This is a genomic window from Delftia sp. Cs1-4 (genome assembly GCF_000214395.1).
Lineage (GTDB): Bacteria > Pseudomonadota > Gammaproteobacteria > Burkholderiales > Burkholderiaceae_C > Comamonas > Comamonas acidovorans.
In genome coordinates, this window is record NC_015563.1 from 1,913,435 (window position 1) to 1,967,797 (window position 54,363).

A 54,363-nucleotide genomic window follows, 5' to 3' on the forward strand; every position below is an offset into this window, starting at 1 on the left:
ACGCGGTTGGGCAGCATGGCCGAGCGCAGCGTGGCGGCCATCGAGTCGCGCAGCGTCAGCAGAGCCTCGCGCCGGTTCAGATCCGCGGCGTCGCCCGCGAAGGACACGCTCAGCATGAGCCGGAAATCCCGCAGCGTGTAGTGGAAGCCCGAGGTGAGCGACGTCTGCGTGCCGCGCAGCAGGTGCTGCACGCGCTGGCGCGCGAGCTTGCGGAACAGGTTCTCGTTGGGCACCGGCCGGCCGAAGGGACGGGCCTTCTCGGCCTGGTCCTCGTCCTCGACCCGCAGGTTGGTGTACTGGCGCAGCTGCTGGCGGATGTGCGGCGAAGCGAACAGATGGAACTGCAGGCCGGTGTCCGGCGGGCAGTTGGCATACAGCGAGACCAGCACCTCGGACATGCGTTCGTCGGCGCCCGATTGCGGCATCACCTCCAGCAGGAAGCCCATGCCGTCGCGGTTCACGAAGACCTTCTCGTCGGCCAGGTAGGCGGAGTAGGGCAGCCAGCCCGCGAACTGTTCGGCGGGCGTGTCCGGCGGCGGGCCGAAGGGAAACAGCGGTGCGGCGCGGAAATCGCCGGGGCGTGATTCGGTGGGAGGCAGGCGCATGGGGGGACCCTCGGTGCGGCTTCATGGCGCCCTGTTGCCCAGTCCCGCCGACGGCGGCCTGAGCAAAGGGAAGGAAGGCAGGGGCGCGGCCCGCTGCATCGCGCCCTCGGAGGCGGCCGTGCCATCGGCCTGCACCGGCGCGGAACCGGAAGACGGTGCGGCGTCGCCCGCGGGGGCTGCGGGAGGCGGGCGCAGCGGCGCGTACTGGTCGCGGATGCGCTGGCGGATATGGTCGATCTGCCAGCGTCCCGCATCGACCTGCACATAGACGAGGCCCTGGTCCCAGAGGTCGCCGTCGGCGTCCTCCCAGGGCTTGGTCCACAGCCGCAGCACCCGCGCTTGGGAGCGCAGCGCCAGTCCGGGCGTGTCGCCGGAGCCGGCGATCGCGGCCTGCGGGGCCGCAGGCGGCTGGCGGGAGGGAGCGGATGCGGCGGGTAGCGCGGCTTTCGAGGGACGCGCCGCCGGCTCGCCCGGCGCCGCGCCGGGCGCCCGCTGGCTCGGCAGGTTCTCGTGTAGCGCGTTGGCGTAGGTGCCCGACACCGAATCGCATGCCACCCCTTCGGGCGCCGCGCAGGCGTACTTCGACTCGCCGCTGAGCCCGGACATGTTGACGCAGCCGGCCAGGGGAAGCAGCAACGCGGTGGCCGCCGCGCGCAGCGTTCCTGCGCTCATGGCTTCTTCCCCGCGGAGGATGGCTTCGCGGTCGCGACCTTGGCGGCCTCGTTGAGCCTGGCCTCCAGAACGGAGCGCCCGACGTAGCCGTCCGTGCGCGTGCCATCGGCCCAGATCAGCGTGGGTGTGCCCTGCACGCCGAGGCGGCGCGCCAGGTCCAGGTTGCGCGCGATCGGGTGCTCGCAGCCCGCGTTGGGCTGGAGCAGGCTCGCGTCCGCCTGCAGCATCCACTGGCGCCAGGCGCGCTCGCGGTCGGCGGCGCACCAGATCGCGATGGGACGGGCCTCGCCCTGGAACGGCACGAGGAAGGTGTAGACGGTGACGTCGCCGATGCCGGCGAGCTCGGGTTCAAGCTGCTTGCAGTAGATGCAGTTGGGGTCGCTGAAGACCGCGACGACGCGCTTGCCACTGCCGCGCACCGTCTTGATCGCGTCGGCCAGCGGCAGCTGGTCGATCGGCACGGGGGCCGCGGGCACGGACTCGGACTGGAGCTGCCCGCCGGTGTCGGCATGGCGCTGCGCGATCCTGGGCCCCGTGACGTCGCGCATGCTCTGCGTGTCGAAGAGGCGGCCGAAGACGAAGAATCGCGGGTTGGCCGCCGAGACGTAGGCGACATTGCCGCTCATCCAGACTTCGTAGAGGCCCTCCACGTCGGTGCGCGCGACCTCGGTGAACTGCGTGCCGGGATGGGCCTTGCGCAGGGCGGCCAGCAAACGGGCTTCGTCGGCCGTCGCAGCATGCCCCGCGGACACACCGGCCAGCAGTGCCGTGCAGAGCGCCGCGCCAAGGAGCGCTGCGGCGGACCGGGGGCGGCGCGAGCGCAGGTGTTCAGTAGTTGCCGTCATCGGTGGCCTCCAGGTAGCGGGTTTCAGGGGAAGGGGCTGGGCGGGCGCGGTGCTCGGCCACGGCCGTCATCGGCACGTCGATGCGCACGCCCCGCGTGATCACGACGTCGATCTGGCGGCCGGCGTCCACCTCGATCACGGGGAAGGTGTTCTCGGCCAACTTGATGTAGTACTGGGCGAGTCGGTCCAGCGCCTTGCCCACGCCTTGCCCGAGGCCCGCCCGGTAGGCGTCGGCGTTGTTGTCGGCGCTGGCGATGGTCCCGAGGGCCGAGGTGCTGTAGGTCGTGTTGGCCGTGGACAGGCCCTGGCCGATGCCGCTGACCACGCCGGCCAGCAGGGCGTTCGCGAGCATCTGCCCCTGCTTGGTCACCAGGCGCCCGCGCATGCCGACCTTGCCGTCCTCGCCGTAGACGCTGCCCTGGATGCGCACCTCGAGCGTCGCGCCATCGGCGCGCACGCACGTCAAATTTTCTGTGCGCAGGTAGGCGCGCTCCGAGCTGATGTCGCCATAGCCGGCCGCGATGACGAAGCACTCCCGGTACTCGCCGCGGAACTGGTTGGGCAGCACGGAGTTGTCGGACAGGCGGATCAGCACCGGGTGCGGGTTGGATTGCGATTGCCCGCCGGTCGGCGCGTCCAGGCCGCCGAGCAGGATCCCGCGCGTGAAGCTCACGGGCAGGAAGGTCGAGACCGTCTTGGGCATGCTGGCCGACGAGGCGGGGCCGCCTTCACGCGCAGGGGCGGCATCCCCGCCGGCGGCCACCGGGCGGGATCGGTCCGCCAGCGTCACCCGCGAAATCACCGGAGCGGGCGGTGAAGGCGGCTGCAGGATGGGCGGGCCGGCCGGCATCCCGCCCGCGCCTGCAGCAGCGGGCGGTGGCGGCGGAGGCAGGCTGGCCGCCGGCGGCATTGCCGAGGGGGCCGCCGGGGCGGGCGCCGGCGGCGGCGGCGCGGCAGGTGCCGGGGCCGCGGCCTGCTGGCTCGCGGTCAGGCGCTGCTCGAGCTCCGCGAAGCGCTGCATCGTCCTCCCTTCGAAGGCCTGCCGCTCCTTGTTGACGCGGCTCTGTTCCTCGCGCTCGGTCTCGTACTGCGCGAGCTTGCGGCCCGCCGTGCCGACCCACTGGTCCACCGGATTGACCTGGCCCCCGGGGGGCAGCACGCCGATGTTGGTGACGTCGCCCGGTTGGGTCTGCGTGGCGCGACCGCCGTGAGGCAGGGGGCTGGTGGCGGAGAAGCTGAAGATCAGCCACAGCAGGCCGATCCCGCCAGCCAGGATGCCGGCCAGCAGGGCGTACTGGCGCTGGCGCGGCGACAGGCGTTCCAGCAGGCCGCGCACGGCATGGCCGGGCGGGCGCGTGCGCCCGGGCGGCGTGGACGGCGTGCTCATCGCGTGCCTCCCCGCCGGATCACGTAGACGCTGGTGGTCTCCCCGGGCCGCAGGGTGTGGTGCTCGATCGCGACGCCGGCGATCTCCCCGCCCGCGCGGCTGTCGGGCCGGTCAAACTCCTGCTCGGCCAGCACCATCGGTGCCGTGCTGATGTTCTGCAGCGCGTACTTCTCGCCGGTGAGGCCGCGCCCCTCGTACAGGCGCAGCAGCGTGAAGCGCGCCTCGGCCCAGAGCTGGACAGGGCGCGAGGTCTCTTCGACCCGGACGTCCGGCGGCACGCGGTCCGAGGCCATGGCCACGAGCAATGCCTTCATCGCGCGCACGTGGCTGGGTGCCGGACCGGAGGGCGCTGCCTCGGGCGTGGCCGGGCGCAGCGCGCGGGGCGTCTTGTCGCGGATGACGATGGTGTCGGCGGGCGTGTCCGAGCGGCGCAGCAGCAACGTGTACGTGGCGGTGGCCGAGGACACGAAGAGGTTGATCGGCCGCGTCGCGTCGCCCACCGGCCGGATGTAGACCTCGCCTTTGTCGCGGTCGCACTCGACGATGACGTCGCCGGCCGGGTTGACGGCGGAAGACGACAGCGCGGCCGGCGCGGCCAGGCCGGGCGTGGCGGACGGGAGCCCCGGGGTCGCCGGGGAGGCCGATGGGGACAGCGCCGAGGCGCCGCAGTGGCTCGAGTGGATGTTGCCGAACACGTCGGTGATCGGCATGCCCTCGATGCGGATGCGCGTGGGCTCCTTCAGCGAGACGATGGCCTCCACGGCCACCCCGTCGCTGGCCTCCACGAGCTGCAGCGCGTGCGCCTGCAGGCCGAAGGACAGGGCCGTGACCACCAGGATCCGCCGTGCCGCCGGCGGCAGCCGATGCCAGCGCGTGTGCGAGGGCGTCGCGCGTGGCGGCGACGAGGCCGCGGCGGGCAGCCCGGCCGCAACCGGCCGCAGGATGGCTCGCGCCGGGCGGGCCGGACCTGGCGGCGTACGCGGGGTGTCACTTGACCGCATAGGGCACCTCCTTGAAAGCGGTGACGTGCATGCGAGCGCCGGCGTGGCCGAACTCGATGCGGTAGGCCTTGAGGTCGTTGGCCGTCTCGTAGCCATTGACGAGGGTGCGCAGGCGCCCGCGCACGACCAGCGACTGCGTGTCCTCGTTCGCCACCAGCTGCTGCGGCGCGAAGGCCGTGGCGGCGTTGATGCGTTTGAGGCGCTCGGCTTCGACCTCCTGGCGGGTCTTGAGCTCGGCGTACTGGGCCGGGTCGACGTAGCCGAGCAGGATGTCCTTCTTCCAGTCGATCGTCGAAGGCGTCACGTCCAGGATCAGCCAGGCCACGAAGCTGCCCATCTGTTCGAGGTACTCGCTCGACGCCCTGTCTCCGGTGACCCAGAAGGTCTTGCTGAGCGAGGGCGGCACGACGACGGTGCGCACCGTGCCCAGGAGATTGAGGATGATGACGAGCGCGAGCACCACGCCCGTGGCCAGCGCCCCGACGGCAAGGCCCAGGCCCCGGTTGCGCCGGCGCAGGTCCTTGAGATCGCCGCTGAGTCGGTCGAAGTCCATCGCGTGCTCCGGTTCAGCCGACCATCCGGCGGATGTGGGATGGCGGCGTCGCGCGCATCGAGGTCGCCGGGTTCACCGGCAGGTGCCAGTACAGCCAATGCAGCGCGAACGCGGGGTGCTTGTCCGCCTTCAGGCGCGACACCCAGCGCGAGACGGCGATGCCGGCGGCCATGCAGACCGCGAACGCCGCCTTGCTCGAGGACAGGTAGCCGATGAAGAACGCCAGGACGATGGGCGCGGCGACGTCGACATCCCAGAAGCCGATCTTCCATTGATCGTCCAGGCGCCGCGGGATGTAGGTGTCCGCTTGCATGTGGGCCTCCGGGGTGTCGATGCGACGGGGCTCAGACGACCGCGCCCATGATCGCCCCGGCAATCACCAGGCCGACCGCGGCAAAGATGGCCAAGCCCACATAGAACAGCACGGGTCCGAAGTTGCGCAGCGCCGAGAGGGAGATCAGGGCCACGACAAAGCCCACGAACCCCACCAGCGCCTTGATCCCAGGGCCGAGCTCCGCGATCTGCGTCAGCGCGCTGGTGAGCGGTCCCGTGATGCCGGTGAAGGCCACGAGGTCGAGCGCGTGGCTCGGGAAGGCGAGCGCCAGGCCCGCGAGCGCGACGGCCAGCAGGCAGAAGAAGGCGATCAGCTTGCGCGCCGGCGAGCGCCGGGCGGCTGGAGACGGGGCGGAAAGAACGGCGATGCTCATGGCGAACTCCTTTGAAGATGAAGAAAGGGCAGCGGGAAGGCGGGCCGAGGGGCCCGTGGACTGCGGGTGGATGTCTCGGGTGGTGCCGGCGCGAAGCGGCGCGGTGGAGCCGGTGGGCCCGGCGGGTGGGCCAGGGCGGTTCCGGCCATGGGCCGGCTCCGCCTGGCGGGGTGCGGCGCGGCCGCCGGCGTTCATGGCGCGGCCTCCGGATCGGATGCGGACAGACCGACCTCCACGCGCCGGTTCGCGAGACGGCCGTCGGCGGTGTCGTTGCGCGCGGCGTAGCAGCACGCGCCCGCGGCCTCGACGTCCACGGCCGCGGGCCAGCGCGCGAGCCGGGTGCGCAAGTGGTCGCGCACCGCGCGGGCACGCGCGATCGCGAGCGCGTCGTTGAAGGCCTGGGGCCCGAGGCTGTCGGTTCTGCCGACGATGCGCAGCCTGTGGAACGGCCCGGCGTCCGAGGCCTGCCTGGCGGCTTCGTCCAGGAGCGTCCTCGCCGCGGGCGTCAGCCGCGACTCGCCGAAGCGAAAGTGCACCGTCACCGCGATGTCGCCGGCCTGCAGCGGGTGGGCTGCGAGGGGCGGTGCATCTGCGGCGCTGAAGACGGCAGGGGCGGCCGCCGCCGGCAGCGTCGCGGAGGCTGCCTCGTCGCCAGCCGGCCTGGCGGCGTGGTCCCCGGCAGGTTCGGCCTGCGTCCGCGCAGCGGGCATGGCGATGGCTTGGCCGATCGCCACGTTCCGAAGTTCTTCTGCGGTGGGCGGGGGCGCGGCCCGCGCTAGGGTCTTGGGCGTGGCCCGGGGACAGGCTTCGCTGGCGCACAGGACGAAGGGCGCGTCCCGGCCTAGGCGCGTCCCGGCGTCGCCGGCGACCTGCGCGATCCGCAGCGGGCCAGGGCGCGAGGGCGCGGCGGCTCCGGGCGCGGGCGATGGCGCCTGCGGCCGCAGCGCGGCGCAGGCACAGAGCACGGCCGCACTCACGCAGGCCGCGATGCAGAGGTGGCGTCTCACGGCGTCACCTCCGCGAGCGCGCGCGCGCGGGACCGCAGGGCTGCAGGCGCCGCAGGCGCCGCTGCCGTCACGCGCGGCGCCGCCGCGGCAGGCGCTTGCGGCAGCCGGCGGTAGACCTTCCACGCATAGTCCGACCGCGCGCGGGTGCACGCGTCGCCCTTGAGCTGGGAGCAGGCGGCGTTGTAGGCCCCCACTGCGTTCCAGGTGATGCCGTGCCGCGCGAACGACTCCGCGAGCAGCCAGGCGCCGACCTGCATGTTGGTGCATGGGTCGTAGAGGTCCGCCTCGCTGATGCCGTAGCGCGCCAGCTTCGGCAGGTGCGAGCTGTTGATCTGCATCAGCCCGATGTCCCGCGTGCCCGTGCGCGCCCGATGCGAGTCGTTGACCGCCCGGGGGTTGAGCCCGGACTCGACGCGCGCCACGGCATAGAGCAGTTGCGCGGAGACGCCGTAGCGTTGTGCGGCGGCATCCCAGCACGCGCACGCCGCGACAGGCATGGCGATCAGCAAGAGCGCGGCAGTGAACGGAAGTGGTCGCATGACTTGTCCCATGGAGGCCGGCCCGCGCCCGGAATGGGCGCGGTGCGAGGACCGGCAGGGCCGGACAAGGTCAGGTGCGGGTGGCCAGGGTGCGGCGGGCGCAGGCTGGAGAGGTGGTGGGACCGGCTGCCCGTGCAGCGCCGGCCGGGGTGGTGGCTAAGGCGCTCAGCCGTCGGCGTGCGCGCCGGGGAGCAGTCCATGGCCGGCACGTTCGGCCATGTTCTGCCGGGCCTGGAGCAGCAGCTGGGCGCCGCTCTCATCGATGCGGCGCGCGTGCGCGACACATGCCGTGGTGAGCTGATCGAGCTGGAAATTGGGGTTCGGATGCCGGTTCGCGGGCGAGCGCTGCAGTTCGCGCAATTGCTCGTACTGCGGGCGCCACATCGATTCGCGGCGGCGGGCCGTGGCCGGGGGGCGCAGCACCAGCTGCGTGCCCAGGAAGCGGAAGATGTCCTCCCGTCCCGCCGGGCGCGCCAGGCTGAGCGACACGGCCGCGCTGATCAGATCCGGGAAGCGGAAGGTCGGGCACACGTTCGCCGCGCTCTTGAGGATGCCGTACAGCCATGCGTACTCCTCGATCCACAGCCTGGCCTCGACGATGACGTCGGCGTGCGCCGATGGTGCCGCTTGGCGCAGCGGGGCCGCTTCGCATTCCGACGGCAGGGCATGGTCCATCTCGATCTCCTTGGCATGGCGGGCGGTCTTCGCGGCGGCCACGTTGAACACATCTCGGTGCTGCTAGCGTAGGGGCGGCGCGCGTCGGCGTCGCCCCGGAATGCATGGGAATTGGGGGGGATTTCGGGGACAGCCCGCCAGATGCGCCGCCGCGTGGCGCTGGCCAGGCGCGGGGACGCGGCGGCCTGTGCGTGGGCGCCGTTAGCATTGGGCACCGCAACCCGAGAAGGAACGCTTTTCATGACCAGGAACGCCGCGCGCACCTACGCCGACATCACCAAGGAAATCGAGTCGCTTCAGAAGGAGGCGCAGGAGGTGCGCAAGAAGGAGGTGGCGGAGGTCATCGGGCGCATCAACGAGGCCATCGCGTTCTATGGCCTTCGTCCCGCCGATCTGCGCTTCACGGGCAAGCGCGCCGGCGCGAAGCCCAACGCCGGCGACGCCACGAAGAAGGCGCCGGCCCAGCGCAAGACGCTGCAGGCCAAGTACCGCGATGACAAGGGCAACGCGTGGTCGGGCCGGGGGCCGCGTCCGCGCTGGCTGCGCGAGGCGCTGGAGCAGGGCCGGACGCTCGAGGAATTCGCGGGCTGAGCGCCGCGGGCCCGCGCGGCAGCGGCAGCGCCGCCGGGACATGGCGCCGCATCGTGCCGGGCCGCGGCGGCACGGGGCCCGTGCTTCACGGCCGGCGGTGGAAGTGGGAAATCGCGCGGCTGGCGAGCACGCACACCAGGATGGGCGCGGCGGCCCAGGCGGCAGGATGCAGCGCCCAGGGCCAGACCATCGCCAGCACGCTCGCGCACAGCGTGAAGATCGCGGCGCTCACGTAGAGGGCGAACATCTCCGGGTCGTGCTGCCGGAACACCTTCGACTTGGTGGCGCGCTCCAGGAAGGCGTCCGTGACCAGGGCCAGCGCGAGCATCCAGCAGCGGGGCAGCCATTCCAGCAACATCGACAGCCGGTACGAGGCCAGGATGAGGAGGGCGTCGATCGACCTGAAATAGGCGTTGTCGAAAAGCCGCCGGTTCACCTGCGCCATCTCCTGTCCCACGGCGCGGTCGAGTCCCCCGACAGGGGCGGCGCTCGACGCCCGGGGGACCGGGGACATCGCAGCCGCGTCGGCCTGCAGGGCCATCATCCGGTCGAGCATCCGTTCGGCCGGGCCTGTCCCCCAGAAGTCGGCCGCGCGAAGATGCTCCGCGCGCAGCTGCTGCATGAACCGCTCGGGGGGCTGCGCCGAGGGCAGGTACAGGACCAGCAGCAACAGCGCGGTCAGCGACGCGACGGAGACGATGCGGATCATGATGGCCGCGCGGCGCCGCGGCCGCGGTCGGGGTCGATGATCTGGAAGCGCCCCTTGATGCGCCGCCCGCCCGACACGGACGCGAAGTAGTGCAGGTTGGGCAGCTTGCCGAGGATGTCCGCCGGCACGGCTTCCTCCTGGCTCTCGGTGATCTGCGTCGAATAGGACGAGGAGAAGTCTCCCAGGTGCGCATCGGCGCCATGGTTCAGCCCGACGCGCAGGGTATGGATCGACGTGCTGCCGAAGGTCTCGACGACGAACTCCTGGGTCGGGCCGTCCTTGGTGCGCAGCGCAATGAGATTGTTGAGGTTGCCGAGCACCATCCGCGCCGCGTCCTCGCTGCCCAGGCGCCGCGCGAGGTCGGCCAGCGTCTGCATCGCGCAGGTCGTGTAAATGCCGCCCTCGGCGCCCTTGTTCAGGATCTCGATCAAAGGGATGTTGATCACGTTCGACACTTCGTCCACGAACAGCGCGATGCGTCGGTACGCGCCCAGGTTGTAGCGCATGCCCGCGCGTGCCGCCAGGTCCGCGAGCGCGAGTGCGCCCATCGCGGACGCGACCGACGGGTCGGGCAGCGAGTCCACGCACATGTACAGGACGTGCCCCGCCTGCTCGATCTTCTCGAGGTTCATGATGGGGCGCTTGTCGTCGGCATCGAAGGGGTCGGGTGACAGGGTGCGGCCGAGGTCGCCCGAGGTGAGCATCGACAGTACGGGCAGCAGGTTGGCCGTGATCTTCTGGTAGTGCTCCCGGTCGTGGCGGAAGGTGCGCACCTGGGCATCGAGCGTCTTCGTGCGCTGCGCTTCGGGAACGTGGTGCTCGTAGTAGGAGACAAGCCCGAGCAGTTCGTTGCTCGACGCCTCGGAGGGCCGTCGCATGTTCCCGCGGTGCGCGTCGTGCAGCAGCTTCTTCATCTCGGGAACCTCGCGCCAGCCCGGCCCTAGCGTCGCGGCATAGTGGCGCCGCAGCGTCGCCTCCAGGATCGGCTCGATGCCGCCCTCGATGTAGCGCGTGAGCTTGAGCAGGTTGGGACGTTCCTCCAGCTCGACCAGGCCCTGGACGACGACGTTCACCGCGTCCCACCCGAAGGCGCTGAAGGCGCCCGCCGTGTCCGGCGGCATGATGGACTGGATCCGCGAGGAGACCTCGGTCGGCTTCTGCCAATTGAACGTGAAGTCGATGCGGATGCCGGTCTCCGGAAAGGCGGGATGGAACTCCAGGAAGGTGTCGGCCTCCCGGTAGCGCTCGCAGGCCCACTTGACGACGCGCTTGAGGCGGTGGCTGTTCTTCGGGTCGATGACGATCACGACATCGCCGCGCCGCACGGCCTGGGTGATGAGGTTGGCCAGCGCGACGCCCTTGCCTGCCTGGGTCGTGCCGATAAGCAGGGTGCCGCCTTCGAAGTTCTGCAGCGGCCGGTACAGCGGGCCTTCCATCGGTTCCACGCCGTGGATGTAGGGCAGCCCGATCTCGGCGTCCGGCTGGGGATCGGCCCGGTAGCCCAGGACGTTCAGCAGGACGGGCGAGACCAGGAAGTCCCGGTAGTCGATCTTGGCGAGCTCGTACAGGCGCTGCGAATGCACGGGCTGCCACTCGAAGCCCTGTCCGAGGTAGACGCTGTCAGCGCTGGCTGTCAGCTTCTCCAGGCGGACCGGGCCGATCACTTCCATCGCGCGGCCCGACAGCGAGGCGCGGACCACGAGGATGCGCAGGGCCTGCGCCGTCCGCACCACGCCGGCCAGCAGGCAGGCCAGCGCCATGGGCACCGACAGGGACCATGGCAGCGCCTGCGCTGCTGCCTCGTAGAGGATCAGGGCGAAAGCGAGGTACCACGCCAGGCCCGCGTAGCCCTCGTACGCGCGCCGCCATGGCATCTCGTACGGGCGCACGAGCATCTCAGGCCTCCCGGGCGGGCGCGTCCGCCTCGGGCCGCAGCCCGGCGACGAAGGCCGCCGCGATGACCAGTCCCAGGCATTCCTGGCCGCCGACCGCGCGGGTCGACGTGGGCGTCGCGACCCCCGCGCCGCGCGCCAGCATCCGCGCTTCGGAGAGGGCGCGCAGGGCCAGCGACGGCTCGACATGGCGGTGCTCGAATTCCCCCAGGGCAACGAACACGCCGTCCTCCACGACGCAGGCCAGGGGTCCGGGGCTCCCGGCGTTCAGGGCATCGACGATCTCGGCCAGGGCGTCGCGCACGCGCGGCGCCAGCCGCATGGGCGCGCGCAATGCCAGCGACGGCACCGGCGGCGGCGCCGCATCCGTGGCCGAGGGGCCAGGCGCCGGGCCGGACAGGGCACCCGCGGAGGCGGGACTGACCGGCAGCTCCATCTGGTGCGGCTCGCTCGGCGCGGCGGGGTCCGGCGCCGGCTCGGGCTCGGGCGTGGGCGTTGGCGTGGGCGTGGGCGTGGGCGACGGGGCGCGGCGCGGTCCCGGCGCGGCGACCGCGGGCTGGACGGCGTCCGGCTTGCCCGGCCCCGGGCTGGCCGCGAGCGCGTCGGCCAAGGCCTCGGGCCTGGGCTCGACGCCAGCCAGCACCACGGCCGCGGCGGCGAGCCGCACGGCTTCAAGCGGCGCCTTGGCGCCGGGCGGGGTGATCGTCCACAGCGGCCTGCCGTCCGCCTGCGCCTCGAAAACGCCGGCGCCGAGCAGGATCTCCAGCATCGTTTCGGGGGACTTGGGAATGCCGGGCAGCTGGTCGGCCTCGAGCAGCTTGCGCATGTCGGCGGCCCCGTTGGGCCATACGATGAACAGGCCGTCGCGCCCGTACCAGACGCGCGAGCGCTCCGCGTTCGGCTGCCAGGACGCATGGGTCGCGACCAGGCGGCGCAGCGCGTCGACCAGGTAGCGTTCCAGGTGCGAGCCGAGTTGGGGCTGGCCATAGCGATCGGCACTGGCCTTGAGGAAGCGGTCGATGACGAGCGCGGCGGAGCGGCGGACCAGTTCGTCGAGGATGTTGTGCTCGCGGTACAGCGGCATCGCCGAGAGGCTCGCCATCATGTGCGGGACCACCACCGAGTTGCCTTGCGCGAGGTGCTGCAGCATCGCCGCCGGCACGACGTGGGGCAGGACGAACAGGGAGATGCCGGGGCTCTCCGCGGCATTCGGCATCCACTTGAGGTAGTAGCGCGCCACGCCCTGCTGCGACAGCCAGGGCTGCAGCCCCAGCAGGTAGGGCTGCCACTCGTTGCCCTCGTGGTCGGTCACGATCACCCGGCCCAGCGTGCGGTGCATCTCGGCGCACAGGCCCGCGATGAACGTGGCCAGGCGCCAGCGCGGCTCCAGGTGTCGGCGCGTGGTGATCGTCGCCCTGCCGGAAAAGATGTGCGCATCCGTGCCCTGGAGCGCGAAGAACGCCGTCTCGAGGCCCAGGCGCAGCAGGCCGCCCGGGACGTTGAAGTAGTTGGCCGGCGTGGCGGGCAGCAGGTGCACGAACGCCGCGTAGCGGCGCACCAGCGCCAGCACGTCACGTTCGAAGGTGTCCCGATCGGTGCCGTAGCAGATCTTGATGCGCGCCAGCAGGTCCGCGTGCGCGCCGAGGAGGTGGTCGAGGCCGAGCGCGGGAAAGCCCGGATCCACGGACGGATAGGCGAAGGCCGCGGCGGCGCCGGCCGCGCCGGGACGCCAGGCCGGAGAAGCGGCGTCTGCGGACGCGGAGGGTGCATGGCGGTCTTGCATGGCTGCGGCTTCCGTTGCGGGTCGTCCCTGGATGGTCGGCGGCGGTTGGCCTTGCGCGCCCGCGTTGCTCGTCGTCGCGCGACGCCGTCAGCCGGCGGAGCCGTGCCGGCGCGCCCGCAGCGCCAGGCTCCACTGCAGGCAGGCCGGATCAGGCAGCGGCGGCGTCGGGAAACTCATCTGGACGCGCGGATCGCGTGGATAGCGCTCCATCAGCTTGCAGAACGGGCAGTCCGGGCGCGAGCGCTCCGCGGCGCCCGGCTCGACGAGGTACTGGCTGCCGCAGGCCGCGCAGGTGCTCAGCGAAAGAAGAACCTCGCGCGCATTCCAGATGCCGTCGAGGTGCCGCGCGAGGTCAAACGCGCGGTCGAAGCTCAGGCGCGGCGCGTGACGGCAAACGCTGCAGTAGTGGCGGTAGGCGGCCAGCAGGGACCGGATGGGGTCCACGTCGAGGTTGCGCAGGCGGCGGTACACGCTGGCGAGGACGGACGCTTCCGTGCGCTCGAGCAGCGTCGCCCCGTAGTACCACTCCGGCGTGTGCGGCGGCCGCCCGCGCGGAGGGACACAACGGTCGGCGTGCAGCAGCCGCAGGATCTGCCGCTGGCCCAGACCGGTCAGGATCTCGATGGTGCGCATGCGCGCGCCCAGTTCGGCGCACTCCCGCACCAGCGCGAGCCTGTCGAGCTGCCGCTCCGAGTGGCGTGTCAGCGTCGCGGGCGAAGCGGGCGGGGAAGCCATGCCGTGGTCACATGGCGTGTCCGCGTGGCGCTGCAGTGGCCGCCGGTCTGACGGGAAACGGGGGGTGGACCGCGCAGAGCGCGCCGGCAAGGGGCAGGGGCGACTGCAGCAGCGCGAACAGGTCGTTGCGCGGAGCGAACAGCGTCTCGTTGCCGACATTGGCGACGATGGCGAGAATCTGGGTGGGCGACAGCGATGAGAGGTACTGGGCGTCCGGCTCGCGCAGGCCGAACAGGCCGCAGGCCATGACCCGGTCGCGGCTGATGCTGTCGCGCATCGTCAGCAGCAGCGTGAGATTGGAGAGCTGCACCTCCGAAAGATGGGTGTCGACCATGGTGGAAACCTCCTTCCTCGGTATGTCTTGCGGGTAAAGTGACGCGCCAGGCAAGACATCGATCGGATGGATGTGACGATCACGTCGGCCCGTTTTTACGCATGCCGGTAGACACGCGCTGCTGAGAGCATATGCTCTGGCGTGAAATAATTCCGGTAGAAATTGCTCCAAAATGTTTCCGGGCGCGCCGAAACGGAGGAAATCGGCGTTGTTTCGGAGTGGCACTCGCGCCGGACGTAGCAGGGGTGAATGCCATGGATGCATGGCACGGCTGAATGGCATGGCAAAGAGCGAAATGAACCAAACATCGAAGACAGGCGCGTCGGGCCGGCAGGTGCAGGCAAAACGCCAACCGGAGGACGCGTCCCCGGCCGGCGCGGACCCCGCGCTGTCCACCGGCCTGCGCGAGCGGCTGATCGAGCGCATGCGTGATGCACGCATTCCGGAGGGCCACCCGCAAGCCCTTCACCTGGCGGCGATCACGGGCCGGACGTACCAGACCACCCGCCGCTGGATCGATCCGGCGACGCCCGGCCTGCCGGACCTCGCCTCGTTCCGGCTGCTGTGCACCGGCATGGATGGCGACCCCTCCTGGCTGCTGGGGCTGGTGGATGAGAAGCGATCGCTGCGCGAGTCCGTGGCGGGCGCCGCCCCCGCGGGCCGCGAGAGCCGCGAGCCGGGAGACTGGGTGCAGGGCGTGACCCGTGATGTGCAGCACCAGATGTTCGGCTGCCACGCCAGGCTCATGCGCGGCGACGAGATGGAGCCCGACATCGCCGATGGCGACACGATCTTCGTCGATTTCGGCGTGGGCGAGTTCTGCGGCAACGGTACCTACCTGATCGCGTGCGATGGCCTGGAACTCGTGCGCATGCTCGAGTACCGGGTGGACATCGGCCTGGTGCTGCGCTGCGCGAACAGCAACTACGCCGAAACGGTCATCCGCGACGCCGCCGACAGCGTGCGACGCAAGCTCAAGGTGCTGGGACGGATCGAGGGTGTCGTCCAGGTCCGCAAGTTCTGGAAGACCTCGCGCGCAGGCGCGGCGGGGTAAGCGGCTCCGCCGGCGGGGCGCATTGCGCGCGCGGCGGGCCAACATGCGGGGCAAAAGCTGGGTCGCCCGCCCCCGCGACGGGGACGGGCGAGGCTCGACGGTCTCTGGAACCGGGGCGAAGCCGTCCGGCCGCGGTGGCGAGGCCTTCCCACTTCCGGGCAGCCAGCGCGATGAGCTTGCCGCCGAGTCCCGTAAATGCGGTGGCGCGGTCGTGGTCCCTGCTCCTGGCTGCGTCGCGGCCCCCGCCGGGGGATTGCGCTGCGCGGCAGGCCGATGCGGCTGATCGCGCCCGAAGGCGCGCTGCCGCAGGGGGCCGAACGCGCCGACAAGATCAATACGGAGTTCCAGGTCCGGGTTCCTTCTCGGGCAGGCGCCAACACGCATCTGGACGCGCGCCTGGCCAAGGCGGGGTTCCACCACGACATGGACACACTGCTGCGTCCCGGCCTGCCGGCCTTCGATGTGGACCTGGCAGGCGAGATCGTGCGCGCGGCCTATTTCCGGCATCTGCCATGGTGCTGGGCGGTTAGGGCACCCCGCCACCCGGATGAACGGATGGCGGGGTGGTGCTTCAGGCCGGGGGGCCGCGGTGGCTCAAGCCGCCGTGACCAGGCCTTCCCATTCCTTGGGGCTTTGCTCGATCATCTTGCCGCCGATCTCCTCGAACTCGGTGGCCCGGTCGTAGTTGGGGATCTCCTGGCTGAAATGCGTGACCGCGTTGACCAGCCCATAGGCGGACAGCTGTCCGCCGTTGATCAAGTGGCGCAGCACGCCGGAGCGCTCGCCCTCATTGAGGTCGTACCGGTTGGCAAGCACCTCCACGCTCTTGACCGGGTCGCCCGTGAGCTTGATACCCATGGTCCTTTGCATCTTGCGCGCCGCTTCCTTGAAGGTGTGCTCCGTGACCGTGGACTGCACCACGTCGCGCACTTTGAGAAAGAAGGCGCGGTCGTCCGCCTGCAAGGTCTCCTCCTGATAGACCTGGACATTGTTGTCCTCCGTTCCGAGCGCGCGGCCGATGTGCGTCTTGCGCAGCGCATGGTCGGGAACGATCAGCCCGTTGCTGCACACGACGCGGTACAGCAGGGGCTGGACCGACAGCGTGCCATGCCCGACCTCCGAGTTGGTGATCACCACGCCCGCCTGGACGATGTCGCCGGGCTCCATGGTGTACGCCATGGGCGGCACCACCACCTTCAGGTACATGCGCGTGTCGGTTAGCTCGACCGACTCGAAGCGCATGTCCGGCAGCGTCTGCAGGATCGGGATGACGGCGTTCGCGAGGTCGTAGTTGTCCAGCCGGCGGTAGCGGTCCGACAGCACGGCGCGGGCCTGGCCATCGAGGGTGCGCACCATCGCATGTCCCTCGCCGCACTGCAGCCACGTGTTGACGTTGTTGTCCAGGAGCTTGGGCTGCTCCTTGCGCATGCGGTCGTAGTACGGGTACGGGATGTTGAGCTTGGCGGCCAGCTGGCGCCGCGCGAGTTCTGTGACGGTGAAGGTTCCGCCATTGGGGTGGTCAATGACCAGGCTGCCCTTGCCTTGGTCGCCGGTTTCGTGCCGCATCATCGAGGGATGCAGCACGAGGTCCTTCTTGGTCGAGAGCTGGCGTTCCAGCTCCTGAGCGAGTTGCACGAGGGTTCGTCCGTTGCGCATTTGAATCTCCAGTCGGAAGTGAAATGCGGGGACACACGCCCCCCTCGGGGAACAGGTCCCCGCGGGATGGTCAAGGAAGTGGCGATCGCCACTTCACGATGCGCGCGACAGGGTGTCGCGCGGGTACTCCAAGGCTGCCTTCGCCGCGCGCGACGCGCGCGGCCTGGTCTGGCAGCGACCAGGGGAGCGAAGCTCCGGGTATTCCTTCGCCTTGTCGCTGACGGCACTCGCTGTGCCGGTCACCGAGAAGACGGGTCCGGCCGATTGGCCGGACCCGTACCCATCGCCTGGTCCGTGGCTCGCAGTGGCTGGCGCGGCTTCAGGCCGCGCGCTTCATCTTGCTGACCACGGCCCACCAGACGTCGGCCCAGTCGGCGCCTGGCTTGCGCGGGATATGCACTTCCACCTCGCGCTCGATGCCGTGCCGCGCCTCCTTGCGGATGCGGCGGGCCAGCAGGTAGGCGCTGGCCTCTCCATCGAAGTCGGCGTTCGCGTCGTTGTCGCCGAAGATCAGCACCCGGCGCACCGTATCGGGCAGCCAGATCCGCTCCAGGTTGCCCGCGCTCAGGCCCGGCCACACGGGGATGTCCTTCATCAGGTGCACTGCGAACGCGTTCTCGATGCCCTCGGTCAGCCCGAGCGCGTCCGTGGGTTCGAACAGGCGGATGGCCGCGCCGTTGATGCCCGAGGTCAGGACCTTCTTCGCGTCGGGCAAGGCGGCCTTGCGCCCTCCGCTCAGGTAGGTCCGGTGCAGCGACACCAACTGGCCGTCCGGGCCGTCGATGCGCGCGAGCATGGCTGCGTACTCGGCGACCTTGCGTGACTTGCCGCTGCCATCGCGCTCGTAGTAGCCCAGCCGGGGATGGAAGCGCAGCGATCCGGGATAGACGTCCAGGCCCAGGCCGCGGCCGCAGAGATAGCGATCGACCTCGTCCCCGCGTTGCACGGGCCTGCCTTCGCTCCATATCCTGCGTGCCAGCTGCAGCATGCGCTCGCCGGACGCTGTCTCCGCGCGGGCGGGTGCGGCGGCCGGCAGGCCACCCACGGTCTGGGCGACCATCTCCAGCGTATGCGCGAAGTCCCAGCCCGTGATGGCCTGAAGCAGCTTGAAGCCGCCGCCGGCGCCGCAGTTGCGGCAGACATAGTTGCCCTCGCCGTAGCGGTCGGTGTACTGGAAGCGGTCGGTGCCGCCGCACAGCGGGCAGGGCATGTTCTTGCGCCGCAGAAGCCGCTCGTCCACGCCCAGGCTGCGCAGGATCTCGTCCCAGCGGCCATGCGCGCGGGCCTGCACGTCCTCCACGCGCAATGCGTATTTCTGCTCCGTCATGCCGGCCTCCGCGAGGTGGGCAGGACCGTTTGCTCTATGGGATTCATGGGTCTCTCCGGGTGGGTGATCCGCGCGGCCCGAACCCTCCTGGGATCGCGGCCCTTGCGGGTAAATGAAGGTCGCGACGGGGCGTCACCGCCCAGCCTCGACCGTGAAGACGAGGCCTGCGCGCAGGGCGCGCGCCACGGCGTGCAGCGGCCAGTCGGCGGCAGTCACGAGCTGCGCGCCGGTGCCGGCGCCACCGTCGTCCAGCGGATCGAGCAGGTAGCCGCAAGGCACCAGCTCGATGCGGTAGGCACAGTTTCGAGCGCCCAGGACGACGAAGGTGCGGCCGGCGACGCCGGTGACGATCTCGCTTTCCTTGACGAGGAAGTCGATGTCCGTCGCATCGCGCACCGGCACCATGGGCCGGGCGCAGGCGCAGTGCGATGGCCGGTTCATGGCGCCACCTCCGTGGTTGCCGGCTCCGCGTCCATGGGGGCGGTCGGCGGGTTCGGGCGCGGGGAGGCGTCGCCGCGGCGCAGCGTGGCCTTCGCCGGGTCCTGGGGCGCAGCGGAAACCTCGCGGTCCGTGCGCGCCGCGTCCTCGTCGAACCGGGCGGCAACGCCATAGGCGGCCAGCACGAAGGCGAGGCACAACGTGATCTGCAATGAAGACATGGCAATCTCCTCAATGGGGGAGCCCGCCCGTGCGGACTCCGGGAAATGGGACAGGCAGCGTGCTCAGGCGAACAGGTCGCCTTGCATGGCGTGCTTCTTGATCTGCTCGTTGATCCACTGCGGGTTCTTGGCCAGTTGCGCTTCGATCCATTCCGGATTGCGCGCCACCGCCTCGGCCACCCATTGCGGATAGCGCGTGAGCGTCTCGCGCAGCCAGCGCTTGACGTTGATCGCGATGGTTTCGCGGATCGACTCGCAGTCGACCAGGCCGCAATAGGGAATCGGCGACAGCGGGCTGCAGCCGACCACGCGCAGGCAGCTCGCGAAGGAAAAAGGACGCTGGTCCTTGTCCGACTCGGTGAAGATCCAGCGTAGGGTCGCCAGCTTTTCCTCGAGCGGGGCATCGGGGTCGGCGAGGTCGACCACGTCCCTGAGCAGACGCCAGTGGAGGAACACGATCTCCTCCTCCGTCCACTCCTGCGTGTCCCGCTCGTTCTCGGGCTCGAACAGCGACCAGTCGGGCGCTGCGATGATCGACGCGCCCGTCAGCGCCGTGCTGGGGGACAGAAAGAACATGCCCGGCCCGGCGTGGGGCTGCGGGCGATGGGATGCAATGCTTTGCGGCATGGCTGACTCCAAGAAATCGAGGAGGCAGCGCGACCCCTGCGAGGGGCGGATGCCCCTCGGGGTGATGACTGCCGGCGCTGGGCCGGGGCTTGCGGGTCGATGGACCCAGGCTGGCTTGAGGTGTGGCGGGGGATCCGCCGTGATCGGTGCGCCAGCTACCGATCGGAAAGAGCTTTCGGCGCAAGGCCAGACGCTTGCCTCGAAAGCCTGTTCCGATGAAGGCCGCGGCCTGTGCCGGGCGGTCGTGCTCCAGGGCTCGCGCTTGGGACCGACCGGCGCGCAAGTCGCCGGGGCCCACGGGCCAGCTGCCGTTGGATACCACGGTAGCGAGGCCCCCGGGGCCGGTCAAGCCGGCGTGCCGGCCCGGCCCGAGCTGTCGTCGAAATGCGCCGCACTTGCGCCGGATTTCGGGTGGCGGCGCGCCGGGGCGGCGCTGAAGATCGGCCGAAGTACCCCAAGTAGCCGAAGCACCGGAGGCGACGATGGCAGACATTCAGATCGTGAAGACGGACCAGGGCGCGGTCAATGCGAGGATCCTGGCAAGGGAGGCCAAGGCCGATTTCCGCCGCGTCGAGGCCGCCAGCCTCAAGATCCGCACGCACCTCACGAGCGCCGAGGCCAAACGCCTTTTCGTGCGCATGTTCAATACCCTGCAGCTCAATGCCCACTTCATCTCCGTGATCGCGCGCACGCGCATCGACCACCAGGACATCGAGAAGATCGAGACCGCGCTCAGGGCCGACATCGATGCGGCCAAGGACAAGCTCAACCAGGCACTCGACGGCGCGGAGGCGCTGTTCAAGGCGAACGGCATCAGCAGCTTCGCCACCTATGACACCCAGCCGCTCGAGATCGAAGTCGGCATCCTCTCGTCGAGCGGGCGGCGCTACCTGGAGGTGCTCAACCAGCTCGACCAGCTGATGCCGCTGCTGCAGACGCTGGAGATTCATGAGGTCATCACCACGCAGGCGCTGGACATCCAGCGCGCCGCGTTGAAGCGGCAGATCAGGGACATCGCGAACTCGGCGCGGCGGCTGGCCACCGGATTGCGCAGGCGAATGAACGCCATGGCCGCGCGCGACGGCGAGCGCGGCGCGGAGCACCCCGAAGTGCCCGATGCGGACGGCATGCAGCAGACGGGGCCGGCGTCCTTCGACGCCGGTGGGGAAGGCGACGTCGCCGCTTTGAACCCTCCGGCTGCGACCGGTTCCGCCGACGCCGGCGAAGGGACCCTGCCACCCGGCGAAGCGCTGGAACGTGGACCGGACGCGGCGGTGCCCGGCGAGGCCGCGGTGGCCAGCGGCTCGGTGGTGGTGCGGCGCGTGCGGCGCAAGGTGGCCGATCCCGCCGTGATGGACGGATACGTCCAGGCTGCCGATCCGTATGGAGAGGCGGCTACCCTGCCTGGACCTGCGGACCCGCAGCCATCAGAGGCCGCCGATCGGGTGGCGGATGCCGCCGACTGACCTCCTAGCGCGCGTGCCGCGCACAGCGGCCTTCGGTGTCCTGCCCCATTGCCGGATGAGGGCCGCACGGCGTCACCCCGATTTGCGCTTGCGGCGCGGTGCATTCGGTCTCAAGGCGTGGCGCCTGGGCCCCAACCGGTTCCCCTGACGGATGGTGTGCACTATGGTGTCCGTCGCTCCCACGGCACTGCGTTCAGAGCGCACGCCGCGAGCAGGAGACAGCTGGATCTCCTCGATCATCTAGCCTCGGAGAGCCTGCGATTCCTCGCCCGCGGCCGTGCCGGACCCGGTAGGCCGGGTCTGCGCGCCTGCAGGGCGTGGTGGGGCCGGCTTCGTCCCGGCCACGCCACGGGTGGTGCAATCGGCGCACGACCACATCAACTCCAGCCTTGCCGCGATCGCGGCCAAGGTTCTGGTCGGGCCCGGCCAAGGCGCGGCCCTTCGGCCCATGTTCATCGACTGCCACACCGCCCAGGGGACGTCCGCGGTGCGTGCCTCTAGTGTCGCGTCCCTGCCGTGGGTGTGATCCTGACCTAACCCCACGTGAACGAGCGGGTCGGCCATCGACCGGCATGCGCCGGTGAGGAGTCGAACCATGCCTACTCTTTCCCATCGCCCCGTCACGCTGCCCGAGACGGGCTTCCTGCGCCAGGCCCAGGTGCTGATCTTCGTGCCTTTCTCCAAATCCACGCTGTGGCGCCGTGTCGTGGACAAGAGCTTTCCCGCTCCGGTGAAGCTCTCGGCCAACGTGACGGCGTGGCGCGCCGAGGACGTGCGCCGCTGGATCGAGGAGCAGGGCGGCTGGCAGGTCTCGCCGCCAGATCTGCCCCGGGCGCGGCGTTGAGGGCACGGCGCCTCCTTCCGCGTTCCGCGACGACGCGCGCTTCGCCGCGCAGCCCCTCGCCGTGGGTGTGCCATGGCGCATCATTGCATCGTTTCTGGGCTTCGACAACGATGCGGCCGTTGCATATGCTGAAATCGCCGCGTCGCGGAGTATCGTCGGCAAGCCGATCAGCCAGTTCGACGCCATGATTGCGGCGATCGCCAAATCGCGTGGCGCTAGGCTGGCGACGCGCAACGTCGATGATTTCGCCGAATGCGGCATCCAGGTGATCAATCCCTGGAGTGATGGCGAATCGATGCAGGCGAATTGATGCTGCGTGCGAGCCGCATGGTGGGACGCGTCGTCAGCATTGCGGCCGCGACGGCACCCTTCGTTCCGACGTTCCCATGGGCCTGCGGCGTGTCAAGCCTGGCCTGCGACCTGCCCATGGCCTTGATGATGCTTCTAATATAGCGTTTTAGATGAAAAGGCCAGATTCCATAGCAAAATAGTCGAACCTATAGCGGAATTGCACCTCATGCCAGACAACTTGTTGGGATTCCATCGGCTGGAGGCGCAGCACAGCGTCCGCCTGGTGCAGCCGCTGCACACGCTCAGCCGCCTGGGCGCGGTTCGCCAGCGCGAGCTCGCCGGTGGCCGGGAGATCCGCACCTGGACGGCACAGTACCAGCCGACGGACACGTTCCGCGGGCATTTCGAATTCGGCCTCAAGTACGAGCGGCTCAATTTCGAGTTCTTCTCCAGGCTGTTCCACTGCATCGACCCCGAGGAGGTCGCCTCCTGGGTGAGGGAAGCGCCGACCGGCGGGTACGCGCGCCGCGCGGGCTTCTTCTACGAGTGGTTCACTGGCCGCCAGCTTGCCGTGCCGGACACCGCGCCCAACGTAGGCTATGTGGATGCGATGGACGCCAGCCTGTACCTGGCGGCCCAGCGGCCCGAACGCAACCGGCGCTGGCGCGTCAACGACAACCTTCCCGGCACGCGCGATTTCTGCCCGATGGTGCACCTGGGGGCCCCAGGCGAGCGCGATTGGCTCTACGACGTGGCAGCGGGTGTCCAGGCGCTCGACGACGTCTACGGGCCGGAACTGCTCCTGCGCAGCGCGGCCTGGCTCACCTTCAAGGAATCCCGCGCCAGTTTCGCGATCGAGCACGAGGCGGACAAGCAGGACCGCGTCAAACGCTTCGCCGCGGCCATCGGTGAGTTCAGCGGCCGCATGGACGACCCCATGTCGCCGGACAGCCTGATCACGCTGCAGCGCGCCCTGCTGGGCGATGCCGCGCTGCGGGTCGGCATCCGCCGCTCGCCGGTGTTCGTCGGCCAGAGCACCTTCAGGGCGCAGATCGTCCACTACATTGCTCCCTCTGAGGAACTCGTGGACGGCATGCTGGACGCCCTGCGCAGCTTCGAGGCCCGCACGCGGGGCGCCAATGCGCTGGCGCGTGCAGCGGCCGTCTCGTTCGCGTTCGTGTACCTCCACCCGCTTGCGGACGGCAACGGCCGGATCCATCGCTTCCTCGTGAACCACCTGCTCGCGGCCGACAAGGCTGTGCCCGCCAACATCATCGTGCCGGTGTCTGCCACGATCGCCGGCTCGGCTAGAGGACGGGCCGGATACGACCACGCCCTGGAAGTGTTCTCCCGTCCGTTCATGCGCAGCCATGCCGATGGCTACCGTTTCGGAGCGTCGCGAACCTGTCCCGACGGCGTGGTCACCGATTTCGAGTTCCTGCAGACGGAAGACGCCCAGCATGCGTGGCGCTACCTGGACCTGTCCGAACACGCCAGATACCTCAGCGATGTCCTGCGCCAGACCGTCGAGCACGAGATGGCCGAGGAGGCGCTGGCGCTGCGCCGCCACGACGACGCCCGCGCCGCCATCAAGAACCTGGTCGAGATGCCCGACCAGGACGCCGACCGGATCATCCGTTCGCTCAAGGAAGGAAACTGGCAGGTGAGCAACAAGCTGCGCAAGGAACTGCCGGAGATCTTCGGCGAAGGCGGCGGCCTGCATGCGCACCACGGGCCGATCGTGGCGGCGGTGCGCGATGCGTTCGAGGGCGCCGACCTGGCGGCCGATGACGGCAGCAGGCGCGGGGCCGGCTGAGACGAAGGGCGCGGCGCGGGCGCGACCTGCCGCCGAAATCGCCGTCATTTCGGGCGGATTCTGGGTGGCGCCGGAACGCGGCAATCCGGAGCATCGGGTCCAGGGAAACACTGGCCAGATGGCTCGACATGGATTCGGATCGCTTGTCGCTCTCCAAGACGCTGCTGCTCGCGGTGCTCGCAGGCAAGACCTACGAGGCGGCGGCGCGCGACCACGGCCTGACGCGTACCGCCGTGGAGCGGCGCGTGAAGTCGCTCGTCCTGCGGCTGATCCGCGAGGTCGGCGTCGACGGGCTGAACGAGAGCCGGGCGATGTTCGCGCGCAAGCTGCGCGTCCATCGTCCAGCCATCGAGGCAGCGCTGCAGGGCTATGTGCCCGTCGCCGCCTACGAGAAGGACGCCGATCCGGTGGTGCTCTCGGACGAGGACATTCGCACCGCGCTGCGGCGCGTCCGGCTGCATACCCAGACCCCGGAGCGCGACGTCGCCATGGTGTGGATCCTGCTGGCTACCGGCCTGCGGCCGCTCGAAATCGCCCGCATGCAGGTGGGGGACTACCTGAACGCCGACGGCACGGTGCGCCTGAAGTCGCTGGTCCGCCCCTGCGTGGCGGTGAACGCCCGGGCCCGGCCGCTGTACTTCTCCAGCGAGGCGGCGCGCGCCGCCATTGATGCCTATCTCGCGACGCGCACCCAGGCCGGCGGGGGCACGCCGTACCGAGGCCTGGATCCTTCGGCAGCATTGTTTCTCGAGCAGCATGGACGGCCATTCCTGGTGGAGGCCCTCCCGACGCCGTCGGGCACGCGGTTTCTCTGCCAGGAGATCCACTATGCCTACCGCAAGATCTTCCGGAGGATCGGATTTCCGGGGCTCTCGGCGCTCAGCGTGCGCTACACGGTGATGGACAGGCTGGCTCGCCGCGGTGCCGATGAACGCCAGATCGGCGAGTTGCTGGGGATCCGCGAGCCGCGGCCGCCGAAGCGCCCGCGATTGGGGTTGGACGAGCTCATGGACGGGCTGTTGTAGGCGCCAGGCACGGCGCGCGAGCGCGGGAATACTGGCGGAATCCGACCCCAGTCTCGATGCAGTGCGATTTGCGGCCAGGCGGCGGTGCGGCGAGCACAAGCGCCTTGTCTTGCCCCAAGATGTGGCCTCTCAGGACTTCTTCCAACCACGATGGCCATGCTTCGATGCGGCAACCAGATACGCCTGACTCGGCGTGAAGCCGAGGTCTTCAAGGAGATCACGGACTTCGAGCCGGTCGGTGTCCGCACGCTGGCGGACCTGGAGGCGTACGTCGCGGGCTGCAAGCGGTACTACCACGGCAATTCGCACGCTGCGCGCTTTTTGCATTGGCTGATCGACGAGGAACTCGATCAATGCGTCGGCCGGGTGCCGCCGCGCCGCATGCCCGGATGAACCCGGCGCCCGGTTCCAGCCGGTGGCCACGCCGCCGCACCGGCCTGTTTTCTTTGCAGACCTTGCCCTGGCGCTGAAGCAGAACCCGCGAGCAGCTGCCGTCCCGGATCCCGGCGCCATCCTCCGGAAGGCGCGAGCGCAATCGCGTGAACGCGGTCAAGCGCCATGGACGCCCGCACGGCGCCAGGCAGGCACAGCGGAATGTCACTCATAGAGAGTGCTCTTATAGAAAGTGCCCTCATACCGAGTAGCCTCATAGCAAGTGATCCGATAGCGTTCAATGCAAAGGAATGCTATGGAACTGGAATACGAACCCCTGGTGTGCTTCGGGCGCCACCTTGCGGCCACACGCCGCAAGGCAGGGGTGTCGCAGGAGGCGCTGGCCTATGAGAGCGGCTTGTCGAGGAGTTACCTCAGCGAGGTCGAGCGCGGCCTTCGGAATATCGCGCTGCGCAACATCTGCATTCTCGCGGCAGCGTTGAACGTGCCGCCGGCGCAACTGCTGGAGTTCGATCAGGAGCAAAACGGGGGTGAAGGGAGCGACCAGGGTTAGCGGGCAGGGGAGCGCCGTGTGGCGCAGCGCTTCGGCGCGGCCGATCAAGGGGCCGTGCGGGGAAAAGCGCCGGAGCAAAGGAAGGGGCGAGCGCCGTCGCCGTGATGGCGCGGGGCAGCGCGAGCGCAGGCCGATCCGCCCGTGCGCCACCGCGGGTGCGGCGGGCAGGGCGTCCGGTACTCTGTCGGCGGTTGATCAACCGGCCGCCGACTGTGTGGCAGAGCGAGGCTCGACGGCGGCTTCCGCGTTCGCGGCCGGGGCCGGGGCCGTGGCGTCGGACCGGTCCGCAGCCTTGCGCGCGCGCTCACGAAACGCCTTGTCGGCCTGGGCGTAGGCCTCGTTCTCGATGAGGCGCCGCACTTGCCGTTCGGCGGGATTCTCCTCGGCCTCGGGCAGGCAGGCGACGGCCAGGTTGCGGCCTGATCGCAGCGCTGCGAGCGCCGCCTTCGGAAAGGCGATGAACAGCGCGCTGAACAGGCTGCGCACGAAGCGGCCGATGCGCCGGTTGCGTGCTTCGCGGTTCTCGTGGAGCCGGATGCAGCGCTGGCAGCACAGGTACAGACCGCGATGCCGGCGCCGCAGCGTCTCGTCGCGCTCCAGCTCGGCGAGGATCTCCTCGGCCAGGGCCGCATCACTGCGGGCCTGCGGGTAGAAATCCACCCAGGTCTTCTCTTCCTGCCTTTCCACGCTTTCGAGTTTGCGGCGGGCAGGGACTTTCTCTTGCGACATGGCTATGCCTCCGATGGTTGGCGGTGAACAGAGGAGGACGCGGACGACAGCTCCGGTGGGAGTTGCCGTGGTTCCGCACGAAGCGCGGCCGGCCCGGTGAGTTCACCCGACCCACCCTCGCTGACCCGCGTCGAAGCGCTCGCTTCGGGCAGGCTACTCACTGCGTTTGCCTCCCGCCGAAGCCGAGGACCGCAGATCGCGGTATCGACTTCGAGGGCAGGTGAAACGCACTGGTCTCGTTCAGGGACTCGGCCACGGAAAGATTCCGTCCATGGCGCGTCCTGATCTTCATGGCAACGCATGCGAAGGCGTCGGCGCAGGCGATGGTGCCCAGTTGCCTGTGCACCTAGCGCCGTACCCCCGAGCGTGCCTGCTGCGCGATGCCGATCCACTTGTCGGCAATGCGCTCGAGGTACGCCAGGTCGTCCTGTTCGATCTCTCCCAGCTTGCGCAGCCGGACAATCACGGCCTTGACCAGTCCCGGATCGTCCATGGCGAGCTGGACGACGGTCATGGCAATCTGCTTGCGGTAGCGGTCGATCATTGATCAACCCTGCGCCATCGTCGTCTCGGCCTGCTGCTTCCCGGCAAGTTGCGCCGAAGCATCCGACCATGGCCGCAGCAGCACGGCCACGCGGCGGCTCTGTGGCCGGCGCGTCTCGCGCTGTCCCGAGCCACCCAACAGCACGCACGCGGCGCGCCGGTCTCTCGTCACGTCAGTGAACATGGTGTCCTCCATCCAAAAAAATGGGGAACACCGCTCCCTTCCCGGGGAAACAGGTTCCCCGTTCGGGATGCTTCGGCGATGCCGAAGCGCTCAGCGACGACACCTGCCGGTGCGCCAAGGTGATGAGGCCCGCGATCCATCGGATCGGAGCCTCCTCGCAGCCAGGCGCGGCGGCGCACATGGCACCGTCACGTCGGGCGTCTCGCGACGCTCCGCTCGCGGGGAGAGGAACGGCGCGGTCCAAGTCCCGCTCGGGGCGGGACGCATTGCCGGGGCCATGGGCATGGCCTGAGCCGGACGGATCCGGCTCCACAGGGCGAGTAACGATCGCAACGCCAGCAGGGCTGGACTTCAGGCGGCCTGCGGACAGGCCACGAAGAAGGCTGGGTGAGCACGATGCCCACGGGTAGCCATGGCACTATCGGTCAGGCCGGCCGGCCGCTCAAGAGCCTGGCCGCGCATGGCCGCTCCCATTGACCGAACCAGGGCTGGGACCGGCGAATTCGGGGAGGCGGTCCAGAGCGCAGCGCCCACATCCGGCAAGCACCGGCGCGCATGTCGCGGCCGCGCCGGTCGCCGGCGCCCACCGGCATGGCATTGGCGGCGCCGCGTCGCCGCAGACACTAAGTGCCGGGGGAGGATCGCTCGATCGTCTCCGTGTAGCGAAAACTCAGGGTCTGTTGATCGTCCCGCACGATGTCGGTGCCGCTCAGATCCACGACACGCGACCGGCTGCGCCCGAAAGTGTCCACGTGCTGCTGCGTGCCGCCGGTGTGCGGGAAGAAGCACAGCTCGAACTGTCCTTGGTCGGTGAGTGCGCTGTCTTGCTCGTGCATCGGCAGCACGATCTGGTGAACGACGTTGGAGAACTGCACCACGAAGATGAGGTAGGGGCAATCGGCGCGCTCCTCGCGCCTGCGAAGAAGTGCGTACTGGAACTGGTCGGTCGGCAGCGGTCCCGGCACGAACTGTTCCAGAAGGCGAAGAGGCCGGTAGGGATAGCTTTCGAAGCTGTGCGCGGGCGCCAGCACCCAGCGCTTCAGATGCGCGCAGGCGCCGGCCTCGGGCTCGGGCATGACGGCCAGGGCCATCTTGACCAGGCACTTGAAGACGCCCATGGGCACATAGGGTTGACGCTCGAGATGCAGCGTGAACGTCTTCCGGTCCGGGTCGAGCTCGTGGCGCGGGTCGCTTTCCCCCATCCGGATCTGCAGGTGGGCGGCGTCTCGCGCGTCGATGCGCAGTTGCTGGTCGCGCGACTTGAAAGACGGGATGCCCTTGCCGTTGACCCTGCCCATCGAGCGCATGGGCAGCGTCCATTTCGCGTAGTCATCCTCGAGCATCTTGGCGAAGTGCTTGTTGCACTCATCGCATTCCCAGCGATCAATGAGTGCCTTGTTGCCAATCAGCTCGGGGAACGCGTGCGCCTTGGTGCGGAAGGCCGCCGCCGGCGCCCCCTTGCCGCAATAGCGGCAGCGTCGCTGATCCAAGGCCCCCAGGTACCTCGGCTTGGAGCCTGCATGCAGGACATCGTGCGCGAGGATCTCGTAGCGCTCGTCGAACCATGCCGCGCGCATCTCGTGCTCCGCGGACAACGTGGCGCCGGCATCTTCGAGGCGTAGATCGACGGCGGCGGAGTCCGGGTGGCGCGCGAGGTAGGCGGCGAGGCATTCGGGCGTGCGGGGGACATAGATGAGGTCCGTGACGCCATGGCCTGCGGCGATCTCGGCGAGCAGCCCCAGGTCCGTGCCGATCGCGATGATGGGGCCCGCCAGCCGGCCCACGCGGATCTTCTCGGTGAGCAGGAAGACGGTCATGCCATCGAGTTCGCATCGGTTCTCGCGCTCCAGCAGTCCCAGTGCGTTCGCGTTCCACAACCCCGAGAGCCCGTCGCGCAGAGCGTCCTTGCCGGGGACGGCGATACCCAGCTCGCGGACCCCGCGTTGTGCCGTCAGGTACGCGCAGACCATCCATGCGGCGGCGACGGCCGCAGCGTGAATCGACAGGGGCGGGGTGTGCGCATGCACGGCAGGCACATGGCAAGGAGCAGCGGGGGAGGATGGCGAAGAGGACATGCGATGGCTTCAGCGGACACGACGCGCAGGCCGTGGGCGGTTGGCGCGTGCCGCTGGGCCACCTGCGCGCCGAGGCGGCGCAAGGGAGCAGCCCGGGCGCATTTTCATGGGGCGACCTTTCGGCGCGGCACGGATTTGAGGTGTGCCGGGGCGAGGGTCCGAATGCGTGCGGCGACCAGCCGGCTGGCGTTGGACAAAGGGTGCCGCTTGGAAAATTCGATGGCGATGGTGCGCTTGATCGAGGGCCTTTCGATCGGCCAGGCAACCAAAGCACCCGATGCCACCTCCTCCCTCACCGCCAGCAGTGGCAGCATCGTCCAGGCCGAACCGCGCAGCGCCACATCCTTCATCGATGGCAAGGTCTCCACTTCGATCGCAATGTTCAGCACGACCTGCTTCTGGCGTGCCAGCAAATCCAGGGCCGAGCGAAGGCCATTCGGCATAGGCGGAAGCACCAGGGGAATGCCTTCGAGATCCTTGAAGGCGATGGTCTGACCATGGTGGTTCGGCAACGGGCGGCCGATGAGGCAGGTATCGAGCCAGCCCATGATGTCGTCCTCACGCCATGCGGAAGCGCCATAGCGGCTGACGATCGCGATGTCCAACCGGCCCGTCCCCAGCTGCTGAATGAGCGCGCCGCTGAAGCCCTCCGTGATCCGGAGCCGCACCGAGGGTGCGCGGGCGTGGATGTCCGCGAAGAGCTCAGGCAGCAAATGCTGGGACATCGAAGGCGGCACGCCCACATGCACGACGCCGCTGACGAGTCCGGAGCTCTCGATGGCCGTCGTCGACAGGGCGTCGAAGCGCCGAAGCAAGTCCTTGACCTCGGGGTACATGCGGTGTCCGTAAGCAGACAAGACCATCCCGCGCCCCGTGCGGTCGAACAGTCGCGCACCCCACTCCTGTTCCAGTTGGGCGACGCGTCTGCTGACCAGGGACGGGGCTATGTCGGTGGCGATTGCCGCGCGCGACAGCGACTGGGCCTCCGCGACTTCGCAAAAGATCGCAAGCTGCTTGATGTCCATGGTTTCACTTTAATGGAAACCTGAAATGTCCGCATCCACCTGTGCTGAGGTGCCGATGTGCCCTAAATTGCTTGAAAACTAGCAGGAGACAAACATGCGTTTTCACACATTTCTGACGTGCGTCGGCATCGCCTTGTGCATCACGGGCGGCGCGGCGCATGCACAGTCCGCACCCTACCCGGGCAAGCCCGTCACGCTCGTGGTTCCGTTTCCCGCCGGCGGACCCACCGATGCCATGGCCAGGGCGCTCGCCCAGAAGCTCGGGGACCACCTGGGTCAGCCGGTGGTGATCGACAACCGTGGCGGCGCCGGCGGGACCATCGCCGCCGAAGCCGTGGCACGGGCGCCGGCCGACGGCTATACCCTCTTCTTCGCGACGACCGGCACGATGGCGATCAATCCGAGCCTGTACAAGAAGATCCGCTATGACCCGGTGAAAGACTTCGCGCCCATCAGTCTGATGGCGACCACACCGAATGTTCTGGTGGTGCATCCCCAGATTCCCATCAGGACGGTGTCTGACCTGGTCAAGCTGGCGAAGGAGAAGCCCGGCAGTCTGACCTACGGCTCCGCAGGGAACGGCAGTTCGACGCATCTATCGGGTGAACTGCTTCGCAGCATGGCGGGCATCCAGATCACCCATGTGCCGTACAAGGGGTCGGCGCCCGCGACGGTCGACCTGCTTGGAGGGCAGATCAACATGATGTTCGACACCATCGCGACACAGGTGCAGAACATCTCGGCCGGCAAGGTCCGCGCGATCGCCGTCACCGGGACGGAGCGCTCGCCGCTGCTTCCCGACGTGCCGACCTTCCGGGAGTCAGGACTGCCCAACTATGACGTCACGATCTGGTTCGGCGTCCTCGCGCCGGCGGGCACGCCGGACGCCATCGTCCGGCGTCTCAGCAGCGAGATCGGCGCCGTCATGGCGACCGACGAGATGGCCAAGCGCATGCAGGCGGATGGCGCGAAGGCACGCAGCTCGTCGCCGGCCGAATTTGCCGCGCTGATCAAGAGCGACCTGGCGAAATGGGCGCCGATCATCAAGGCCTCCGGCGCCAGCATCGACTGAGTTCCACACACATGACAGCTATCGATTCCAGGCTGCTGCGCGCCTTCAGTCCCGGTTGCGTTGCGATCGTCGGTGCCAGCGAAGACCGCAACAAGGTCGGCGGCAGGCCGCTGTACTACCTCAAGCACCTCGGCTACCAGGGCACCGTCTATCCGATCAATCCCAAGCGGGAATTCATCCAGGGAGCGCCTGCGCTTGCGACGCTCGCCGACACGCCGATCAAGCCCGATGTGTGTGTGGTCGCGGTGGGCGAGGAGCAGGTGCTGAGCACCATCGCGCAATGCGGCGCGCGCGGCATCGGCGCAGCCGTGGTCCTGAGTTCCGGATTTGGCGAGGCCGGCCCGCAGGGTGTCCTACGCCAACAGGCCCTGCTGGAGTGCGCCCGAAAGTACGGTGTACGCCTCGTCGGTCCCAATGCGCAGGGGATTGCCAACTTCCGTACCGGCGCGGTGCTGAACTTCAGCACCATGTTCATGGAAACCGAGGCACTGGATGGACCGGTCGCCATCATCAGCCAGAGCGGGGCGGCCAGCGTGATGCCCTACGCCCTGCTTCGCGAAAGGGGAATCGGAGTCCGCTATGTCGTCGCTTCGGGCAACGATGCGGACGCGTCCGTTGCCGAACTCGCGCTGGTCGCGGCTGCGGATCCCGAGATCCGCGTGGTCCTTCTGTACATTGAATCCTTGACCGATGCCACGGTCCTTGCCGAAGTCGCGCGAACGGCCAACGCACGGGGCGCGGCGGTCGTCGCGCTGAAGGCCGGACGCAGCGACGAGGGCGCCAAGGCCGCCGCATCGCACACGGGCGCCATTGTCAATGACGATGTGTCCGTGGATGCCTTCCTGGAAAGACACGGGATCTGGCGGGCGCAGGATGTCCATGGCCTCGTCAATGCCGTGGATCTCTACCTTTCCTGCGGGATGCGCGCCGCGGAGCGGCTGATCGTGCTGAGCAACAGCGGGGCCGTTGGGGTGCTTGCCGCCGACGGTGCCGCGAGGTTCAAGATCCGGTTGGCGGCGCTGGCCCCATCCACCACGGACAAGCTGCGCGAGATCATTCCGAGTTTTGCCGCGGCGCAGAATCCGATGGACCTGACGGCTGCGCTGATGTCGGACAGCAGCCTGTTCTCACGGTCGCTGAGCGCATTGGCCGGCGATCCCCAGGCCGGCATGTTCCTGGTCGGCGTCCCAGTGGCCGGCGAAGGCTATGACATCGCAGGGATGGCGGCGACGGTGGCCTCCCTGGCGCGCAGCGATGGGCGGCCGGCCGTGGTTTTCGCACCGCAGGCCAAGGTGCGGGAGGCATTCCGGGCGCAAGGCGTGCCAGCCTTCGCCAACGAGACCGACGCGCTCTCTGCATTGAGCCAGGTGACTCGCCACGCCAGGCTGCAGGCAGAGGCCTTGGAGCGCGATCAACTTGCCCCAACGCACGAGGCGGGCTTGTCTGAAACGCCTCGCGCTTCCGAGGAAGGTGTGGCGATCGGCCTGAACGAGGCGCGGAGCCTGCAGTTGATCGAGGAGGCGGGGATCCCTGTCGTGCCGCACCGGCTGTGCACGACCTTGGACGAGGCGCTGCGCGCCCGGGGTGATCTGGGTCCGGCGGTGGTGGTCAAGGCATGCTGCGCAGCGATACCCCACAAGTCCGAGCACGGCCTGGTCTTCTTGACCTGCAGCACGGCCGAAGATGTCGGGCAGGCGTGGGAAGCCTGTGTCCGCCGCGTTCGGGACATGGGGCATGCGCCGGACGGCGTCATCGTGGCGAGCAAGGTCCACGGCACCCGTGAGTTCGCGCTGGGCGTGCGCCAGGACCCCTTGTTCGGCACCATGGTGATGGTCGGCGATGGCGGCAAGTACGTCGAGGCCTTGCGGGATTTCGCCGTGCTGCTGTATCCGTTCGACCGGCAACAGGTCCTTGACAAACTGCAGCTGCTGCGCGTCGCGCCGCTGTTCGAGGGCCTCAGGGGAGATACGCCCGTGGACCTCGAGAGCGTGGCGGATGCCGTCGTGCGGCTGGGCGCGTACGCCGCGCGGCGGCGCGATGCGATCCGATCCATCGATCTGAACCCGCTGATCGCCGGCGCTCGCGGTGCCGGCGTCTGGGCCGTCGACGCGGTGGTCGAGGTAGCGGCAAACACCGTCCAGCCCATCACGGACGACGCATCGGTTGTCCAAATTCGTTGATTTCAGTCCCGAGGAAATAGAGCAATGCAAACGATCAATGACGCCGTGCAAGTCAGCGTTCGGTCCGGGATCGCGTTCGTCACGCTGAACCGGCCGGGCGCCATGAACGCCATCAATGCGGACATGCGCGAAGGCCTGCTGCGCAGCCTGCCGGCACTCGACGCCGATGGCGACGTGAAGGCGCTGGTGTTGACCGGAAGCGGTCAGCGGGCCTTCTGCGCGGGGCAGGACCTGGACGAATCCGCGGCGACGGAGCCCCGGGGGCTGGCGGGATGGCTCAACCACCAGCATGCGATGTACCAGGCCATCCGAGATGTCGACAAGCCCATCGTGGCGGCGCTGAACGGCTTTGCGATGGGCGGTGGATTCCAGATGGCGCTGTTGTGCGACCTGCGCGTCGCGCATCCGGAGGTCCGGCTTGGTCAGCCCGAGGTGAAGGTCGGGCTTGGCAGCATCGTCGGCTCCTACCTGATTTCCCTGCAGGTCGGCCATTCCGTCAATCAGCAGCTGTCTCTCCTGGGGGACCCGATCAGCGGGGCGCGCGCGGGCGAGCTGGGGCTCGTGAACGAGCTGGCCGCCGCCGAGGACGTGCTGGCGCGCGCCGCCGAACTGGCGACGAAGATGGCTGCGCAGCCGACGATGGGGCTGCGCGTCACCAAGCAGCGCTTTCGCGAGCGGACGCAGGCGGACTTCGACGAGGCATGCAGGGCGGGCATCCGGTACCAATTGGAAAGCTATTCGACCGGCGAGCCCCAGCGGACGATGCAAGAGTTCATCGCACGGCGCGCGCAAAAGCGCTGACCGCGCGGGGCCCGACGCGGGCTTGGCGTCGCAAGGAATGCGACGCCGGAGACCGGCCTGTCGCGGCGCAACGCAGAGCGCGTCCCGCGCTTCTGCGGGGCGCACGTTTGGGCTGGCGCCGAAACGCCCCCGTATTCGCGCGCTTTCCGGCTTGCGGTCAGGCGTCGGCCTGCCCAGGATGAAGGCCGGAGTACCGGCACCCATGGAGATCCAGCGATTCAACGTTGTGGGCAGCGTCTTGGCCGCGGACGATCCGCGCCTGCAGGACGCGCTGGCGCTCGCCTATGAGTCCACCGAGCGCCCGCGCTGCCTGTGCATGCCCGGCGGGATCGAAATGTACGTGGCGCGCCATCGCCAACTCGTGCTCAAGCGCATGCCCGGCTCTGGCCTGCGGCACCATCCGGGCTGTCCATCCTATGAGCCGGACGCGCAGCAGTCCGGCCTGGGCGAGCTGATGGGCGAGGCAGTGCTCGAACCGAACCCGGGGTGCTTCGAACTGCGCGTGAACTTTCCGTGGACGCGGGTGGCGGGCCGCGCCGTGCCCCGGGGCGAGCCGCTGGAGCCGGCGGAAGTGGCGGTCGCCCGCCGGCGCATGAGCCTGCGCGCGCTGATGCATTTTCTTTTCCAGAGCGCCGGGTTCAACCGCTGGTCCCCCGCGATGGAAGGCAAACGCAACCAGGGCGTCCTGCACAAGTACCTGCTCGAGGCGGCGGAGAGCATGACCGTGCGGGGCATCGCCTTGTCCGAACGGCTGTACGTGCCCGAGCCCTTTTCCGAGACGGGGCGCGAGGAAGCCGCGCGGCGCCGCCGCGACAAGCTCTCCGTGCTGCATCCCCGCGACGGGCAGAGCCCGCTGGCCATCGCGCTCGGCGAGTTCAAGGGTTGCGACGCCACCGCGCTTGGCTGCCGGATCTTGATCAAGCACGCGCCGGATGCGCCGCTCCTGGTGGCGCACCGCACCTGGGAGCGCATCCAGCGCGCGTTCGGACCGCTGATCGAGGCGCGCCACGCGGACACGGGGCACCGGGTGCGCCTGGTCATCGCCGCGCTGATCCGGGCACGCCGGGAACATACCTACGAAATCGATGCCGCGAGCATGATGCTGACCAGCGAGCACTGGATCCCGATCGAAGGTCTGCACGAACTGGGGCTCGTGCATGCGCTCGTGGAGCAGCATCGCCGCTTCGTCAAGCCGTTGCGCTACGACGCGCGCACGGCCGCGGGCTTTCCCAATGCCCTTCTGCTCGATGCCGGTGGGCAGCCCGTCCCCCTGCACGTCCTGAGTGCCTTCATGTCGGTCAAGGACCGGGCCATGAAGGAGAAGGCCGTGCTTGCCGCCGGCGGCGCCTGGACGTGGCGGCCCGATGAGCCGATGCCGCAGCTGCCGCCCATCCTGCCGCTTGCATCCGCAGGACGAAGCGGGGCGCCGCCGGGCCGGCCGGGCTGAAGCCGCCTGCGGCCCCGGGTCGCCGCCCGGCACGCGCGGCGGGGTTGCAAGACTGCTGGGCGCGGTCAAGATGCGGGAGGAGGTGTTAAACATGTCCTTTCGAATGCAACCGGCCTTGCTTCCCGATGTAGGTGAGCCCTTTGAACCGCTGTGCTTCACCACGCTCAGGCGGGGGCCGGATGGCGCCGTGCGCCCGTTCAATCCGGTGCTCGCATCCACGGTGGGTGCGTACCTCGAGTACGGCAATCTCTTCGCCTATCTCTTCCGGCGCTTCGGCTATCCCAACCAGGCGAGGGACGTTCACACCGAGCTGGCCCGCTACACGCTCACGACACCCCGTCCGGATCTGTTCCTCAATGTGATCCCGCGGGTCGACGGTCGTACTGACCTCTGCTTGGAGTTCCTGGCGCCGGCCTCGGTCGGGCGCGCGGCGCAGGCCTATCTGCTGGCCGCCATCGACGCCTGGGAAGGCAGGGCGCTCGCGCACCAGGCTGGCCGGGAAATGCCCCGGTGGCTGCAGGCACGCGCCGAGGCGCTCGCCGGGCGCCCCAGCGCGCGGGGCCGTCGCGCCGGCGACGCGTCGATCTCCTTGCGGCAGGCGCTGCGCACTGTGAGCGCCGCCACCGGCCCCGACGCCCGCCGGGCCCGCGAGTTCCTGCAGCGGTGCCTGGACCGCTATGCGCGCGTCGAAGCGCGGCCGCAGCCGCTCGAGCGTCCCGCAATGCTCGAGGATTGGCTGCCGGCGGATCCGCTCCAGCCCTATGCCGTCGCGGCCGGGCAGGCATTGGCCAACCTCATGCGCGAGGTGGGGCTGGGCGGGGATGCGATCGACGTCTTCGGTTCCAAGCCGAAGGGCAGCCGGATGCTGGCTCCGGCGCGACCGGCGGGCGAGGCCGTCGGCGCCCTCATGCACCTCGACGGCCAGCGGTTGTCCGAACTCCACCGGTTGATCACCGGCCTTGGAAGGGGGAACGCGCGGCGGGGCCTCGCGCGCGCGATCTCGCTTCTGGCCGGCGAGGGCGCGCGCTGAGCGAACCGCGCCGGTTCCTCGGGCAGATGCGGACTGGCCGATCCGTGCACCGACGCGTGCTCCCCGAGCGCCGCGCGCCATCCCGAAAACGCCCCGATGCCGCGGAGAATCGGGCCGCCCGACGGCGAAGTGGAAAATGTTAAATTCCTAACTATGCGAACCACGCATTGAAACGCCGAGGTTCGATCGATTTTCCAGTGAATATCACTCACTCCGCAGGCTTGGCGTTGGCGCGAACCCCGTCGCCGGTCCACGGATTCGCGGAAGGGGACATGGACGGGGGAAGAGATGCAGAACTGGGCGGAAGATCTCATGTGGGCCATTCATCCCAGCAGCGGTGAGGCCGAAGCGTTCGCGCGGATCGCTTCGGCGGCGCATGTCCTGGGATTCGAATGGTGCGCATTCGGGCTGCGCGTGCCGCTGCCGGTGACCAATCCAAGGGTGGCGCTGATCAACAACTATCCCCGGACCTGGCAGATGCGCTACGAGGAGGCCGGCTATCTGCGCATCGACCCGACCGTGCTGCACGGCCGCACCAGCCAGGTGCCGCTCGTTTGGAGCGACGGTGTGTTCGCGTCGGCGGGCGGCTTGTGGTCCGAGGCGCAGTCGGCCGGCCTGCGCTATGGCTGGTGCCAGTCGAACATCGACCTGTATGGTGTGACGAGCATGCTCAGCCTGTCGCGTTCCTCCGAACCGATCACCGTCAGGGAACTGGCGGATAAGCGGATGCGGATGGGGTGGCTGGTGAGCGTCGCGCACATGGCATTGGGACGCGTCGTCAAGCCCAAGCTCTGCGGCGTGCGCAGCGTCGAGCTGACGGCGCGCGAGACGGAGGTGCTCAAGTGGACGGTGGATGGCAAGACGGCGGGCGAGATCGCGGACATCCTGTCGATCAGCATCGATACCGTCAATTTCCACGTCAAGAACGCGACCGTCAAGCTCAGCACCCCCAACAAGGCCACCGCCGCGGTGCGGGCCCTGGCCATGGGGCTGCTCGCCTGAATGCCGGTGCCGGCTTGACGCTCTGCTTGGCATCCTTGAGACTCGCGGGCGCATGAGGGCGCGGTGCTTTTGTTTCCCGGTATCGGCGGTGGTTCTCACATGACATGGAAAGACAGCTGCGCGGGGCCTGCGTGGCCCCGATTGTCCAACGCCGACGGCTTCGTGCGGCTGACGCTGGATGCCATCTTGTCCCTGCGCCTGGAACATGTGCTTTCGGGCCTGGACCGCGACCCGGGCGAGGTCGCGCGCTGCGGCGCGCCAACGACCATCCGGGGCTTCAGCGAATGGGCCAGCCGCACGGACCCGCGCTTGAGCCTTGGCTGGGACTGGCGCCTGTACTGGGCGCACGGGCCGGTCAGGCTGGTCCGCACGGGACTGCCCTACGCCAACGTCATGCTGGTCGATCGCAACGGACTCGACTACGGCTGGCGCCGCAATTTCGACATCCTCGGCACGGTGGTCGACGCATTGCCGTGGCGCGACAACACCGAGCAGGCGCTAGCGCTCTGTACGCTATGAGTGTCCTCCAGTGTTTGGTAGTACCTCCAACGCCCGACCGGCGATGCAATGGCGGCTCGTCTGTCATTGCTGGAGGCCGAATTGGAGATCGTCGAAGGAACTTCGCAATCTTTGTCGCCTGAACTGTTGGAGGGCATTGCGCGTTTCCGGCACAAGGTGTTCATCGAAACCTTGGGATGGGATCTGGCCACCAAAGCGGGAATGGAGCTGGACCAGTTCGACAGGGCCGATACGATCTACGTCGCGGCCCGCGGCGAAGACGGCCGGCTGGCGGGAGCCGCGCGGCTTCTGCCCACCAATCGGCCTTACCTCCTCGCGGAGGTGTTCCCCGAATTGATGGGCGGCGCGCAGCCACCGCACAGCGCCGATGTGTGGGAACTCTCTCGGTTCGCGGCAGTGGACTTTGACGGGGCGCGCGTGCATCCCTTGAGGCAGTTCTCGTCGCCGGTCACCGTCGGGCTGCTGCGCGAGGTGCTGCGCGTCGCCGCGTCACACGGCGTCAGCCGCCTGATCACGGTCTCCCCGCTCGGCGTCGAACGCCTGTTGCGACGTCTTGGCGTCGCCGCGCACCGCGCCGCGCCGCCATTGGTGGTCGACGGCCAGGCGCTCTTCGCCTGCTGGATCGAGGTGCAAGGCTCGCTGTCGAGCTGAGGATGCGCCATGCGGGATCCGCGGCTGAATGCGCCGATGCACGCTTGCCACATGGACGGCACCCGACGCCATGGGAACACGCGTGAGCGGGGGCCGGCCTTGCCTCCTTGCTCTGTCACGGGCGCGGGTCATCTGCCCCCCGATCCCTGCCTTGCCGGAACGCGATCTCCTGCTGCGCTCGATGGCAGGCGCCTGGTGGAGATCGGCGATGCCGATCTGCGCGGTCTCAGGCGTGCGGCGCTGCAAGGCCATTGCGCGCTCGCGCAACTGCTCGTGGCGGCGCTGGCAATTGTGCTCGACCGGCATGGAGCGCACCAGGATGGCTCGATCAGCCTCTTGCATTCCGGGACGGCCGCGGATGGAGCCCATCCTGCGAAGGGAGCGGCCGTCGGGAACGGCCGGGAGCGCGACCTCATGCCGTTGGACATGCGCCTGGCCATCGCCGGGGGTGCTGCAGCCCTCACGCATCCGGTGGCGGCAGGCGGGGGCATCGCGTTTCGCCACGTGCGGCAACCGCGGGAACACGATCGCGCTGGTGTCGGAAGGACGGCCGCGGCGTGCCCCAGCGGCGAGTCGTTTGAGCTGGTCTTCGAGGTCAACGAATTCGACGACAAACTGCGCGTGGAGTGCATCTTCCGGACCTCGGTTCGGAGCGAGCGTGCCGTGGGACGCCTGCTGCATGCGTACGTGCATGAGCTGCGCGACCTGGCCGCCGCCTCGGACGATGGTCCATGACCGGGCCTGGATCGCGGCGCACGGCTGCGTTGCGGCTCGCCGCCGCATCGGTCGCCGGGCCTGTGCGAAGTGAATGGGCATCCGCGCGGGTGCCACCGGCGCCGACCTGCGATGCGTGCGCACCCGCGGTCCGCCGCATCGGCGATCAGACGATCCGAGGCGGCACGGGTGCCGGCCCCCACGCGTGCCACTGGGCGCCAGCCGCAGCAGGCGCCGGCGTCGCGAACGCCAGCTCCGGCCGGCGCCGTCACTCCATCACGGCTTGAACCGTGTCCGTTGCCGGCGCTTGGACCCCGGAGGCGACTGGCTCATGCGTTGGCCTCGGCATCAGGCGCCGACGCCGGGCAATGCCGCGCACGGATGGCTGCGCGCTCCCGCTCAGCCTGTTCGCTGCCGGGTGCTTCCAGCACCCGGTGCTGGATTTGCCAGCCCGCGGAGAGCAGCCGATGCAGGGCGCCGTCCATGCCGAGCGCCTGCGCTTGCTCTGCGTGGCGTCCATAGTGCCAGAAGCCCCAGCTGACGTCGATCAGCCCGAGGTAGCCAGTCGCTTGGGCCAGATCAAGCAGGATGCCGTCCAGCGCGTGCGCGTCGCACGCGTGCAGCAGCCGCTCCAGCATCTCGCGCTCGGCGTGCGGGTCCCACAGGGCGGTCGGCCTGCGATCGGCGGCGCGGCGCGCGCGCTGCCTGGCGGCCGCGAGAGCACCATCGCTGGGCGCGGCCGTAGTGCCGAACTGGCCGTGTGCCTGGAGGTCGCGCAGGATGTCGAGCAGGCTCGCGTGCTCGCAGGCCAGCCGTACGATGTCTTGCGCGTGGTCAGCCAGTTCGGCCAGTGCCTGCAGCAGTTGCGGATCGAGTGCGCTGTGTCCTGCGGTCAGCAACTTGTGCACCCGCTTTGCCAGACGTTTCAGGTGCAGGCCGCGCTCTGGGTTCGCGGGTGGGGCGCCGGCGCTTGGCGAGTGGGGGGCTGTGTGGTCCATAGGGACTCCTTTCGTCGAAAGCGCGAGGCCTGCCGCGCAGGGCGGCAGCCCCGCGCGGGTTGATGTCGATCCGAGCCGATGGCACGGAATGGAAATGACTCGACGCCCGATGGGTCCGGAAATGGGGTGCCGCTACCGGGGTGCGCCGCCGAGCCCGCTGCGTGGCATCGGTCCTGGATCGGATGTGCCAGGCGGGCGGGTTGGCGTTAGAGCGCCTGGACGCGCCGTCGGTGCCGCGGGACGCGGCCACGCGTGACGGGCGACGCTATGGCATCCAAGGCGGGTGACGACCGCGACGCCAACGCAGGTTGGGGCTTCAGCCGCGCGGCGGCACGGCGCTCGAGGGGGTGAACTCGACGTCCACGGGAAGCCATCGCAGTGTGGACGTAATAGTCCGCCCAGTACCGTCCTTGACGACGGCGTTGAACGTCAGGAGGTCACGTCAACGACGTGCTGGAGCAGCGCGAAGGAGATGCGACATGCCCGGCCGTCGCAGTGAACGGTCGCGGTGCGCTGGTTGATGCGCGTGATCAGGCCGACGTGCCGCTTCAGGCTCTGGTCAGAGAAGCTGACCTTCTGACCGACGCGGAAGTCCTCCTTGCGGTGGACCTCGGGAGGCGGTTGCAGCGGTGCGTTGGCTGTTGAACCGGGCGTGGCCGAGCCGCTTGTCCCGGCTTTCTCATCGCCAAGCACGATCGCCGCGTACGAGACGCTGATGCGGTGCTGGCTCTGCTCGTCCAGCAGCGTCACCTGGCTGTCCTTCATGGACACGATCCTGGCCGGGCGCAGCTTGCCAGTGCCCCATTCCCAGAACTGAACCATCTGGCCCAGGTGCAGTTGCTGGCGCGCCTGCACGATGCGCCGCGGATCGGCCATCAGTTGCTCGATGACCCAGCTGAGCTGGTACAGCTCGGCGCTGGTCGCCATGGGGAGGTCTTCGATGAGCTTGACGCGCATGGGACCATTGTGCCCAGCGCTGGCCGGCAGAGCGCTCTCAGGCGGCCTGCTGGGAGGCTGGCTTGCCGACGTGCTCGCCTCGGCCCAACTGCGTGGCCACCGCCCACGGCAGGAGTTCGTCCAGGCGGTTGCTGGGATGGTCGGCAATGCGATCGAGCACGTGGCGCAGGTAGGCTTGCGGGTCCACGCCGCACAGCTTGGCCGAGCCGACCAGGGTGTAGATCACCGCAGCGCTACGCCCACCGGCGTCGGAGCCAAGGTGCAGGAAGTTCTTGCGTCCGATCGCGACGCCTCTCAACGCACGCTCCGCCGCGTTGTTGTGCGCCTCGATGCGGCCGTCGTCAACGAAGCGCGTGAGCGCGGTCCAGTTGCTCAGTGTGTAGCCGATCGCCATCGCCATGGGCGACTTCGCCGAGACCTGTGCCAGCGTCGCGTTCAACCAAGTCCTGAGCTCTTGTAGAGCTGGTCGCGTGCGTTCCTGGCGGGCCCGCCATCGCTCCGGCGCCGTCCTGCCCCGGATCTGCGCCTCGATCTGGAAGAGCACGCCGATGCGCTGCAGTGCCTGGTGTGCCAACGTCCCAGCCAGCTTGTGTTGGCGTTCGTGGATGTCCCACATCTTCCTGCGTGCATGGCTCCAGCAGGCTGCTTCCACAACCTTGCCGCTCTCGTACAGCGGGTGGTAGCCGGCGAAGGCATCGGCTTGCAGGATGCCGCTGAAGTCCTTCAGGTGCCGCACCGGATGCTCGCCTTTGCGGTCGGCCGAGTATTGGAACCAGACGGCCGGCGGCGCAGCGTCGCCGCTCGCCCGGTCGTCGCGTACGTACACCCACAGGCGCCCTGTGCGCGCCTTCGCGCCGGCGCCGCCGAGCACGCGGATCGGCGTGTCGTCGCCGTGGATCTTCTCGGCCGCCAACACATAGCGGCCGATCGCTTGGGCCAGCGGGCTCAGCAAGCGTGCCGCTTGCGCTACCCAGTCGGCCAGGGTGGAGCGCTGCAGCGGCACGCCTTCGCGGCCGTAGATCTGGCACAGGCGGTACAGGGGCGTGTGGTCGCAATACTTGCTGACCAGCACGTGCGTGAGCAGGCCGGTGCCGGCTAGGCAGCGGTCGATGGGACGGCTTGGCGTCGGCGCCTGGGTGATCGTGCTGCAACGTTTGCAAGCCAGCCTGGGACGAACGTGGCGCACGACGTGGAAGCGGCCTGGCTCGTAGTCCAGGACCTCGGAGACGTCCTGGCCGATCTGCCGAAGGCCTTGACCGCAGGCCTGGCAGTCGCAGCCGCCCTGCGGCGCGTGCAGCACGGTGCGTCGTGGCAAGTGCTCCGGCAGGTCCCGGGCGCTGGCCTGCCCGCGCGCTTGCCGCTTGCGACGGCCTTGCTCGATGGGCGTGACGTTGCCCTGTGTGCCACAGTCACCGCCAGACGCGGGCTCTGCGGACGTGGCGGCAGGTTGCGCGACCTGGCCACCCACGAGTTCGAGCTGCGCGTGCGCCAGCTGCTCGCTGGAGCGGCCGTACTTCATGCGGCGCAGGTACGCCAGCTCGACCTTGAGCTTCTCGACCGTCAGCAACGCGATCTTCAAGGCCTCCTGCGAGCGCTGCACTTCGCCACTGAGCACGGCGTTCAGGGCAAGCAGTTCCTGCGAGGTCATGGGCACGACTGTGCCGGGCGCGATGGGTGGCTACAACGGGAGTTGTCCTGTCAACGCGCGGCGCAGTTCTATGCCGCAGCTCGTGGCTGCCAGGTGCGCTCGGGCCTGCGCCAGTCGATGCCCTCCAGCAGCATCGACAGTTGCGCCGCGCTCAGGCTGATCGCGCCCGACTGGGCCTGTGGCCAGACGAAGCGGCCACGCTCCAATCGCTTGGCCAGCAGGCACATGCCGTCGCCGTCGCTCCACAGCAGCTTGACCAGGTCGCCGCGCCGTCCACGGAACACGAACACGTGGGTGTACCAATCCGCCTTTGCTGATCGACTGGAAGCTCATAGCCAACCGCTTCATCCAAGAGATCGCGTTCTTTCGTGGGCGGGAATGAGCCAAGCAGCTGACACTCCAGCCGCTCGTCTTGTAATTGCACCAGCAGTTGCCAGAAGTTGTCTTGTTCCCCACCTTGATCGGCGACCAAGTGCAGATCCACGATATTTGTCCTGGCCAGCTGGTAGCCGAGGGGTTGCAGCCGCCGGTAAGTGGCCAGCGCGTTGCCACCGTCGGCGGCCAATTCGCCACGTAACCAGGCTTCATGATCGTCGTGCACATGATCGCCGGCGGCCGAGTAAACCGCGTGAGCGTGCAGGTACCGGTGTCGATCTCATCGCGCTTGACCCATTCGTTGAGGGTCTGGGGCACGCAGCCGATCTTGGGAGCGATGGATTCGATGGCGGCCCACAGCGAGGGGTACTCGCTGCGGTGCTCGCGCACCATGCGAACAGCGCGTTCGCGGACTTCGGGTGAAAACTGGTTCGACTTCTTGCTCATGGCTCAATCCTCTCAGAGAAAAGAGCCTCCTCAAAATACGGGGCGGTTCAAAATGACTATCTAGTGCATCTTTAGCCTTATTGGGGTATTCCCTATTGAAATATTCTTGTGCTTCGGGTTAACATCTGTATAGGTTCCTAACCACTAATGATGTTAGGTGGATGAGATGAAGATGTGCAACTGCGAATGCGGTGATTGCCAAGCATCAGTTCTAGAGATGCTAATTGAAAGGAAATAAGTGAACATGACTAAGAGCAACGCCACAGCAGGTGATATACAGACCCTGGTACCAATTTGCGCGGCAGATTCGTTGGCGCCCGGCCAGATGAGGGCGTTTGACGTTGCCAATCTTCCGCCGCTGGCGATATATAACCTTGATGGCGAATACCTGGCGACCAGTAATATTTGCACGCACGAGGTCGCACTGCTGACCGATGGTTACTTCGAGGGTGAACTTGTTGAGTGCGCGATGCATGGTGGCAGCTTCAATGTGCGCACTGGCGAGGCGAAAAGCCTCCCATGCAAAGAGCGTCTGCAGGTTTTTTCTGTGGTCGTCAAAGATGGCCAGGTGTTTGTCGAAATCTGATGCGCCCTCAAGCAAAGACGGCTATGAGTCCACAAAGCTTTCAAGTCAGAATTGGCGCCGGTGACACGCCCGTCTTTCAGTGTTCCACTGATGAAACGCTACTCGCTGCGGCGCTCAAGGCTGGGCTTGGATTTCCCTATGAATGTCAATCCGGATCGTGCAGCAGTTGCCGCTTTCAGTTGCTGGAGGGCGATGTCAAGGATTTGTGGTCGAATGCGCCGGGTTTGAATGCCGAAGCTCGTGAATGCGGCATGCACCTCGGCTGCCAGAGCACACCAGGTAGTGACTGTCGAATCAAGCTGCGCTTGAAGCCGGGCTATGTCCCGCAGGTGATGCCGACGCGTCAGCATGCGGCGTTGGTCGATGTCGTGCCACTGACGCAAGACATGTTCGAGTTCCAGTTTCGTACGGAGGCTCCAGCTGAGTTTTTGCCTGGCCAGTATGCGCTGCTTCGCTTGCCTGGCGTGGTCGGCACAAGGGCGTACTCGATGAGCAACCTGCCCAATGGCATTGGCGAATGGCATTTCATCGTCAAACGCAAACCGGGTGGTTGTGGAACCGCGGTGCTGTTCGATGTGCTGAAGCGAGGTGATGCTATTGAGTTGGAGGGTCCTTACGGGACGGCTTATCTGCGTACCGAAACCGGTAGAGATGTCGTCTGCATTGGTGGCGGCTCCGGACTTTCTCCGATGTTGTCAATCCTGCGCGGCGCAGTGTGCAATCCGGCAATGACCGAACGGCGCCTGCTGATGTTCTATGGTGGCCGAACGCCGCTGGATCATTGCGTTGCAGACGTGTTTGCGGGTGAGCCTGAGTTGAAGCGACGTGTCGAATTATTTAGCGCGATCTCCGATGTAAACGCTGAGAGTGCCAATTGGGATGGTGAGCGCGGATTGATCCATGAGGTGCTAGCGAAGCACATCGGCCCGAAGCCAGGGCAATACGACTTTTATTTCTGCGGCCCGCCACCTATGACGGATGCGGTGCACAAGCTGTTGGTTCTAAATTACCGTGTGCCATCTGAACAACTACATTTCGATCGCTTTGTTTGAGTCGTATGTTTTTCGCCGAAATAAATCTAGTAGGTAATCCCCCGGTTTTGCCGGGGAGGCAAACCGCAATTTAATTTTTAACTAAAGGATGAACGAACATGGCATGGCTTGAAGGACAAAGCGTTTTTTTGACGGGTGGTGTTGCAGGTCTCGGTCGAGCGCTCGTAAAAAGACTTGTAGAAGAAGGTGCCAACGTCACTGTGTTGGATCGAAATGCACGGGGGCTTGATGAGCTCGTTGAAAGTTTTAAGGGACGGGTCGCGGGCTCGCCCGGCGATGTGCGCAACTTGGCCGATAACCGCAAGGCCGTCGAACTGGCTGTGGAGCGTTTCGGCAAGCTGGATACTTTCATCGGCAACGCCGGCATCTGGGATTATTGTGTCCCCCTTGTCGACCTGCCGGACGATGCCATCAGCGAAGCCTTTGATGAGGTCATTGGAATCAATCTAAAGGGCTACGTGATGGGCATCAAAGCCGCAGCGCCGGCGTTGGTGCGCTCCCGAGGGTCAGTTATCTTGACCCTGTCAAACTCCGCTTTCTATGCAGGTGGCGGCGGCGTGCTCTATACCGCAGCCAAGCACGCGGCAGTGGGACTGATTAAGCAGGCGGCGCATGAGTTGGCCCCCTATGTGCGCGTCAACGGTGTGGCACCTGGCGCGATTGCTTCTGATCTGCGTGGACCGAAGTCGCTTGGGATGGGTGAGCAGTCGTTAACCTCTGTACCCTTGGCCGACCTCGTCAAAGACATTGCCCCGATCGGCAGGCTGTCTGACACAGAGGAGTACACCGGTAGCTATGTCTACCTGGCTTCTGCCCGCAACTCAGCACCAGCAACCGGCGTGATCATCAACTGCGATGGTGGCTTGGGTGTGCGAAGCGTCCTTGGCCCTGCCAGCGGTGGCAAGGGCTTACTAGAAAAATTCGGCGGCTGAGGGACAACTTCTCGGCATGCCAGTGTTAGGTGGTTGACTTATTACAGGAGAAACAGATGAGTACCAATCGTACCCAGGTCGACGTGGAATCTCTCGTTGACGTTAAAAACGGCTTACAAGCCAAGAGAATTTTTTGGGATCAACAGATCTACGATCTTGAAATTGAAAAGATTTTTGGAAAGTGCTGGCAATTTCTCACGCATGACAGCTTGATTCCGAATCCTGGCGATTTCACCACTGGCTACATGGCCGAAGATGAAGTGATAGTCACGCGGCAAGACGATGGATCCGTAAAAGCCTTTCTGAATGTTTGCGCTCACCGTGGTGCTCGCCTTGTCGCGGCGGAAGCCGGCAATGCGCGTGCGTTCAGTTGCACCTATCACGGCTGGTCTTTCGGCATAGATGGTGCCTTGAAGGTGGTGCCGATGGAAAAAGAGCTCTATCGTGAGTCTTTGGATAAATCGAAATTCGGCCTTCGGGAAATCCGCGTTGAAAGCTACAGAGGTCTTTATTACGGCAACTTCGACGCTCAAGCGCCTAGCTTGAATGACTATCTTGGTGACGTGAAGTTCTACCTGGATATTTGGATGGATATCAATGGCGGCATTGAGTTGGTCGGGCCACCAAGTCGATCATTGTTGAACTGCAACTGGAAGACGCCCGCCGAAAATTTCGTAGGCGATGCCTACCACGTGGGGTGGACTCACCTCGCATCCCTGATGGCTCTTGGCGGCGAACTTGCGGCAATTGGTGGAAATGAGGCCCCGCCCAACGAAGGTCTTGGTATGCAGGTGACATCGCGATTTGGGCATGGCTTTGGCGTCCTTTGGGATAGTGCCCCAGCGGTACATGCTATTAATTCCAAGGCGGGCACTCTCTACCGGGAGTGGTTTGCCAGCAGGAAGCCCAAGATGGTGGAGAAGCTTGGAGCGAAAGTCGGTCGCATTTATGGCTCGCATCTCAATGGCACGGTTTTTCCGAATAATTCCTACCTTTTAGGTACCAACACGTTCAAGTTGTGGGTGCCACGTGGTCCTCACCAAATTGAGGTCTTCACGTGGGCGATCGTGGAAAAAGAGATGCCAGCCGAACTGAAAAATGCCGTTGTATCAGGCATGAATTCGACGTTCGGAAGTGCTGGCATGCTTGAAGCCGACGACAGTGACAACATGGAAACCATGACGCAAAACAACCGGGGGCGAATGACCCGTGAAGGGAAGTTGAACTCACAACTGGGGCTCGGTTTCGACAAGTTGGATCCTGACTTTCCTGGGGTGATCGGGCAATCTGCCATTGGTGAAACCTCTTACAGAGGGTTTTACCGGGCCTATAAGGAAATTATGGGCGCCGACAACTGGAAGGCGATCTTGAAATTAGATCCGGATGCCTGGAAGCATGAACTCATGGGTCAATAACAGGCAAATCAGCAATCTAGGAGATGAAAATGAACGAACTCATACCAGTGCGTGGATCTGAAAGCGAAGAAGTCGTCAGCACGCTCTATCGAGAAGCTCGGCTGCTCGACCATGAAGAATATCGAGAGTGGATGAAAATGGTACATCCAGATATCCAATACCAAGCGTACTTCCAACAACTTCGGAACCGCAAGGACAAAAGATACAAGCTTCCTGACAAAGTTTATACGATTGATGAGCGCCATGATTTTTTGGATGCGCGCATCAGGCAATTTGAAACGGGCATGCAATGGTCCGTTGACCCACCGGAGCGGATTCGGAGGTTCTTGTCAAACATCGAGGTTTTCAAGGCCTCAAGTACTGGCAACTATCAGGTTTTCCTCAATGTCTTCGTTGTGCGTAACCGCCGTGTTCATGATGAAACCACCTATTCCTATGGTCGTGAGGAAGAATGGGTCAGAGGCGAAGCAGGATTGCAGTTACTCAAGAGAGTCGTGAGTCTCGATGAGCGGTTTCTTCTTGGTAAGAATGTGAACTTCTTCTTGTGATCAATTGAAGACACTGAAAGCATGAACAGCTTTTTAACTTCGTAAGAAAAGCGGACGGTCTACCGTCAACCTCCGCTGGTTCCTGGCTGACCTTCATTTACTCAAAATGCATTATGGCAGCTTGTGGCATGGCCGTTTTACTTCCAGGAAATCCTTCTGTGCTTTCCTTCTATTTTGACTTTGTGAGTCCGTTCTCCTATCTCGCCAGCATTCGGTTGCCTGAGATTGTGCAACGCTATGGCATTTCGGTTTCTTACAAGCCGATTGATATTGAATGTGCCAAGCGTGCGATTGGCAACGTGGGGCCGTCTAACCGGGATATGCCGGTCAAGCTCACCCACCTTTCCAGGGATCTGCAACGCTGGGCGCAACGATATGGCACACCGCTGAAGTTCCCTCCAAGCTTCGACTCCCGACGTTTGAATACAGGTTTCTTCTATGCTGCAGGGGAAGCTCGCGAGGCCGAGTATGTACGCCGCGCTTTTCACCTGACCTGGGGTATGGGGCAAGCGTTTAGCGGTGAACCGGTATTGCGATCGATTGCCTCAGAGATGGGTTGGAATGTCGATGACTTTATGCAGTTCACAGATTCCGTGGATGGCGCAAATGAATACAAGCAGTCGATCGACGAAGGGATTGCACGCAGCGTCTTCGGCGTCCCAATGGTGGTGATCGGAGACGAAATGTGGTGGGGAAATGACCGCCTCGATTTCGTCGACGAATACTTGCAATCGCGCGCCTCGAATTGAGATGCGTATCACACCCTCGATCCAACTGTGGCGAGAATCTGGCATTCTTTCTACAAGCGATAAGGATGGTCTGCGTAAATCGCCCGACGCTGTGCTCGCGCTTGCAAGGCGCGTAAGCGGCTGAGACGATCCATGTCATGAAGCAACAAAGCCTGGGCCTGTCCCATTCGACCAAACGCACACGGCGCCGGGAGTTTCTCGGCGATATGGAGCGGGTGGTGCCGTGGGTCGAACTGGTGGCGCTGGTCACGCCCTTCATGCCCGAAGGTCGCCGGGGCCGACCGCCGTTTCCGGTGGAGGCGATGCTTCGCATCCACTTCATGCAGCAATGGTTCAACTTGTCGGACCCGGCGATGGAAGACGCGCTGCACGATGTGCCTCTGTTCCGGGACTTCGCCGGGTTGGGTGGCTGGGATGACCGACTGCCCGACGAATCGACCATCCTGCGGTTCCGCCACGTGCTGGAGAAGCACAAGCTGGCGGAGCAGATTCTGAAGACGGTCAACGAGTTGCTGACCGCCAAGGGACTGATGCTCAAGAGCGGCACGGTGGTTGATGCCACGTTGATCGCGGCGCCCAGTTCGACGAAGAACAACAGCGGCGAACGCGACCCGGAGATGAAGCAGAGCAAAAAGGGCCAGCAGTGGTACTTCGGAATGAAGTGCCACATCGGCGTGGACGCTGAGTCGGGTCTGGTGCACACGGTGCGCGGTACGGCGGGCAGCGTCAACGACGTGGTCGAGGCCAACAGCCTGCTGCACGGACAAGAGACCGATGCGTGGGGCGATGCTGGTTACCAGGGGGCGCACAAACGCGACGATGCCGGCCCCGACGTGACTTGGCATGTGGCGATGAAGCCGGGCAAGCGCCGGGCGCTGGACAAGACCACGCTGCAGGGCGCGATCACCGAGCGCATCGAGAAGATCAAGGCCAGCATCCGGGCGAAGGTCGAGCATCCGTTCCGAGTGATCAAGCGCCAGTTCGGGCACGTGAAGGTGCGTTACCGGGGACTGGCGAAAAACACGGCGCAGTTGCACACGCAGTTTGCGTTGGCCAATCTGTGGCTGGCCAAGCGCCGGCTGATGGGAGCGATGGGATGAGTACGTCTGCAGTGCCACGACGTGGCGGTCACGCGGCCGAAATGGCGCGTTCTCGACGGCCCCGGTGCGATCAAACGACTCAATACCAACACCGCGAACGTCCGCACGGTTCGGACTGGGCCGCATAGCGCGCTCAATCAGCATTTCTGCAGACCATCCCTAACGATGCACCAAAATCTATTTCAGGCGATGGCGAGATCATGCGGTGCAATGCGTCAGCGGCAAAGTCGGCTACGACGAGGATTGATTTTTTTTTGCTATCAAGTCACATATGAATCACATCCAGTCATGACATCCTCCTGTTTAACGCTTTCCATCCCGATGAAAATGCGCAAGTCTCTCACTCGCAAGGCCTTAGTGGGAGCTGCTATACGGATGATTTCTGATGGCCGCATGGATAGCGCGACGATCGACGACATCGTCGGCGAAGCGGATGTTGCCAAGGGAAGTTTTTACAAGCATTTTCCGAATCGCGATGCACTCAAGGCGCATGCTCATGATGCCGTTCGGGCCGAATTGTTTGTGATCATCAATGCGATAAGCGCCGAGGTCGAGGATCCCGCAACATATCTCACGCTGGGTTTGCTGGCTGTGTTTCGTTTTGGGCTGGAAAACAAGATCACGGCACGGGTGCTGCTGCACATGCCTGCAGATGTTGTTAATCCGGCGCGGGCAGACAACGCGCCTATCTTGGCCATGTTTCACCGAGGGATTCAACAGGGCATTTTCAAGCTATCCAGCCTGGACGCCGGTCTGGTTTTGCTGATGGGTTTGACTGATCTTGGTCTTGCTCGTTTGCTGGAAGTGCAAAACGAATTCCTACATCTGCGCGAGGTGATGCAAGGCATCTGCATGGCATTGCTGCGTGGTTTGGGGGTGAACAATCGGCGTGCCGAACGAATCATCAAGGACGCGATGAAAAAGGTGATCGACTCGCAAGCTATCGTCGCAACCATTCAAAATCAGCACCGTAGCGCGCTCTAGAACCGATTGTCCCATGACCCAATTTTTCAAATCATCTGGTTTTAATAGCAGAGTTATAAATTCACATAGGAGACTCAAATGATTAAGAAACTCTACGGTGCCCCTGGCGCCTGCTCACTGGCCGCACACATCGCGTTGCATGAGGCTGGTTTGACTTTCAATTACGTCCCTGTCGACCTTCGAACCCGCCAGACCTCGGACGGCCGCAGCCTGGCTGACTTGAACAGCAAGGGATACGTGCCAGTGCTTGAGTTGGAGGACGGGCAGATTCTGACTGAAGTGCCGGTTGTTCTGCAGTACATTGCTGACCTCGCGCCGGAAAAAGGACTGGCACCACCAGCGGGCGTGCTGCCGCGCTATCGACTGCAGGAGTGGCTCTCTTTCATTAACAGCGAACTTCACAAGGCATTCGGTCCGTTGTTCATGCCGGAGGCCAGCGAAGAAGTCAAGGCACAAAGTCGTGCGAGAGTGCTACAGCGGCTGACTTGGGTCGATGCGCAACTTGCCGGGCGGACCTATCTTGTTGGCGAGCAGTTCACGGTTGCTGATGTCTATCTGTTCGTCGTTGCTGGCTGGACGAAGTTCACCGGCATCGATGTTCAGGAACTGACGCGGCTGGGTTCTTACCTTGGGCGCATTGCACAACGGCCAGCCGTTGAAGCAGCCATGCGTGCAGAAGGGCTGGTCAAGTAGCGCAAATTGCCTTGCACTTTGGATGCAACCCACGCATGAAGCATTTTATAACTCAACTAACTCAACTACAGAACCCGATGAAAATTACCCCCGCTGATTTCCGCGGTGTCTTCGGCATCATGCCGACGCCCGCTACCGAGGATGCCAGTAAGTGGCAAACGCAGCAATCCGTGAACCTCTCGGAAACCGAAAAGATGGTTCGGTTTTTGAACACGGCCAAGATTGACATCTTGGCGACAACCGGTACGTTCGGTGAAGGTGCCACGCTGACTTGGCCTGAAACGCAGCTCTTTGTAGACTGTGTCGTACAAACCAACAAACGTTCGCGTCCCTTGTTTGCCGGTGTGACGACCCTGAATACGCGCGACACGATTGAGCGTGCTCGTGTGTTGGTGGACATCGGTGTCGATGGCCTGTTCGTTGGACGCCCGATGTGGTTGGCTATGGATGACAAGTCTATCGTCCGCTATTACCAGGACATTGCTGCTGCGCTACCTGGCGTACCGATGGTGGCCTACGACAACCCGGTGGCGTTCAAAGGCAAGATTTCCACCGAGGCCTACCTGGAACTGGCAAAGATCCCAGAGGTGGTTGCTTCCAAGCACACCGGTGGGCCTGCACTGGCCAAAGACATGCGTGCTGTGGGTGAGAAGATGCGGATATTGCCCTTGGCTACTGCGTGGCTGGCTGCAGCCCAAGAATTGCCAGAACTTGCCCTCGCTGCTTGGTCTGGCAGCGTGGCCTGCGCACCTACTGTGAACATGGCGCTGTCGCAAGCCATACTGGCAGGTGACTGGCAGCGCGCCAAGGAGCTTTCAGAAAAGTGCAACTGGGCGGAGTCGGCCATGTTTGTGGGCGGAGATTTGGCGGCCTTTATGGACTACAGCATCCAGATCGCTCATTTGCGTTTTGCAGCAGCCGGCCTTGTAAATCCGGGTCCTCCGCGACCGCCTTACCTTGAGTTGCCGGACAACTACCGCGACGGTGCCATCGAGTGCGGTCGCAGATGGAAGCAGCTTGAGAGCGAATTCTCGGCCTGATCTCAACCCCCTATCTCTTTCAATCCAACAGAAAGGTTTATGACCATGAGTGACCATTCGAAACCAGTGACAGAAGACGTCGTTCCGCCGGAACTCCGTCAGTCCTACAAAGACAACAGTATTGTTCCCCTTTGGGAGAGTGTTCCGGCGACAAGCTTTGGAAAGCAGATTGAGGAGGCGCAGATCTGGCGCTGGTCTACCATGTTACCGATCATCCAAGAGACCGCCAAGATGCGCGCCACACACGTACTGGATCGACGCGTGTTGCTGATGACGAATCCGAAGCGACTCCATGTTTGGGATGAGGCAGGCACAGGCCCGCTCATGTTCGACTTTCAGTGTGTGATGCCTGGTGAGCGGGCTGGTGCCCATCGTCATCCGATGAACGCCTTGCGCTTTGTCGTGCAATGCACCGGGGGCGTCAAGTCCATCGTGGATGGCAAGGACTGCGTAATGGAGCCCGGTGATCTCATTCTTACACCTGGTTGGTGCTGGCATGAACATGTCAACGAAGGAAAGGATCCCATCATCTGGCTTGATGTTTTGGATGTGATGCTGCATCACTTTCTGGGCACCACGGGCTTCCAGCCTGGCCCTGCACGCGATGTGCGACCCCAGTTGGCGGACTCGGCATTCACGGCAGCAGGCATCGTGCCTAAGCTCGATGGCAGCGACCATGCAAGCCGTAGCTATTCACCCATCTTCCGCTATCCGTGGGTAGATGCGGTGCGTGCGCTCGTTGCCTCACCTGCGGCACCAGATGGTTCCCGGGAGGTGCGCTACGGCAACCCGCTAACTGGCGGTCCCTCCATGGACCTGATCGACAGCACCTTGCTTCAGTTGGAATCCGGGAAATCGACGCGCAAGTACAAGAGCTCCGCAGCGGCAATGTGCTTCGTCGTCGAAGGCCATGGGGTCAGCCAAATCGGTGAAAAAACTATCGAGTGGTCGCCTCATGATGTCTTCACGATGCCGGCCAACCTGTGGGCCAGCCATCAGGCCAAGGGCGGCACAGCACGCATTTTCCAGGTTTCAACCCGCGAGATTTACCGTCGCCTGGGCCTTTTCACAGAAGCGTTTGGGGAGTGAACCGATGCACACTGAACACGCCTACGCGTTGC

60 protein-coding genes and 1 pseudogene (2 of these 61 only partly in view) are annotated in these 54,363 nt (G+C 66.4%); 30 read left to right on the forward strand and 31 right to left on the reverse strand.

Annotation, left to right across the window (positions count from 1 at the left end):
• The 11 genes from traC to DELCS14_RS08500 form a co-directional block, all read right to left on the reverse strand.
• A protein-coding gene (gene traC / locus DELCS14_RS08450) for a type IV secretion system protein TraC (RefSeq protein WP_013801253.1) crosses the window boundary here: on the reverse strand, positions 1-605 show its 5' end (the start). The gene continues 1,978 nt to the left of window position 1, outside the view; only the first 605 of its 2,583 coding nucleotides appear in the window; it begins with the start codon at positions 603-605; its stop codon lies beyond the left edge, outside the window.
• Between the two features lie 21 nt (positions 606-626).
• Positions 627-1,277, reverse strand: coding sequence for a TraV family lipoprotein (locus DELCS14_RS08455; protein WP_013801254.1), 651 nt, complete (start codon positions 1,275-1,277; stop codon positions 627-629).
• Complete coding sequence (locus DELCS14_RS08460) at positions 1,274-2,122, reverse strand: DsbC family protein (protein ID WP_013801255.1); 849 nt, start codon at positions 2,120-2,122, stop codon at positions 1,274-1,276. Before DELCS14_RS08460 ends, DELCS14_RS08455 begins: the two co-directional genes overlap by 4 nt.
• Positions 2,106-3,509 carry a TraB/VirB10 family protein gene (locus tag DELCS14_RS08465; RefSeq protein WP_013801256.1) on the reverse strand — a complete coding sequence of 468 codons (1,404 nt, stop codon included), beginning with the start codon at positions 3,507-3,509 and terminating at the stop codon, positions 2,106-2,108. Before DELCS14_RS08465 ends, DELCS14_RS08460 begins: the two co-directional genes overlap by 17 nt.
• Positions 3,506-4,342 carry a type-F conjugative transfer system secretin TraK gene (locus DELCS14_RS08470; protein WP_267234573.1) on the reverse strand — a complete coding sequence of 279 codons (837 nt, stop codon included), beginning with the start codon at positions 4,340-4,342 and terminating at the stop codon, positions 3,506-3,508. The genes DELCS14_RS08465 and DELCS14_RS08470 overlap by 4 nt, the downstream gene beginning before the upstream one ends.
• A gap of 154 nt (positions 4,343-4,496) precedes the next feature.
• A complete protein-coding gene (traE, locus tag DELCS14_RS08475; protein ID WP_013801258.1) occupies positions 4,497-5,063 on the reverse strand; it encodes a type IV conjugative transfer system protein TraE in 567 nt (188 codons plus the stop codon).
• A 13-nt stretch (positions 5,064-5,076) separates the two neighbouring features.
• Entirely contained in the window at positions 5,077-5,376 is a 300-nt protein-coding gene (gene traL, locus DELCS14_RS08480; RefSeq protein WP_013801259.1) for a type IV conjugative transfer system protein TraL, read from the reverse strand.
• Between the two features lie 31 nt (positions 5,377-5,407).
• Positions 5,408-5,770, reverse strand: coding sequence for a hypothetical protein (locus tag DELCS14_RS08485; RefSeq protein WP_013801260.1), 363 nt, complete (start codon positions 5,768-5,770; stop codon positions 5,408-5,410).
• 191 nt (positions 5,771-5,961) lie between these two features.
• Positions 5,962-6,504: an OmpA family protein gene (locus DELCS14_RS29470; protein ID WP_157158243.1), complete on the reverse strand. Its 543-nt coding sequence runs from the start codon at positions 6,502-6,504 to the stop codon at positions 5,962-5,964.
• A 269-nt stretch (positions 6,505-6,773) separates the two neighbouring features.
• A complete protein-coding gene (locus DELCS14_RS08495) occupies positions 6,774-7,316 on the reverse strand; it encodes a lytic transglycosylase domain-containing protein (protein ID WP_013801262.1) in 543 nt (180 codons plus the stop codon).
• 165 nt (positions 7,317-7,481) lie between these two features.
• Entirely contained in the window at positions 7,482-8,042 is a 561-nt protein-coding gene (locus DELCS14_RS08500) for a hypothetical protein (protein ID WP_228676862.1), read from the reverse strand.
• A 189-nt stretch (positions 8,043-8,231) separates the two neighbouring features.
• On the opposite strand from DELCS14_RS08500, the gene DELCS14_RS08505 reads away from it, so the two are divergent.
• Positions 8,232-8,582 (forward strand): H-NS histone family protein, encoded by a 351-nt coding sequence (locus tag DELCS14_RS08505; protein ID WP_013801264.1) that lies wholly within the window; start codon positions 8,232-8,234, stop codon positions 8,580-8,582.
• An 85-nt stretch (positions 8,583-8,667) separates the two neighbouring features.
• On the opposite strand, the gene DELCS14_RS08510 is transcribed toward DELCS14_RS08505, so the two are convergent.
• The 5 genes from DELCS14_RS08510 to DELCS14_RS30400 all read right to left on the reverse strand — a co-directional run bounded on the left by DELCS14_RS08510 (position 8,668) and on the right by DELCS14_RS30400 (position 14,035).
• On the reverse strand, positions 8,668-9,291 hold the full coding sequence (locus DELCS14_RS08510) for a DUF4400 domain-containing protein (protein ID WP_013801265.1): 624 nt from the start codon (positions 9,289-9,291) through the stop codon (positions 8,668-8,670).
• A complete protein-coding gene (traD, locus tag DELCS14_RS08515; RefSeq protein WP_013801266.1) occupies positions 9,288-11,186 on the reverse strand; it encodes a conjugative transfer system coupling protein TraD in 1,899 nt (632 codons plus the stop codon). Before traD ends, DELCS14_RS08510 begins: the two co-directional genes overlap by 4 nt.
• A gap of 1 nt (position 11,187) precedes the next feature.
• Positions 11,188-12,966 carry a MobH family relaxase gene (gene mobH / locus DELCS14_RS08520; protein WP_013801267.1) on the reverse strand — a complete coding sequence of 593 codons (1,779 nt, stop codon included), beginning with the start codon at positions 12,964-12,966 and terminating at the stop codon, positions 11,188-11,190.
• An 87-nt stretch (positions 12,967-13,053) separates the two neighbouring features.
• On the reverse strand, positions 13,054-13,701 hold the full coding sequence (locus DELCS14_RS08525) for a FlhC family transcriptional regulator (protein ID WP_013801268.1): 648 nt from the start codon (positions 13,699-13,701) through the stop codon (positions 13,054-13,056).
• Between the two features lie 7 nt (positions 13,702-13,708).
• A complete protein-coding gene (locus DELCS14_RS30400; RefSeq protein ID WP_013801269.1) occupies positions 13,709-14,035 on the reverse strand; it encodes a hypothetical protein in 327 nt (108 codons plus the stop codon).
• Positions 14,036-14,297: 262 nt separating this feature from the next.
• On the opposite strand from DELCS14_RS30400, the gene DELCS14_RS29475 reads away from it, so the two are divergent.
• Positions 14,298-15,089 (forward strand): S24 family peptidase, encoded by a 792-nt coding sequence (locus DELCS14_RS29475; RefSeq protein ID WP_013801270.1) that lies wholly within the window; start codon positions 14,298-14,300, stop codon positions 15,087-15,089.
• Between the two features lie 594 nt (positions 15,090-15,683).
• Here the strand turns inward: DELCS14_RS29475 and DELCS14_RS08540 are convergent.
• The 5 genes from DELCS14_RS08540 to DELCS14_RS08560 all read right to left on the reverse strand — a co-directional run bounded on the left by DELCS14_RS08540 (position 15,684) and on the right by DELCS14_RS08560 (position 19,358).
• Positions 15,684-16,745, reverse strand: coding sequence for a DUF932 domain-containing protein (locus DELCS14_RS08540; protein WP_013801271.1), 1,062 nt, complete (start codon positions 16,743-16,745; stop codon positions 15,684-15,686).
• A gap of 319 nt (positions 16,746-17,064) precedes the next feature.
• Positions 17,065-18,072, reverse strand: coding sequence for a toprim domain-containing protein (locus DELCS14_RS08545; protein ID WP_013801272.1), 1,008 nt, complete (start codon positions 18,070-18,072; stop codon positions 17,065-17,067).
• Between the two features lie 132 nt (positions 18,073-18,204).
• Positions 18,205-18,513 (reverse strand): hypothetical protein, encoded by a 309-nt coding sequence (locus tag DELCS14_RS08550; RefSeq protein WP_013801273.1) that lies wholly within the window; start codon positions 18,511-18,513, stop codon positions 18,205-18,207.
• The gene (locus tag DELCS14_RS08555; RefSeq protein WP_013801274.1) at positions 18,510-18,731 is read right to left on the reverse strand and encodes a hypothetical protein; all 222 of its coding nucleotides are present in this window, start codon (positions 18,729-18,731) and stop codon (positions 18,510-18,512) included. Before DELCS14_RS08555 ends, DELCS14_RS08550 begins: the two co-directional genes overlap by 4 nt.
• Positions 18,732-18,794: 63 nt before the next feature.
• On the reverse strand, positions 18,795-19,358 hold the full coding sequence (locus DELCS14_RS08560) for a hypothetical protein (protein ID WP_013801275.1): 564 nt from the start codon (positions 19,356-19,358) through the stop codon (positions 18,795-18,797).
• Between the two features lie 482 nt (positions 19,359-19,840).
• On the opposite strand from DELCS14_RS08560, the gene DELCS14_RS30405 reads away from it, so the two are divergent.
• From DELCS14_RS30405 to DELCS14_RS08600, 7 genes are all read left to right on the forward strand, one after another.
• On the forward strand, positions 19,841-20,824 hold the full coding sequence (locus DELCS14_RS30405; protein WP_013801276.1) for an AcaB family transcriptional regulator: 984 nt from the start codon (positions 19,841-19,843) through the stop codon (positions 20,822-20,824).
• A 595-nt stretch (positions 20,825-21,419) separates the two neighbouring features.
• Positions 21,420-21,668, forward strand: a complete 249-nt coding sequence (locus DELCS14_RS08575) for an AlpA family phage regulatory protein (protein ID WP_013801277.1) — start codon at positions 21,420-21,422, stop codon at positions 21,666-21,668.
• Between the two features lie 61 nt (positions 21,669-21,729).
• The gene (locus DELCS14_RS08580; RefSeq protein ID WP_013801278.1) at positions 21,730-21,978 is read left to right on the forward strand and encodes a PIN domain-containing protein; all 249 of its coding nucleotides are present in this window, start codon (positions 21,730-21,732) and stop codon (positions 21,976-21,978) included.
• A 207-nt stretch (positions 21,979-22,185) separates the two neighbouring features.
• Positions 22,186-23,775 carry a Fic family protein gene (locus DELCS14_RS08585; protein WP_013801280.1) on the forward strand — a complete coding sequence of 530 codons (1,590 nt, stop codon included), beginning with the start codon at positions 22,186-22,188 and terminating at the stop codon, positions 23,773-23,775.
• 128 nt (positions 23,776-23,903) lie between these two features.
• A complete protein-coding gene (locus DELCS14_RS08590; protein WP_013801281.1) occupies positions 23,904-24,800 on the forward strand; it encodes a site-specific integrase in 897 nt (298 codons plus the stop codon).
• Between the two features lie 150 nt (positions 24,801-24,950).
• The gene (locus DELCS14_RS08595; RefSeq protein WP_013801282.1) at positions 24,951-25,193 is read left to right on the forward strand and encodes a hypothetical protein; all 243 of its coding nucleotides are present in this window, start codon (positions 24,951-24,953) and stop codon (positions 25,191-25,193) included.
• A gap of 295 nt (positions 25,194-25,488) precedes the next feature.
• On the forward strand, positions 25,489-25,746 hold the full coding sequence (locus tag DELCS14_RS08600) for a helix-turn-helix transcriptional regulator (RefSeq protein ID WP_013801283.1): 258 nt from the start codon (positions 25,489-25,491) through the stop codon (positions 25,744-25,746).
• A gap of 195 nt (positions 25,747-25,941) precedes the next feature.
• Here DELCS14_RS08600 and DELCS14_RS08605 read toward each other — a convergent pair whose 3' ends face one another.
• The 5 genes from DELCS14_RS08605 to DELCS14_RS08630 all read right to left on the reverse strand — a co-directional run bounded on the left by DELCS14_RS08605 (position 25,942) and on the right by DELCS14_RS08630 (position 30,302).
• Positions 25,942-26,475, reverse strand: coding sequence for a hypothetical protein (locus tag DELCS14_RS08605; RefSeq protein WP_013801284.1), 534 nt, complete (start codon positions 26,473-26,475; stop codon positions 25,942-25,944).
• Between the two features lie 346 nt (positions 26,476-26,821).
• Complete coding sequence (locus DELCS14_RS08615; RefSeq protein ID WP_013801285.1) at positions 26,822-27,019, reverse strand: hypothetical protein; 198 nt, start codon at positions 27,017-27,019, stop codon at positions 26,822-26,824.
• Between the two features lie 3 nt (positions 27,020-27,022).
• On the reverse strand, positions 27,023-27,202 hold the full coding sequence (locus DELCS14_RS08620; protein ID WP_013801286.1) for a hypothetical protein: 180 nt from the start codon (positions 27,200-27,202) through the stop codon (positions 27,023-27,025).
• A 623-nt stretch (positions 27,203-27,825) separates the two neighbouring features.
• Complete coding sequence (locus DELCS14_RS29480; RefSeq protein WP_013801287.1) at positions 27,826-29,277, reverse strand: HNH endonuclease; 1,452 nt, start codon at positions 29,275-29,277, stop codon at positions 27,826-27,828.
• A gap of 104 nt (positions 29,278-29,381) precedes the next feature.
• Positions 29,382-30,302, reverse strand: coding sequence for a LysR family transcriptional regulator (locus DELCS14_RS08630; RefSeq protein ID WP_013801288.1), 921 nt, complete (start codon positions 30,300-30,302; stop codon positions 29,382-29,384).
• 94 nt (positions 30,303-30,396) lie between these two features.
• On the opposite strand from DELCS14_RS08630, the gene DELCS14_RS08635 reads away from it, so the two are divergent.
• From DELCS14_RS08635 to DELCS14_RS08675, 9 genes are all read left to right on the forward strand, one after another.
• Entirely contained in the window at positions 30,397-31,374 is a 978-nt protein-coding gene (locus DELCS14_RS08635; protein WP_013801289.1) for a tripartite tricarboxylate transporter substrate binding protein, read from the forward strand.
• A gap of 11 nt (positions 31,375-31,385) precedes the next feature.
• On the forward strand, positions 31,386-33,554 hold the full coding sequence (locus DELCS14_RS08640) for an acetate--CoA ligase family protein (protein WP_013801290.1): 2,169 nt from the start codon (positions 31,386-31,388) through the stop codon (positions 33,552-33,554).
• A gap of 24 nt (positions 33,555-33,578) precedes the next feature.
• Positions 33,579-34,355, forward strand: coding sequence for an enoyl-CoA hydratase/isomerase family protein (locus DELCS14_RS08645; RefSeq protein ID WP_013801291.1), 777 nt, complete (start codon positions 33,579-33,581; stop codon positions 34,353-34,355).
• A 202-nt stretch (positions 34,356-34,557) separates the two neighbouring features.
• Positions 34,558-35,802 carry a DUF1173 family protein gene (locus tag DELCS14_RS08650; protein ID WP_013801292.1) on the forward strand — a complete coding sequence of 415 codons (1,245 nt, stop codon included), beginning with the start codon at positions 34,558-34,560 and terminating at the stop codon, positions 35,800-35,802.
• A gap of 91 nt (positions 35,803-35,893) precedes the next feature.
• Entirely contained in the window at positions 35,894-36,832 is a 939-nt protein-coding gene (locus DELCS14_RS08655; RefSeq protein ID WP_013801293.1) for a hypothetical protein, read from the forward strand.
• Positions 36,833-37,120: 288 nt separating this feature from the next.
• Complete coding sequence (locus DELCS14_RS08660) at positions 37,121-37,834, forward strand: autoinducer binding domain-containing protein (RefSeq protein ID WP_043795843.1); 714 nt, start codon at positions 37,121-37,123, stop codon at positions 37,832-37,834.
• Between the two features lie 99 nt (positions 37,835-37,933).
• Complete coding sequence (locus DELCS14_RS08665; protein WP_013801295.1) at positions 37,934-38,353, forward strand: DUF4902 domain-containing protein; 420 nt, start codon at positions 37,934-37,936, stop codon at positions 38,351-38,353.
• Between the two features lie 48 nt (positions 38,354-38,401).
• Positions 38,402-39,004 carry an acyl-homoserine-lactone synthase gene (locus DELCS14_RS08670; protein ID WP_013801296.1) on the forward strand — a complete coding sequence of 201 codons (603 nt, stop codon included), beginning with the start codon at positions 38,402-38,404 and terminating at the stop codon, positions 39,002-39,004.
• Positions 39,005-39,199: 195 nt separating this feature from the next.
• Positions 39,200-39,739 carry a hypothetical protein gene (locus DELCS14_RS08675; RefSeq protein ID WP_043795845.1) on the forward strand — a complete coding sequence of 180 codons (540 nt, stop codon included), beginning with the start codon at positions 39,200-39,202 and terminating at the stop codon, positions 39,737-39,739.
• 308 nt (positions 39,740-40,047) lie between these two features.
• Here DELCS14_RS08675 and DELCS14_RS08680 read toward each other — a convergent pair whose 3' ends face one another.
• The 5 genes and pseudogenes from DELCS14_RS08680 to DELCS14_RS30410 all read right to left on the reverse strand — a co-directional run.
• Positions 40,048-40,716, reverse strand: coding sequence for a hypothetical protein (locus DELCS14_RS08680; RefSeq protein WP_013801298.1), 669 nt, complete (start codon positions 40,714-40,716; stop codon positions 40,048-40,050).
• Between the two features lie 429 nt (positions 40,717-41,145).
• Positions 41,146-41,673 carry a hypothetical protein gene (locus DELCS14_RS08685; protein ID WP_013801299.1) on the reverse strand — a complete coding sequence of 176 codons (528 nt, stop codon included), beginning with the start codon at positions 41,671-41,673 and terminating at the stop codon, positions 41,146-41,148.
• Between the two features lie 37 nt (positions 41,674-41,710).
• Positions 41,711-43,321 (reverse strand): IS66 family transposase, encoded by a 1,611-nt coding sequence (locus DELCS14_RS08690; RefSeq protein WP_013801300.1) that lies wholly within the window; start codon positions 43,319-43,321, stop codon positions 41,711-41,713.
• A gap of 68 nt (positions 43,322-43,389) precedes the next feature.
• A complete protein-coding gene (gene tnpB, locus DELCS14_RS08695; protein ID WP_157158244.1) occupies positions 43,390-43,611 on the reverse strand; it encodes an IS66 family insertion sequence element accessory protein TnpB in 222 nt (73 codons plus the stop codon).
• Between the two features lie 352 nt (positions 43,612-43,963).
• Positions 43,964-44,143, reverse strand: a pseudogene (locus DELCS14_RS30410) (IS3 family transposase); the annotation flags it as partial.
• 244 nt (positions 44,144-44,387) lie between these two features.
• On the opposite strand from DELCS14_RS30410, the gene DELCS14_RS08705 reads away from it, so the two are divergent.
• The 12 genes from DELCS14_RS08705 to DELCS14_RS08760 all read left to right on the forward strand — a co-directional run.
• Positions 44,388-44,729: a non-heme iron oxygenase ferredoxin subunit gene (locus DELCS14_RS08705; protein WP_013801302.1), complete on the forward strand. Its 342-nt coding sequence runs from the start codon at positions 44,388-44,390 to the stop codon at positions 44,727-44,729.
• Between the two features lie 23 nt (positions 44,730-44,752).
• Positions 44,753-45,781 (forward strand): 2Fe-2S iron-sulfur cluster-binding protein, encoded by a 1,029-nt coding sequence (locus DELCS14_RS08710; protein ID WP_043795849.1) that lies wholly within the window; start codon positions 44,753-44,755, stop codon positions 45,779-45,781.
• Between the two features lie 98 nt (positions 45,782-45,879).
• Positions 45,880-46,713 (forward strand): 3-(cis-5,6-dihydroxycyclohexa-1,3-dien-1-yl)propanoate dehydrogenase, encoded by an 834-nt coding sequence (hcaB, locus tag DELCS14_RS08715; protein WP_013801304.1) that lies wholly within the window; start codon positions 45,880-45,882, stop codon positions 46,711-46,713.
• 56 nt (positions 46,714-46,769) lie between these two features.
• Positions 46,770-48,128, forward strand: a complete 1,359-nt coding sequence (locus tag DELCS14_RS08720; protein ID WP_013801305.1) for an aromatic ring-hydroxylating dioxygenase subunit alpha — start codon at positions 46,770-46,772, stop codon at positions 48,126-48,128.
• A 29-nt stretch (positions 48,129-48,157) separates the two neighbouring features.
• Complete coding sequence (locus tag DELCS14_RS29760) at positions 48,158-48,676, forward strand: aromatic-ring-hydroxylating dioxygenase subunit beta (protein WP_013801306.1); 519 nt, start codon at positions 48,158-48,160, stop codon at positions 48,674-48,676.
• A gap of 158 nt (positions 48,677-48,834) precedes the next feature.
• A complete protein-coding gene (locus DELCS14_RS08730) occupies positions 48,835-49,425 on the forward strand; it encodes a 2-hydroxychromene-2-carboxylate isomerase (RefSeq protein ID WP_013801307.1) in 591 nt (196 codons plus the stop codon).
• 137 nt (positions 49,426-49,562) lie between these two features.
• Positions 49,563-50,525, forward strand: a complete 963-nt coding sequence (locus DELCS14_RS08735; protein WP_013801308.1) for an IS5 family transposase — start codon at positions 49,563-49,565, stop codon at positions 50,523-50,525.
• 288 nt (positions 50,526-50,813) lie between these two features.
• Positions 50,814-51,509, forward strand: coding sequence for a TetR/AcrR family transcriptional regulator (locus DELCS14_RS08740; protein ID WP_013801309.1), 696 nt, complete (start codon positions 50,814-50,816; stop codon positions 51,507-51,509).
• 78 nt (positions 51,510-51,587) lie between these two features.
• Positions 51,588-52,202 (forward strand): glutathione transferase GstA, encoded by a 615-nt coding sequence (gene gstA / locus DELCS14_RS08745; RefSeq protein ID WP_013801310.1) that lies wholly within the window; start codon positions 51,588-51,590, stop codon positions 52,200-52,202.
• Between the two features lie 77 nt (positions 52,203-52,279).
• A complete protein-coding gene (locus DELCS14_RS08750; RefSeq protein WP_013801311.1) occupies positions 52,280-53,242 on the forward strand; it encodes a dihydrodipicolinate synthase family protein in 963 nt (320 codons plus the stop codon).
• Positions 53,243-53,287: 45 nt separating this feature from the next.
• A complete protein-coding gene (locus DELCS14_RS08755) occupies positions 53,288-54,331 on the forward strand; it encodes a cupin domain-containing protein (RefSeq protein WP_013801312.1) in 1,044 nt (347 codons plus the stop codon).
• Between the two features lie 4 nt (positions 54,332-54,335).
• On the forward strand, positions 54,336-54,363 hold the start of the coding sequence (locus DELCS14_RS08760; protein WP_043795853.1) for an aldehyde dehydrogenase family protein. It continues 395 nt past the right edge of the window; only the first 28 of its 423 coding nucleotides appear in the window; it begins with the start codon at positions 54,336-54,338; the stop codon falls past the right edge of the window.

Bases quoted from the DNA above. Each gene is read 5' to 3' on its own strand.
- DELCS14_RS08620 (WP_013801286.1), bottom strand. From the start codon at position 27,202: ATGTTCACTGACGTGACGAGAGACCGGCGCGCCGCGTGCGTGCTGTTG.
- DELCS14_RS08755 (WP_013801312.1), top strand. From the start codon at position 53,288: ATGAGTGACCATTCGAAACCAGTGACAGAAGACGTCGTTCCGCCGGAA.
- DELCS14_RS08510 (WP_013801265.1), bottom strand. From the start codon at position 9,291: ATGATCCGCATCGTCTCCGTCGCGTCGCTGACCGCGCTGTTGCTGCTG.
- DELCS14_RS08630 (WP_013801288.1), bottom strand. From the start codon at position 30,302: ATGGACATCAAGCAGCTTGCGATCTTTTGCGAAGTCGCGGAGGCCCAG.
- DELCS14_RS29480 (WP_013801287.1), bottom strand. From the start codon at position 29,277: ATGTCCTCTTCGCCATCCTCCCCCGCTGCTCCTTGCCATGTGCCTGCC.
- DELCS14_RS08635 (WP_013801289.1), top strand. From the start codon at position 30,397: ATGCGTTTTCACACATTTCTGACGTGCGTCGGCATCGCCTTGTGCATC.
- DELCS14_RS08585 (WP_013801280.1), top strand. From the start codon at position 22,186: ATGCCAGACAACTTGTTGGGATTCCATCGGCTGGAGGCGCAGCACAGC.
- DELCS14_RS08465 (WP_013801256.1), bottom strand. From the start codon at position 3,509: ATGAGCACGCCGTCCACGCCGCCCGGGCGCACGCGCCCGCCCGGCCAT.
- DELCS14_RS08525 (WP_013801268.1), bottom strand. From the start codon at position 13,701: ATGGCTTCCCCGCCCGCTTCGCCCGCGACGCTGACACGCCACTCGGAG.
- DELCS14_RS08575 (WP_013801277.1), top strand. From the start codon at position 21,420: ATGCCTACTCTTTCCCATCGCCCCGTCACGCTGCCCGAGACGGGCTTC.
- DELCS14_RS08690 (WP_013801300.1), bottom strand. From the start codon at position 43,321: ATGACCTCGCAGGAACTGCTTGCCCTGAACGCCGTGCTCAGTGGCGAA.
- DELCS14_RS08485 (WP_013801260.1), bottom strand. From the start codon at position 5,770: ATGAGCATCGCCGTTCTTTCCGCCCCGTCTCCAGCCGCCCGGCGCTCG.
- DELCS14_RS08680 (WP_013801298.1), bottom strand. From the start codon at position 40,716: ATGGACCACACAGCCCCCCACTCGCCAAGCGCCGGCGCCCCACCCGCG.
- DELCS14_RS08550 (WP_013801273.1), bottom strand. From the start codon at position 18,513: ATGAACCGGCCATCGCACTGCGCCTGCGCCCGGCCCATGGTGCCGGTG.
- DELCS14_RS08660 (WP_043795843.1), top strand. From the start codon at position 37,121: ATGCAGAACTGGGCGGAAGATCTCATGTGGGCCATTCATCCCAGCAGC.
- DELCS14_RS08600 (WP_013801283.1), top strand. From the start codon at position 25,489: ATGGAACTGGAATACGAACCCCTGGTGTGCTTCGGGCGCCACCTTGCG.
- DELCS14_RS08750 (WP_013801311.1), top strand. From the start codon at position 52,280: ATGAAAATTACCCCCGCTGATTTCCGCGGTGTCTTCGGCATCATGCCG.
- DELCS14_RS08645 (WP_013801291.1), top strand. From the start codon at position 33,579: ATGCAAACGATCAATGACGCCGTGCAAGTCAGCGTTCGGTCCGGGATC.
- DELCS14_RS30405 (WP_013801276.1), top strand. From the start codon at position 19,841: ATGGCAGACATTCAGATCGTGAAGACGGACCAGGGCGCGGTCAATGCG.
- DELCS14_RS08595 (WP_013801282.1), top strand. From the start codon at position 24,951: ATGGCCATGCTTCGATGCGGCAACCAGATACGCCTGACTCGGCGTGAA.
- traL (WP_013801259.1), bottom strand. From the start codon at position 5,376: ATGCAAGCGGACACCTACATCCCGCGGCGCCTGGACGATCAATGGAAG.
- DELCS14_RS08540 (WP_013801271.1), bottom strand. From the start codon at position 16,745: ATGCGCAACGGACGAACCCTCGTGCAACTCGCTCAGGAGCTGGAACGC.
- DELCS14_RS29475 (WP_013801270.1), top strand. From the start codon at position 14,298: ATGGCACGGCTGAATGGCATGGCAAAGAGCGAAATGAACCAAACATCG.
- DELCS14_RS08685 (WP_013801299.1), bottom strand. From the start codon at position 41,673: ATGCGCGTCAAGCTCATCGAAGACCTCCCCATGGCGACCAGCGCCGAG.
- DELCS14_RS29760 (WP_013801306.1), top strand. From the start codon at position 48,158: ATGAACGAACTCATACCAGTGCGTGGATCTGAAAGCGAAGAAGTCGTC.
- DELCS14_RS08560 (WP_013801275.1), bottom strand. From the start codon at position 19,358: ATGCCGCAAAGCATTGCATCCCATCGCCCGCAGCCCCACGCCGGGCCG.
- DELCS14_RS08665 (WP_013801295.1), top strand. From the start codon at position 37,934: ATGACATGGAAAGACAGCTGCGCGGGGCCTGCGTGGCCCCGATTGTCC.
- DELCS14_RS08650 (WP_013801292.1), top strand. From the start codon at position 34,558: ATGGAGATCCAGCGATTCAACGTTGTGGGCAGCGTCTTGGCCGCGGAC.
- DELCS14_RS30400 (WP_013801269.1), bottom strand. From the start codon at position 14,035: ATGGTCGACACCCATCTTTCGGAGGTGCAGCTCTCCAATCTCACGCTG.
- DELCS14_RS08655 (WP_013801293.1), top strand. From the start codon at position 35,894: ATGTCCTTTCGAATGCAACCGGCCTTGCTTCCCGATGTAGGTGAGCCC.
- DELCS14_RS08705 (WP_013801302.1), top strand. From the start codon at position 44,388: ATGACTAAGAGCAACGCCACAGCAGGTGATATACAGACCCTGGTACCA.
- hcaB (WP_013801304.1), top strand. From the start codon at position 45,880: ATGGCATGGCTTGAAGGACAAAGCGTTTTTTTGACGGGTGGTGTTGCA.
- DELCS14_RS08740 (WP_013801309.1), top strand. From the start codon at position 50,814: ATGACATCCTCCTGTTTAACGCTTTCCATCCCGATGAAAATGCGCAAG.
- DELCS14_RS08505 (WP_013801264.1), top strand. From the start codon at position 8,232: ATGACCAGGAACGCCGCGCGCACCTACGCCGACATCACCAAGGAAATC.
- DELCS14_RS08735 (WP_013801308.1), top strand. From the start codon at position 49,563: ATGAAGCAACAAAGCCTGGGCCTGTCCCATTCGACCAAACGCACACGG.
- DELCS14_RS08460 (WP_013801255.1), bottom strand. From the start codon at position 2,122: ATGACGGCAACTACTGAACACCTGCGCTCGCGCCGCCCCCGGTCCGCC.
- traD (WP_013801266.1), bottom strand. From the start codon at position 11,186: ATGCTCGTGCGCCCGTACGAGATGCCATGGCGGCGCGCGTACGAGGGC.
- DELCS14_RS08710 (WP_043795849.1), top strand. From the start codon at position 44,753: ATGAGTCCACAAAGCTTTCAAGTCAGAATTGGCGCCGGTGACACGCCC.
- DELCS14_RS08615 (WP_013801285.1), bottom strand. From the start codon at position 27,019: ATGATCGACCGCTACCGCAAGCAGATTGCCATGACCGTCGTCCAGCTC.
- gstA (WP_013801310.1), top strand. From the start codon at position 51,588: ATGATTAAGAAACTCTACGGTGCCCCTGGCGCCTGCTCACTGGCCGCA.
- DELCS14_RS08545 (WP_013801272.1), bottom strand. From the start codon at position 18,072: ATGACGGAGCAGAAATACGCATTGCGCGTGGAGGACGTGCAGGCCCGC.
- traE (WP_013801258.1), bottom strand. From the start codon at position 5,063: ATGGACTTCGACCGACTCAGCGGCGATCTCAAGGACCTGCGCCGGCGC.
- DELCS14_RS08555 (WP_013801274.1), bottom strand. From the start codon at position 18,731: ATGTCTTCATTGCAGATCACGTTGTGCCTCGCCTTCGTGCTGGCCGCC.
- DELCS14_RS08590 (WP_013801281.1), top strand. From the start codon at position 23,904: ATGGATTCGGATCGCTTGTCGCTCTCCAAGACGCTGCTGCTCGCGGTG.
- mobH (WP_013801267.1), bottom strand. From the start codon at position 12,966: ATGCAAGACCGCCATGCACCCTCCGCGTCCGCAGACGCCGCTTCTCCG.
- DELCS14_RS08455 (WP_013801254.1), bottom strand. From the start codon at position 1,277: ATGAGCGCAGGAACGCTGCGCGCGGCGGCCACCGCGTTGCTGCTTCCC.
- DELCS14_RS08640 (WP_013801290.1), top strand. From the start codon at position 31,386: ATGACAGCTATCGATTCCAGGCTGCTGCGCGCCTTCAGTCCCGGTTGC.
- DELCS14_RS08605 (WP_013801284.1), bottom strand. From the start codon at position 26,475: ATGTCGCAAGAGAAAGTCCCTGCCCGCCGCAAACTCGAAAGCGTGGAA.
- DELCS14_RS08670 (WP_013801296.1), top strand. From the start codon at position 38,402: ATGGCGGCTCGTCTGTCATTGCTGGAGGCCGAATTGGAGATCGTCGAA.
- DELCS14_RS08495 (WP_013801262.1), bottom strand. From the start codon at position 7,316: ATGCGACCACTTCCGTTCACTGCCGCGCTCTTGCTGATCGCCATGCCT.
- DELCS14_RS08720 (WP_013801305.1), top strand. From the start codon at position 46,770: ATGAGTACCAATCGTACCCAGGTCGACGTGGAATCTCTCGTTGACGTT.